Origin of the sequence: Pseudomonas fontis (assembly GCF_028656955.1) — a bacterium.
Lineage (GTDB): Bacteria > Pseudomonadota > Gammaproteobacteria > Pseudomonadales > Pseudomonadaceae > Aquipseudomonas > Aquipseudomonas fontis.
On sequence record NZ_JAMDGY010000045.1, the window covers coordinates 1 to 56,244 of the forward strand.

At 63.8% G+C, this 56,244-nt stretch carries 18 protein-coding genes and 2 pseudogenes; 3 read left to right on the forward strand and 17 right to left on the reverse strand.

Features of this window, described 5'->3' with window-relative positions; translation table 11 throughout:
- The 11 genes and pseudogenes from M5G11_RS15625 to M5G11_RS15665 all read right to left on the reverse strand — a co-directional run.
- A partial coding sequence (locus tag M5G11_RS15625) for a two-partner secretion domain-containing protein (protein WP_273913250.1) occupies nt 1-14,232 on the reverse strand: 14,232 nt, incomplete at its 3' end.
- 259 nt (nt 14,233-14,491) lie between these two features.
- Complete coding sequence (locus tag M5G11_RS15630) at nt 14,492-14,800, reverse strand: hypothetical protein (RefSeq protein WP_273913249.1); 309 nt, start codon at nt 14,798-14,800, stop codon at nt 14,492-14,494.
- Nucleotides 14,800-29,043, reverse strand: coding sequence for a two-partner secretion domain-containing protein (locus M5G11_RS15635; protein ID WP_273913248.1), 14,244 nt, complete (start codon nt 29,041-29,043; stop codon nt 14,800-14,802). The genes M5G11_RS15630 and M5G11_RS15635 overlap by 1 nt, the downstream gene beginning before the upstream one ends.
- A 152-nt stretch (nt 29,044-29,195) precedes the next feature.
- Complete coding sequence (locus M5G11_RS15640; protein WP_273913247.1) at nt 29,196-29,654, reverse strand: hypothetical protein; 459 nt, start codon at nt 29,652-29,654, stop codon at nt 29,196-29,198.
- Nucleotides 29,655-32,981 (reverse strand): hemagglutinin repeat-containing protein, encoded by a 3,327-nt coding sequence (locus tag M5G11_RS27745; RefSeq protein WP_476453994.1) that lies wholly within the window; start codon nt 32,979-32,981, stop codon nt 29,655-29,657.
- A 446-nt stretch (nt 32,982-33,427) separates the two neighbouring features.
- Nucleotides 33,428-33,524: pseudogene (locus tag M5G11_RS27750) on the reverse strand (hypothetical protein); the annotation flags it as partial.
- Nucleotides 33,525-34,559: 1,035 nt separating this feature from the next.
- Nucleotides 34,560-41,066: pseudogene (locus M5G11_RS27755) on the reverse strand (two-partner secretion domain-containing protein); the annotation flags it as partial.
- Between the two features lie 44 nt (nt 41,067-41,110).
- Nucleotides 41,111-42,796, reverse strand: a complete 1,686-nt coding sequence (locus tag M5G11_RS15650; protein WP_273913251.1) for a ShlB/FhaC/HecB family hemolysin secretion/activation protein — start codon at nt 42,794-42,796, stop codon at nt 41,111-41,113.
- A 164-nt stretch (nt 42,797-42,960) separates the two neighbouring features.
- Nucleotides 42,961-44,379: a short-chain fatty acid transporter gene (locus M5G11_RS15655; protein ID WP_273913245.1), complete on the reverse strand. Its 1,419-nt coding sequence runs from the start codon at nt 44,377-44,379 to the stop codon at nt 42,961-42,963.
- Nucleotides 44,380-44,528: 149 nt separating this feature from the next.
- Nucleotides 44,529-45,185 (reverse strand): CoA transferase subunit B, encoded by a 657-nt coding sequence (locus tag M5G11_RS15660; protein ID WP_273913244.1) that lies wholly within the window; start codon nt 45,183-45,185, stop codon nt 44,529-44,531.
- Nucleotides 45,186-45,221: 36 nt separating this feature from the next.
- Nucleotides 45,222-45,920, reverse strand: a complete 699-nt coding sequence (locus tag M5G11_RS15665; protein ID WP_273913243.1) for a CoA transferase subunit A — start codon at nt 45,918-45,920, stop codon at nt 45,222-45,224.
- Between the two features lie 236 nt (nt 45,921-46,156).
- On the opposite strand from M5G11_RS15665, the gene M5G11_RS15670 reads away from it, so the two are divergent.
- Complete coding sequence (locus M5G11_RS15670; RefSeq protein ID WP_273913242.1) at nt 46,157-46,978, forward strand: aldo/keto reductase; 822 nt, start codon at nt 46,157-46,159, stop codon at nt 46,976-46,978.
- 1 nt (nt 46,979) lies between these two features.
- On the opposite strand, the gene M5G11_RS15675 is transcribed toward M5G11_RS15670, so the two are convergent.
- From M5G11_RS15675 to lexA, 4 genes are read right to left on the reverse strand one after another with little or no spacing between them, the layout of a single operon-like run.
- Entirely contained in the window at nt 46,980-50,078 is a 3,099-nt protein-coding gene (locus tag M5G11_RS15675) for an error-prone DNA polymerase (RefSeq protein ID WP_273913241.1), read from the reverse strand.
- Entirely contained in the window at nt 50,054-51,472 is a 1,419-nt protein-coding gene (locus tag M5G11_RS15680; RefSeq protein WP_273913240.1) for a Y-family DNA polymerase, read from the reverse strand. Before M5G11_RS15680 ends, M5G11_RS15675 begins: the two co-directional genes overlap by 25 nt.
- 6 nt (nt 51,473-51,478) lie before the next feature.
- Nucleotides 51,479-52,096 carry a translesion DNA synthesis-associated protein ImuA gene (gene imuA, locus M5G11_RS15685; RefSeq protein WP_273925313.1) on the reverse strand — a complete coding sequence of 206 codons (618 nt, stop codon included), beginning with the start codon at nt 52,094-52,096 and terminating at the stop codon, nt 51,479-51,481.
- Nucleotides 52,096-52,713, reverse strand: coding sequence for a transcriptional repressor LexA (gene lexA / locus M5G11_RS15690; protein WP_273913237.1), 618 nt, complete (start codon nt 52,711-52,713; stop codon nt 52,096-52,098). Before lexA ends, imuA begins: the two co-directional genes overlap by 1 nt.
- Before the next feature lie 101 nt (nt 52,714-52,814).
- Between lexA and M5G11_RS15695 the strand changes: the two genes are divergently transcribed.
- Nucleotides 52,815-53,471, forward strand: a complete 657-nt coding sequence (locus M5G11_RS15695) for an HAD family hydrolase (protein ID WP_273913236.1) — start codon at nt 52,815-52,817, stop codon at nt 53,469-53,471.
- 129 nt (nt 53,472-53,600) lie between these two features.
- On the opposite strand, the gene M5G11_RS15700 is transcribed toward M5G11_RS15695, so the two are convergent.
- Entirely contained in the window at nt 53,601-54,221 is a 621-nt protein-coding gene (locus M5G11_RS15700) for a TetR/AcrR family transcriptional regulator (protein WP_273913235.1), read from the reverse strand.
- A gap of 99 nt (nt 54,222-54,320) precedes the next feature.
- Nucleotides 54,321-54,629: a putative quinol monooxygenase gene (locus tag M5G11_RS15705; protein WP_273913234.1), complete on the reverse strand. Its 309-nt coding sequence runs from the start codon at nt 54,627-54,629 to the stop codon at nt 54,321-54,323.
- 502 nt (nt 54,630-55,131) lie between these two features.
- Between M5G11_RS15705 and M5G11_RS15710 the strand changes: the two genes are divergently transcribed.
- Complete coding sequence (locus M5G11_RS15710; RefSeq protein ID WP_337994924.1) at nt 55,132-56,151, forward strand: GNAT family N-acetyltransferase; 1,020 nt, start codon at nt 55,132-55,134, stop codon at nt 56,149-56,151.
- The last annotated feature ends 93 nt before the right edge of the window (nt 56,152-56,244 follow it).

The following is a 56,244-nucleotide window of genomic DNA, read 5'->3' on the forward strand; positions in this document are numbered from 1 at the left end:
GGCAGTTCCTTTTGGACCAATTTGCGGTGCGCTGTCAACCGAACGCAACCGCGCCAACAGCCGTTCGACCAGATTCTGAGCCGGCTTGACTGCTGACTTCGCCAACGTCCCCAAGGACATGATAGAAATCGCAAGCTCCGCTTTTTCCACGACGTCGAGTCGTTCGCGCTCCGAGGGTGTCAGTAAGAAAAGCGTTTCCTTGGTATCGTCGAACCTATCCAAGAACTGACTGACCAACTGCTTCGCTACCGGATTTAACCTATCAATCCCCTCCCCATGCTTGGCAGTTACCTCCAGTGCATCTACCAGTTCTTCCTGCGTAACGGTCTTGTATTCAGGAGAGCAGTATCCCTGCACCTTTTCGCATGCATCCATCAGTGCAGTAGCAAAATTTTCTGCATTTTTCCGGTGAAGCTGATGGTTGTACGCTGTCGCACTCTGTGCGACTTGCATGCCTTTCTCCAGGTCCCCACCTACCGCTGCCGCTGCGACGACGCCTGTCAGTTGAGACAGCATCATGTGGACATTTTCGTTGCCATTCGCAATCGAGGTCAGCCCATTGACCATCGCCTCATTCAACCCCGCCGCCATCGCACCGGTTTTGAAATCGCTCCCTGTAGCCTCCGCCAGGAGCCCACCCATGATCGCGTGGGCAAATATCTTCGGCACGCTACCGTTGTCAAACTTGATAGTGTTGTCACCGACCCACTTGAACCCGGTCGCCATGGCAATCGAGCCAGCCTGGCCAACCAGGGCCGAACCAAGGTTGTCGCTGAAGCTGCCACCATTGATGGTCGTCGATACACCGCTCGAGATCACCGCATGAGTCCCGGCACGAATGAGCGTGTCTGAGGCATTCGACCATGTCAGGACATTCTTCGATGACGCGTTTGCAGGGCTGACCACCCCGTCCTTTACATTGATGGCTCCACTCTGGGCACCATCCGCCGCGCTGAACCATTTGGCATCGACATACTCAAGCGCCCCCGCTGTGACCATCGCCACCGTGGCACTTTTCAGGCTCTCCTTGCTCAGCGTGTCCTTGAGCACCGCCCCCAAGTCGCCTTTGTTGCTAACCGCACTGTTTACTGCGGTGGTTGCCAGGCTTGCAGCACCTGCAGCTGGAACCGCAGACAACCCTAGCCCCACGGGCCCCATCAATGCCGCCATCAGGATTGCAAGTGCCAACTGGGCTCCGGCACCGAGACCTGAATGGGAGTACTTGAAGGAAGTGTGAATCTCCTCGACCTGGCGCCAATCAACGCCGCCCTGGGCCTCGACGTCTTTCAACCAGGCCAGTTTCGGATCAGCCTTGACCATGGCGTCGATGGACTGAGCAACGCTCTGCTGGTTGATCTGTTTAACATCGACCTGGATTTTGCCAACCGCCTGAATGACCAGATCACCCTGCGCAACGATCTCGCTCTGGCGAAGCGTTTCGTCCGTGCGACCCTTGCCCTGGCCACTGGTCCACGCCAGGCTGTTCTTGCTCTTCTCGTGGCTCTCCTGGTGCAGGTCCTTCACACCCGCGAAGTTGATATCCCCACCACTTTCAAGCGTCAGGTCATCCCCGCTGGTGAGCTTGGCCACCTGATAGCGCTGGTCGCCGCCGCTTTCCAAGGTCAGGTCGCCCCCCGTGGTGATTTCGCTCCCCACGTTGCGCACGTCCGTGACTTCGTCACGCTGGGTTTTCTTCTTGCCCCAGCTGCCTTTTTTCTTCATGTCGTACAGCGAGTAATCACTGTCCTGGGCCGCCAGCAGCTCCAATTTGTCGCCCGCCACCAGGTATGCCTCGTCACCTGCAGTGATGCGGCTGGACACCAGGGCAAGGTCATTTCCTGCAGCCAGATCAATGTTGCCACCCGCTGTCAGTTGGGTTGCCAACTGACGGATGTGGTCCTCCTGGCGCGTGACTTTCTTGGTCTTGGAATAGAAGTGATCTTCGTTGGCTGCTGACGCAAGGGTCAGGTCATTCAGAGCATCGATGGCAAGGTTGCGCTTTACCTCGATATCACTGCCAATCGCAGCAAAGTCTCGGCCGGCGAAGAACGTCGCGTCCCGCCCAGCCTCCACACTGGAACCAAACTGGGTAATGGTCTCTCTCTGGTAGCTTCGACCTCGGTCGTCCTTGAAGCGCAGTTCAGCAGCCGTCAGTGCCAGGTCACGCCCGGCATCGACTTTCAGGTCGCGCCCGGCCTGCAGTTCACTGCCGATATTGAGCATGTCGCGGCCGGCCCCAATGGAGAGGTCGTTGGCGGCTTCGATACGCGCAGCGGTGTCGAGGTTGTGCCGAGTCTGGCTGCCTGTCTGCTGGACCGAAACCGTGCGCTCGTTGATCACATCACCCAACAACGCCGTCATGCTCACGTCACGACCGCTGATGATCCCGCCTGCACCGTTGACGATGCTGTCGCCCGCCAACAGTTCCAGTCGATTTCCTGCCTCAATCAGCCCACTGTTGATCAGGTTCTTCCCGGCACTGGCTGAGAGATTGTTGCTGGCGCGCAAGGTGCCGCCATTACTTAGGCCCGCACCCGCGATCAAGTTCAGATCGGCACCCTGAATCAACGCCCCGTTCGGCGCCAGGCGATTGTTCGCATGCGCCAGGTACAACACAGGCACCAGCACCTTCTCGCCACTCACCTCATGCTCTTCGAGCCAGACGATATCGTGAGTCAGCGCGGCGACCTGCTGCGCAGTCAGCGTCACCCCTACACGCAGGTCCAGTTGCTGTTTACTGGTCAACGCGTTGTCCATCAGGTGCTTGTAGATGGCCTCATCGCTGGTCTTGCCATCGATGAAGCGCTGGCCGGTGCGCGCGGCAACGGCTTGCTGGATCAGTTGCTGTTCGAAGTAACCATCACCCAGGCGCTTCCAGCTTTTATCCGGGTCATAGCCAAGGTTGCCCAGCAGGTAGTCCGAACTCATGAAGGTCTTGAGGTCGGTCAGTACCGGGTTGGTTTCGATCAGGTACTTGTGCGGCTGAGAACGACCGCTGTTGTCAGGCAAACCCTGGACCCTGGCGATGGTTTGCGGGCCTACCGGCGTACCGACATTCGTGACCACCTCAGGTTGGCGGATTGGCTCGATGCCTGTGGCGGGTGTAGACGTTGAGCCCGGCGAGACAATGGCGCCCGACACATCCCGCAAGACCAATGAAGTACCTGCCGACGGGTTAGGTTGGTTGATGACCAACGGCTCGCGTGACGTCGCACCTGTGCCCGGCAGCAGGACGCCGGCGCCATCCACGGTTACCAGGTCCGGACGGGAAGCCCCCGGCAGCTCAATAGTGCGGCCCGGCACGCCTGGTGAGGTTGCAGCCGCACCCACTTGGTCGACTTTCACCACACTCGCGCGGGTATCAATACCCAGCCCTTGGCGAACGGTGTCACCGAGCTCACGGCTACTGACTGCCACCTGAGCGATGTCACCGGCGCTGGCAGCGCGCCCGGCAATGGCTGGCAGCACCTTCTCACGCTGTGCGAGGTCAATCGTGCCAGTACCTAGCGACCATTGTTGCGCGCGCGCATCCACCTGGGTTGCACCATTGGCGGTACCGGCCTCTGCGCTCAGGCGGAACAGGCCGTTTTGCCCGGTGGGAATGGCAAAGCCAGGCAAGCTGAGCGGGTTGACCTGGCGCTGGGCGAGGTCTGGTGGCAACTGGGAGTTGATCGTCGAGACGTTGGGGTTGGCTTTGCCCGAAGTCGACGTATCCGCGCCAGACTGGGCCTGAGTCGAGTAGCTGGTATTGCTGCGCGTCACACCATTGCCCAGGTTGCGCGAGGCATTGATGCTGACGTTGCCGCCAGACTGGACGATTGCGCTGGCAGAAACGCCTGTACTCTTCGAATCCTCGCGAGTACCGCTCAATTGATAGCTCAGTATCTGTGCGGGGACGACATAACCCGAATCAGGCCGATAGTTTGGATTTTCCCTCCCCGTGTTCTGTCGTCCTTGATCGACCACGGTCTTATAGCTGCCTTCTCTCGAGTTCACCTGGCGCTGATAGACATATTGGGTCTTGGAGTTGTACTTGGCATATTCAGCAACCGCCCCACCCTCGCGAACCAGGCTGTCCCAGACATTCGAGCGCTCACTGTCGCTAGGGTTACGGAATGTTCGAACCCGGTTGACGCTTTCCGTCGATGCACCCTCGTTAAGGAAGTCACCGGTAGCGATGTCAATGCCGGTGGCCGCGCTGACCAGGCTGTGCTTGTTCTCAAACACATCGGACTGAACAGCAAGCGTGGTGCCAGCGCTGATCGAGGCGGCACCGGAGTCTGCTGTGACAGTGCGCTCGAACTCTTCGATCACCTCGTAGGTCAGGTCGTAATGACGGCCTTTGCAGTCGTGGCAGACATACGTAATGGAGCCAGACACCAGTTTTTCGCTAACGGAGAACGCATCCTTGCGATTGGTAATGTTCTGCGCGAACACCGCCATTGCCCCGCCGCTCTGCAAGGTTGCCGAGATATTCTCGACGCGATTGGCGCGATTGTTCCCCGCATCCCGGGCAACCACAAGGCCACCCAGGCTATAGACCGTGGCAAACCGGTTGGTGAAGTCACCCACCCGCAGGGCCATGTCGCCCCCGCTGGAGATCAGGCTCCTGTTGCTTTCACCGGCACCCTGGTTGAGCAGGGTCTGGGCATTGATCTCAAGCCCCCCGGCGCTGCCCAATGTGCCGTTGTTGGTCAGGCCCTGGGCATTGACCTTCAGGGTATTGCCGGCGGTGAGCCGCCCCAGGTTGTTCAATTGTCCGGACGTTGACACGGTGACGTCTCGGCCTCCGGCGATACGCCCGGTCGACAACAACTGAAGGCTGTTGGCAGTCAAGTCGAAGCTACCCAGGCTGGTAATCTGGCCTGAGCTGGTGTAGCCGCCTTGCACGTTCAGGGACAAGCTGCCATCACTGGCAATCACCCCCCTGTTCACCCAGTTCCCACCACTCCCGACAAAGCGGCTGGACGCCAGCAACTGCCCCGTTTCGGTCTGGGTGAACTCACCCACGTTCACATTCAGGCGCCCCGCCTGGATCACGCTGCTGTTGGTCCAACTGGCGGCGTTCAGGGTCAGGCCACCAAGCGTGACGATCTCGCCACCAGCCCCGGTAACGTTCGCCATGCCGATCTCGAACTCACCCGCCCCGCCGTGCAACAACTTGCCGCTGCTGTTGAGGAAGCTGGCAGCCTGCAGGCTCAGGTTGTCGTTGGCACTCTCGATCACACCGTTCTGGTTATCCAGCACCCCGCCAATGGCAAAGGCGGTCTTGCCCGCCTTGCCCAACGCGCGCAGTTGCCCACCCTGGTTGTCCAGGCGCACCGCAGCAACGTCCAGGCTGCTGTCGCTTTCGATGATCCCGCCGCGGTTGACCAACGCGCCGCGCAAGCCGAAGTCCAGGCGCTGGCCGGCAATCTGCCCACCACCACTGTTGTCGAGGTCGTTCGCCAGCACCGTGACCAGGCCCTTGGCAAAGAGCCCGCCACCCTGGTTGGCAAAGTTCGCCGTCTCGACACTGATGTTGCCGCTCTGCGCGGCAATCCGCCCGCCCACGTTGCTCGTCCCGCCCAACGCAATCAGCTTGAGCTGCTGCGCCTGGATCACCCCGCCCTGGTCATTGCGCACCAGGCCGTTGACCCGGGTTTCCAGCTCGCCCTTCAGGCTGGCCAGCACGCCGCCACGGTTGTCGACACTGCCGGCCTTGAGCAGCAGGTTGCCGGTCTGCGCAAGGATCTTGCCGCCCTGGTTGCCCAGGTCTTCACGCACATCCACACTCAGGCCGGTCTGCCCTTGCAAACCACCCGCCTGGTTACTCAGGCGCTGTGCGACCACCTTAACGTCGGCGCCCTGGCTGTGGATCAAGCCGTCGGTGTCATTCAACACGGCGCCGCTGGTGGTCAACGCCACGCTGGTGGCCGCCGCGACTGTGCCCTTGTTGCGGTTGTCCAGGCTGGCGCCATTGAGCTCAAGGCTCGCCTGGCTGATCAGCGTGCCGCCCTGGTTGTCGACTGCCGCGTTGCCCAGTACTCGCAGGGTGTTGCCACTGATGATTTTGCCCTGACGGTTGTTCAACTGCGCCAGGCGCTCAAGCGTCACTGGCCCGAGGCCAATGATCGTGCCGTCCGCGTTAAGCAGGTTGCCCGCCCAGATATCCAGCCCGGCACCGCTGTCGATCTGCCCACGCTGACGGTTGTCGAGGGTGCCTGCGACGGTTTTCAGCGACTGCCCGCCGGCACTGACAATGATGCCCGCCTGGTTATTCAGGGAGGCAGCCGTGACATCGAGTCGACCCTGGCTGGCCAGTGCGCCGCCGACGCTGTTGTCGAGTGCGCCACTCAGGCGGACATCGACACTGCCTGCCCGGCTGGACAGTGTGCCGCTGTTGCTGTTGGCAAGGCTGCCACCAGTAACGGTCAGGCCGTTCCAACCCGAAATGAGGCCACCCTGGTTGAGCAGCGTCGCCGCATCCAGTGTCAGCGCTTCATTGCTGATCAGCTTGCCCGCGCGGTTGTCCAGGGTGCGCCCGGCCAGGGTGAACTGCCGGGTGCTGGAGATCTCGCCCGTGCGGTTGTTCAGCTCGCGCAGGTTGTTGATCGTCAGCGGCCCCTTGGCGTGGAGCAGGCCACTCTGGTTGTCGAGGTCACCGCCGCCAACGGCAAGGTTCACCGTCAATGCAGCATCGCCGAGCACCCGCCCGCCCTGCTGTTTCAAGCTACCGACATTGAGGCTCAAGGCCTCCTTGGCCGAGACCTCGCCTGCGCTGCCATTGAGCAGCTCGTCAGCCTTGAGGGTCAGGCTGCGGGTGCTGTTGATCAGGCCTTTGGCACTGTTGTCGAGGGTCCCGGCGGTCAGGCCCAGGTGCGTACTGGCAAGCAACTCGCCACCCTGGTTGTTCACGCTGCCGGCACTGATGGTCAGGGCCTGTTGCGCGTTGATCAAGCCCGCTTCGCTGTTGTCCAGCAGGCCGTTGACCGTCAGCCCCAGGTCGCTACGGCTGGTCAGCACGCCCGCGTTGCCGTTGCTCAGGCTGCCGGCACTGACCGTCAACGCGGCGGCGGCAATCTTGCCCTTGAGGTTGCTCAGCGCCTGATTGACCGTCAGGGTCAGGCCCTGATTGCCCAGCAGCTTGCCGTTGTCGTTGTTCAGCTGTTGCGCGGCGAGGGCAAAGGCCTGGGCGCTGGAAATTTCACCGCCCTGGTTGGCGACGCCATTGAGGTTCTTCAGCAGCAGTTGACCGGGGGTGTTGATCAAGCCGCCCTGGTTATTCAACTGACCGTTGTTCAGGTCCAGGTCAAGGCCAGCGGCGCTGTACAACTCGCCACCCTGCTGCTCCAGCGCACTGACGCTGGCCACAAGCACTCCGCTGCTGGCGATGCGTCCACCGCTGCTGTTGTTCAGCATCGCGCTGGTCAGGTCCAGGCGACTGCCGCTACCAATACGACCCTTTTGCTGGTTTTCGAGCAGGCCGGTGGTGATGACCAACGGCCCCTGGGCGCTGAGCATGCCGCCCTGGCTGTTGTCGAAGCTGGTGCTGGTGAGGGATGCATCGGCCTCACTCAACAAGGTGCCGCGCTGGTTGAGCACTGCACCCGTACTGTTCACCACCAGGCTAGCGGTGCTGGACAACCGCCCAGCGGTATTGTCCAAGCGAGCACTGTTGACGGTCAGCGTGCCGTCACTGGTGATGCGGCCACTGTTGTTGATCACCTCACCATTCAGGTCGACCCGCACCCGAGCATCACTGCGCAGCATCCCGCCGCTATTGTCCAGGCGGCTGGACGGCCCCTGGGCGTTGAGGGTCAGGCCGCTGATGCCTTGCAACAGGCCGTTGTTCTGGTTGAGGGTGTTTTGCAGGGTCAAGGCCAGGCCGCCAGCGGCCAGTACCTGACCGTTGTCACGGTTGTCCAGGCGTGTGCCGGTCAGGCTGACATCAGCATCGCCAGCGATTTCGCCGCCACGGTTGTCGAGGTCGTCGACGGTCAGTTTCAGCGCTTTTGTAGCCTTGAGCAGACCCGCCTGGCGGTTGTCTGCATGATCGGCGCCAAGGCGCAGTTCACCCTCGGCAATGACCTGGCCGTTCTGGTTGTCCAGCTTGCCGAATTGGGCGTCGACGTCCTGTTTCGACGAGAGCTTGCCTGCGCTGTTCACGACGCTGCCTGCACGCAGCAGCAAGGTGCCGTCGCTGAGTACGGTGCCGCCCAGGTTTGCCAGTTCGCCCTTGATGCGCAGCTCGGCGGTTTCGCGGCTGCTGATCAAGCCATCACGGTTGTTCAGGTTGTCCGCGTGCAGGTGCAGCGAACGTGCGGCGATCAAGCCCTTGATCGCGTTCAGTTGCTCGCTGACACGCACCGTCAGTTGCTGGGTGCTCAGCAGCTTGCCAGCAGAGGTGTCGAGGCTGCGCGCAGCCAGCTCGAAGGATTGCGTGCTGGAAATCTCCCCACCCTGGTTGGCCACGCTGTCGAGCTGCTTGAGCAGCAACGCGCCCGGGGCGTGGATCAAGCCACCCTGGTTGTCCAGGTGGCCGCTGTTGAGGTCCAGGGTCAAGTCGCCCAGGCTGAACAGTTCGCCGCCCTGCTGCTCCAGCCCCTTGAGGTTGGCATCCAGCACCTTGCCGGAAATGCTGCCTTTGGCCTGGTTGGTGACTTGCCCGGCGTACAACGTGAGCAGGTCGTGGCTCTTGATGCGACCGCCCTGGCTGTTGTTGAGGGCACCCGTCGTCACCAGGGCGTCGCCCTGGCTGCTGATCAGGCCTGCGTCGCGGTTGTCGAGGCTGGCGCTGGTCACGATCAGGCCGCCGTCGGTTTCGATCAGGCCAGCGCGGCTGCTCAGTGCGCCGCTGTTGGTCAATTGCAATGCCCCGAGACTGGAAACCTTGCCGCCATCGTTGTCCAGGCTGACGCTGGTGATGGTCAGCGTCCCTTCGCTGTCGAGCCTGCCCGCACGGTTGTCGAGCAGGCCATCGAGCAATGGCAGGCTGCGGCTGACCAGGTCGACGTGCAGCGACAACGTGCCGCCCACGGTACCGCCGTCGTTGTCCAGGCGGGCACCGGTCAAGCGGGTGTTCTGGCCGAACAGCAGACCCTTGCTGCGGTTGATCACATGCTCGACGGTCAACGTCAGGGCCGTGCCGGCAATCAGCTTGCCGCCGCTGTTGTTAAAACGTTTGCCGTGGGCGGCTACCGCCATCAGGCTGGACAGCTCACCGCCCAGGTTGTCGAGTGTGCCGACGTTGAGGGTCAGGTCCTTGCTGCTGGCAATTACGCCACCGACGCCGACACTGACCTCATCCGCCGTCAACGCCAGGGTACCTTCAGACACCAGCGCTCCGCTCTGCTGGCGCAGGATGCCAACGGTTGCCAGCAGATCACTGCGGCTGGCAATGCGGCCCTTGGCGTTGTCGACTTCGCGGGCGTCGAGCAGCACCGCGCCGTCGGCGGTCAGCAGCCCGCCGGTGTTGATCAGGTGCTGGCCGTGATAGTCCAGTGCGGCCTTGCTGCGTACCACGCCCTTGCTGTTGTCGAGGTTATCGACGAACAGCTGCAGGTACTGGTCGGCATGGACCAGGCCCGCAGCGTTGTCGAGCTTGCCTGCCCGCAGGGTCAGCAGGTCGCGCCCGGAGACCAGGCCAGCCTGGTTGCTCAGGTGACCGGCCGACAGCTCCAGCAGGCGCTTGGCGAGTACTTTGCCCTTGGCGCTGTTGTCCAGCACGCCGGTAACGCTTGCCTTCAGGCGGCCATCGCTGACCAGGCTGCCATCACGGTTGTCCAGGCTATCGGCAGTGATGTCCAGTTGCTCGCCCGCGCCGAGCATGCCAGCGCGGTTGTCCAGTTTGCCGGTGCTGTGTACCCGGGTAGAGACATCGCCGGTCACTGCGCCGTTGCGGTTGTCCAGGCTAGCCGCTGCCACCACGGTGTTGCCCGCACTCGACACTTCGCCCTGCTGGTTGAGCAGTGCGCCGGCGATCTCCACGCCGAGGTCGACATCGCTACCCAGCGTACCGCCGCTGTTGTCCAGGCTGGCGGCAACCACCTTGAGGCCCGCCGCGCCAATCACGCCCTTGAGGTTGAGCAATGCCTCAGCGACCGTGACCGTCAGGGCCCGCGCACTGATCAGCTGGCCGTCGTTGTTGTTCAGGTGCAGGGCATTCAAGTCGAAGGCCAGATCGCTGGAGATTTCGCCCTTGCGGTTATCGACAACGGCCAGGCGCTTGAACAGCAACGGACCCTGGGCATGGATCAAGCCGCCTTGGTTATCCAGGTGGCCGTTGCGCAGATCCAGGGTCAGTTCGCGCTCGCTGGTCAACTTGCCACCGGCGTGCTGATCCAGGCGCCCGGTGTCTACCCGCAGGGTCTTGCTGCTGGCGATGCGGCCGTTCTCGGCGTTGTCGATCTCATTGGCGATGAGCGTCAGCGAGTCGCTGCTGAGCAGTTTCCCCTCTGTTCGGTTGTTCAATACCCCCATGGTGATCTGCAAGGGCCCCTTCGCCTCGATTCGACCCTTGAGGCTGTTGTCCAGCCGATCACCCAGCAACAGCAGGCTGTGCTGGCCAGTGATCGCCCCGCCCTGGTTGTCCAGCGCAGTGACCTTCAGTGTTGCTGCGCCGTCAGCGGCAACGGTACCGCCACGGTTGTCCAGGTGGCGAGCGTTGAGCTCGACATCAGCCTTGCCGAGAATTCGGCCACCGGCTTGGTTGCCGAGGCTGTCGGTGTAAAGCAGCAAGGCGCCGCTAGCGCCCAGCAGGCCGCTCTGATTGAGCAGTTGGCCGGCGATACGCGCCGTCAGGCTGGCGTCACCGAGCAGTTCACCCTGGCGGTTGTCCAGGCTGGCCGCGTGCAGCTCCAGATGCTGGCCCGCGCGCAGTTTGCCGGTTTGGTTGTCGGTGCCGGCATGGCTGGTCAGGGTCAGCGTGCGTTCGGCGTGAACACGGCCTTGCTGGTTGTCCAGGGTATCGAGCGTCAAGCGGACATCCCGCCCCAGCACCTCACCACCCTGGTTGTTCAACTCGCCTGTCAGCAGCAGGTCCAGCCCGTTGACTGCGCTGAGCATGCCGGCGCGGTTGTCCAGTGCGGTGGCGCGCAGGTCCAGGGTCGCTGCGCTGAGCGTACCTTTGGCATTGTTCAGTGCCTGGGCGATACGCAGGGTCAGCCCCTGTTCGCTGATCAGCTTGCCACTGCTGTTGTCCAGGCGCTCGGCGACCAGCTCAAAGGCCTGGCTGCTGGAAAGCTCGCCCGCCGTGTTGCTGACCAGGCCCAACTGCTTGAGCAACAGAAGGCCAGGGGCGTTGATCACCCCGCCCTGGTTGTCCAGATGCCCGCGCTTGAGGTCCAGGCTCAGGTCAGCGCCACTGAACAGTCGACCACCACGTGCCTGCTCCAGGCCCGTCATGCTGGCATCCAACACTTTACCGGCACTGATCCGGCCGGCATCGGTGTTGCTCACCTGGCCGGCGGTCAGTGTCAGCACCGTGAAGGCTTCAAGGCGCCCATTAGCGTTGTTCAACGTGCCCGTGGTGATATTCGCTGTATTGGAGCTGCTGACTTCGCCTTGGCTGTTCTTCAGCTCGGCGCTGGTCACTTTCAGGCGTTGCCCCGCAACGAGCGTGCCGCTGCGGTTGTCGATGTCAGCGCTGCTGTCAATTACCAGGGTGGCGTCGCCCTGGACTCGACCCGAACGGTTATCCAGGTCGCCCGAGGCGAGGCTGGTGTACTTGCCGAGAAGTTTGCCATTGCGGTTGTCCAGCGCCTGCTGCAGCACCACACCCAGCGTTTCGCGAGCCGTGAGCGTGCCGGAGAGGTTGTTCAGGCTCAGCGCCTGCAGGTCGATGCCATTGGCCGAAATCAGGCCTTTGCTGTTGTCCAGCACCTGGGTGATGCGCAGGGTCAGGCCCTGTTCGCTGAGCAGCTTGCCGCCCTGGTTGTCCAGTTGGTCAGCCTGCAAGGTGTAAGCGCTGGCGCTGGAAATCTCACCTGTGCGGTTGCTGACCTGCGCCAGGTTGCGCAACAGCAAGGCACCCGGCGCATTGAGCCAACCGCCATCGTTGTTCCAGCGGCCATGGCCAAGGTCCAGGGTCAGCGCCTGGCCACTGCTGATACGCCCGCCAGCGCTGTTGTCGAGGCTGCCGACCGTCAGGCTGGCGTCGGAGTTGGCGAGCAACTGGCCGGCCTGGTTGTTGAGTGTACCGCTGACCTTTGCCGTCAACCCGGCACGGGCATGCACCTTCGCCTGGGCGGTATTGAACAGCGCCGCAGCGTGCAGTTGCAGGGTATTGGCGGCGATCAGGCCGGCGCTGTTGTTGAGCTGCCCGGCAATCAGCACGTTCAGATCACTGCTGCTGAGCAGTTTGCCGGCGGTGTTGTCCAACTGCTGTGCTTGCAGGGTGAAGGCCTGCTCGGAAGAAATCTCGCCACGCTGGTTGCTGACCGCACCCAGTCGCTGCAACGACAGCTGCCCCGGCGTGGTGATCAAGCCCGCGTCATCGTTGTTGAGCAGGCCATGCTGGAGGTCCAGGCTCAGCGCCTTGCTCGCGTGCAACTGGCCGCCACCGCGTTGGTCCAGCCCAGTAATGCGCGCTGTCAGGGTGCCGCTGCTGGCGATGCGGCCGGCGTTGCGGTTGTCGACCTGGGTAGCGTCCAGGCTCAACTGCGTGCCGGCGCTCAAGCGGCCACCCTGGTTGTCGATTACACCCTGTGCGGTGATCGTCAACCCCTGCGTGGCGCTGGCCAGGCCGGCGACGTTGTCCAGGCTGTGCAGGCGCAGGGTGCCGTCGAGCAGGCTCGACAGTTCACCATTGCGGTTGACCAGGTGCCCGGCATCGACAGTCAGCGAACGGCCAGCGCTGATCAGGCCGCCTTGGTTGTTGAGCTCCTGGCTGACGACGATGTGCTGCGCCTGGTTGGCCAGGAGACGACCGTTGTTGCTGTTGTCCAGGGTTGCTGCCGTCAGCTGGCTGTTGCGCGCCGCGCTCAGCGTTCCGCCCTGGTTGGCGACGGCGGTGTTACTGGTGATCGTCAGGTCACGGCTGGCGACGAGAGTCTTGCCAGTGTTGTCGAGGTTCTGCGCGGTGACGGTAATGTCGCCCTGGGTATTGCGAGTGCCCGCTTTCTCGACACCGGCTTCGATTACCCCACGGTTGCTCAATGTACCGCCGGCATTCAGGGTGATGCTGTCGCGGGCGGCGATGTTGTTCTGGTTGGTCAGGTTGCCGGCGGTGCTCACCTGCACGCTGGTTTCAGCGTACAGCGGGCCTTGCGCGTCGAGGCTTGCGGCCTTGACGTTGACCGCCCCGGTCGCGCTGGTCTGCGCCAGGCTGACATGGCCATTGGCATCAAGCTGGATATCGCCACCGCTGGCGATCAGGTCACCCGCCAGGCGCACGCCGACGCCCGCTTCAGTGCCGACCAGCTTGATCGCCCCGGCGTACATGCCGCCCAGGGCGCTGGAGTCGATCGCCAGTGCCGGCGCATCATTGGCAGCACCTGCACGCGGCGTGGCCGCCAGGGTCTGGGCGTCGACGTCGTTGCGCCCGGTGATCACGTTCAGCTCCTGCGCATGCAACTGCGCATTGAGCTTGGCCGAGCGGGTAATGATGTCGAAGCGGCCGACGTTGCCGGCGTTGAGCCCGGCGCCTTCCAGGCTGACGCTGCCGCCATCGACCTGATAACCCCCGACTGCACCCTGCGCGTTGATCACCGGTTTGCCGGTGGTCAGCGTCACTTGCGGGGTGTTGATGAAGCCGCAGCCGTTGCAGCTGATGCCGTACGGGTTGGCGACGATGACTTTGGCCGACTGCCCCGCCACTTCGGTGTAGCCGCGCAATTGGCTTGGGTTGCCGCCGTTGACCTCGTTGAGGATGGTGGTGGCAGCCGTGCCTTGCAGGTTCGGGTTGCCAAGGATGATCCCGCCCAGTTGCGTGTCCTGGGTTCGGCCGGTGGCGTTGTTGAGGATGACCCCGTTGCTGCCGACGTTGTAGTCGACGAACTGGTTGTGCGACAGCCCGCTGCCATTGGGCGCGGCGATTTTGACGATGGGTACGCCGTTGCCTGCCTGGTTCAGCGCCGTGCCAGGCGCGCTGACTACAATGCCTTCAGCCGCCTGCGCCCACATTGGTTGCCAGAACATGACGTTGGCCAGCAGCAGTGCCAGTCCGCGCTTGGGCAAACCGCAGAATGACTCGCGCGGCTGAATTGCGGCCGCGCGCTGGCGGGCCAGAAAAGCAAAGTAACGAACGTCCATGTCGAGTCTCGGCAGTCAGCGGGCTTGCGACAGGAATGCAGGCAAAACCCCACAGGACGTTCGAACAGCGTGCACCAGGGCTAACCTTGCGCTCAACGACTGCTCACCCGCCATCCATCCCTGGAAAACCTTGGAAATATGGCGCGCGATACTATTTAGACATCATTTTGACGTCAATATGCCATCATTTATATTTTGTTACTGATGGCGTCCAGACCAACAGGTAAACCGCAGAACTGGAAGCGTTTGCTCAAGGTACTCAGCCAAGCCTTCCGATCAGATCCGCCTCAATTCTCTCGAGCAAATCTTGCTTCAGCCCGCCATCCTCGCGCAGGAAGAAGTTGCCCTTCTGACTGTCGTGATAGAGGCTCACCGACACATCGTCACTACGTAGTACCCAGCGCCGCGAATAGACATTGTCGTCACGCTCGACCACCACCGCCGACCAGTATTTTTCAAGGTACTTGGCAAGCGACTCGAATCCGTCCCAGTCGGCAACGGCAAGAACGTGATACTCGAGCACACCGTGTTCGTTACACACACGCGTAACGGCAGGTAAAGCACTCATTACTGCACTCCTAATAGTTTGTTTACTTCCGTTCGCGTGCGCTGGGAACTCTCGAGGATCTTCCGGTAGATGTCCTCCCCCTTGAAGCCCTGCCCCGTACGCAGGTCGATCATCTGTTGCCAGGTCATGTTGGGCTCTTCACGAGTCAGGCGGTCCGCCGTCACCCTGTCGGCCATCAACTCCCGAGCTTTCGTACGGTTTTCATTGCGCAACGCAAACGCCTGCTGGGCCTGGGATTCCAAAGGCGCGTTCTGATCAATGCGCTTAAGTATCTGCGCATCTTCGAAGAGGTACCACTCACGCGCCTGAACATTGCTCATGCTCCCTCGCACGGGGTCGCTACCATCGTAGTAGTGATAGGAGTCGGCAGCACGTTGATTGACCAGGTCTGGATGGTAGGGGTCGCCTGCAATCGTCGGGTTGGTACCGGTGAAGGGCCGGCCCTTGGGCAGCTCCACTGCCGCGACTTCAGTACGCGCAACCCACTTGCCTGCCACCCACTGGACAGCCTTGCCACCGATCATCGCAGTGGCAGCACCCGTAGCAGAATCGAAGGCCAGGTGCGTCAGCTCGCGAGGCGAAGCGGTAGAGAGGTCGTCGAAGACCTTTTCCAGCGCCTGGCCCGGTATCGGGCTTTCGATCCAGTCTTTTACGCCAATCGCGGTGTCTTTTACCCCACCTGCAATTGCACCTGCAGTCTGCACCGGCGATGTTGCCGCATCCCAGACGTTCTGCGCCCAGGCCTTGGCATCCTGTGGCGACTTCGCGGCAATCTTCTGCAACTCATCCCACATCTCGCCAGCAACATAATCCAGCTTCCCTGCCGGCCCATAACCTGCGGTCAGCTGGGTCTTGTCGATACCGTCCCAGTACTGATCGACCTTGGCTGCATATTCCTCACGGCTCCAGCCCTCCAGCCTGGCCTGAGCCAGTGCCTTGCGGTTGTAATCCATCATGTCGCGATCGCGGGCGTTATCCAGCTCCGCCATCATGCGCGTGATGTTGTTCTGGCATGTCTGAACGTCTCCGCCTTTGGCCGCGCACCCCGCACGGGCCTTGTCCGCAGCCACAATCTCCTCGTGCAGCAACCAGTTGTACGTCGTCGCCTGCTTGGTCACCCACCCGGCAATGGCCTGGTCCTGCTCATTGGCGCCCGCTGCGGCAGCCACCGTCATGCCAAGCAACTGCGAAGTCATACCCAGCAGTTGGTCATGCATCGGCCCCTTGAACACCTCATCGCCCAAGGTCGCGACAAATGCTTCGTTGACGCCAGCCGCCAGCAGTCCAGAGCGGAAGTCGCCACCGGCTGCCTCTGCAAGCAAACCACCGACAATCGCGTGCACGCCCACCTTGGTCGGCAGCCCTTCCAGGCTGACCTGATCGCCGACCTGCTTGTAGATATAAGCAGTCAATGCATTACGGGTGAGCTCAAGCCCCGCAAGGCTAAGGTTGTCTTTTAGGCTTGTGCCTTGCACCACGGTTTGTGCCACCGCCCCCACGCCCGCCTGGGCACCGGTGTAGGCCACAAACTTGCCGAAGTCCTTGAGGTTGCTCAGGTCGAGACCGAAGGTGGGCTTGGCAAGATCCTTCGGGGCAATACCGAAGGCATCGTTCAGGTAACCGGAAGTAATGCCTGCGGTAATCGCACCCGTGGCATAGCCCTGGAGGCTCTGTGTCGAGGTAATGTCCTTGAATACCGCCCCCAGGTCGCCTTTGTTGTTGACCGTGCTGACAGCGGCGCCACTGGCCATGGAGGTCAGTACGCTGGAGGCCATGACGTTGCCCCAGCCCGCCGCTACTGCGGTAGTGGTGGTCACCCCGGCAGCGGTTGTGGTGGTGACAGTGCCCGCCGCCCCCATCACGGTCCCTGCCTGGGCAGTACCGGCTACCAAGGTGCTGGCAGCACCGGCAGTCAGTGCAGTGACAATGATCATGATCGCCAGCACGGCACCCTGACCCAGGCCGGAATGGCTGTACTTGTAGGAGTCCTGAAGCTCCTTCACTGCACGCCAGTCCACATCCCCACGTTGCTCTGCCGCTTTCAACCAGGCAAGTTGCGGGTCCGCCTTGACCATCGCGTCAATGGTCTGGTTGATGTTGGCCTGGTCAATCTGGCGCACATCGATCTTCAGGCCCTCAACCGCCTTGATCGTGGTTTGCCCCTGGGCCAGCAGCACGCTTTGACGCAAGGTTTCATCGGTATTGCCCTTACCCTTGGCACTGTTCCAGGCGTCATTGCCCGAGCTTTTCTCATGGCTCTGCTGGTGCAGGTCCTTGACCCCCTCAAAGACGATCTGGCCGCCACTCTCCAGGGTCAGGTCATTGCCACTGTCCAGCTTGGCAACTTGATAGCGCTGGTCGCCACCGCTCTTGAGGGTCAGGTCCCCGCCGCTGCTTATCTGGCTGCCGACCTGGGTAACCTGGGTTACCTCGTCGCGGCGGGTCTTCTCGCCACCATTGCTGAACTTCTTGTAGGAGTACAGCGAATAGTCACTGTCTTGTGCCGCCAACAGCTCAAGCTGGTTGCCGGCCACCAGATAGGCTTCGTCGCCCGCCCTGATCTGGCTGGCAACCATCGACAGGTCATGGCCAGCCTTCAGGGTCACGTCACCGCCGGCATCAAGTTCGCTACCGACATGACGCACCTGGTCACGCTGGCGCGTGTAGTTCTTGGTCTTGAAGGCGAACAGGTCCTCGTTGGCGGCCGACGCCAGGCTCAGGTCGTTGAGTGCATCGATGCTGATATTGCGGCTCGCCTCGATCTGGCTGGCGACACTGGCAAAGTCGTTGCCGGCACTCAGGCTGATATCGCGCCCGGCACTGAGCACCGAGGCGTGCTGGGTTTGCCGGCTTTCGGTGTAAATCGAGTTGAAATCGAGCGCAAAACGCTCCTGCGCAGACACCAGCAGCAAGTCCCGACCGGCCTTGGCATTGATGTCCCGACCGGCATCCAGCACACCACCGCTGCTTAGCAGATCGCGCCCGGCAACGATCGCCATATCGTTTGCCGCCTCGACGCGTGCCGCGCTGTCGACGAAGGAACGCTCGTCAGACATGCCCTTGCGGGCGATTCGGTGTTCGGTAATGGTGCGCTCGTTGAGCACGTCACCGCTGATCGCCAACAGGCTGACATCCCGCCCGCTGATGATGCCGCCAGCACGGTTGACCAGGTTGTCACCCGCCATCAGGCTGAGACGGCCGCCTGCCTCGATCAGCCCGCTGTTGACCAGGTTCTGCCCGGCACTGGCCGAGAGATTCTCGGTGGCCCGCAACGTGCCGGCACTGACCAGGTTCTCCCCGGCGATCAGGTTCACGTTCTTGCCGGCGATCAAGGCGCCGGTCGGCGCCAGTCGATCATTGGCCTGGGCCAGGTACAGCACCGGCACCAGTACGTCCTCGCCATTTACCTGGTGCGTTTCGAGCCAGACGATGTCGTGGGTCAACGCCGCCACTTGTTGCGCGGTCAGGGTCACCCCGACGCTCAGGTCCAAGGCCTGCTTGCTGACGAGCGCGTTGTCCATCAGGTGCTTGAACATGGCCTCGTCGGTGGTCTGGCCTTCAAGGAAACGCTGGCCAGTGCGGGCCGTGATGGCCTGCTGCACCAGACGTTGCTCAAAGTAGCCATCGCCCAGGCGCTTCCAGCTCTGGTCCGGGTTGTAGCCCAGGTTGCCAAGCAGGTAGTCCGAGCTCATGAACGACTTGAGGTCGGTGAGTACCGGGTTGGTTTCAATCAGGTATTTATGCGCTTGCGAACGCCCGCTGTTGTCCGGCAGGCCCTGCACCCGCTCGATGCTCAAGGTGCCAGGTGAACTCACCGGGGGTTGCGCGGAGGTGGCCGTCGCAATCGACGCGGAGGTATCACGCGCGCCCAATGCTGGCGTGCTCGCGTCGACCTGTGCGGCCTGCGGCGCCGTGCCCTGCCCCGGCAAACTCGGGTTGCCGGTGGCCGTCAGGCTCAGTGGGTCCAGGCGGGTGATCCCGGGCAGGTCGGGGTTGTGGCCGGGGCGTGGGTCGTGGGCGGCGCCGGCAGTATCGGCGACGTCGAGTGCGCGGCCCTGGGTGTCGAGCCCCATCCCCTGACGGGCCAGGTCGTCCAGCGTGCGGCTGGCGCCAGCGGTCGCGGCCGCCCGGTCCTGCTCGACGTTGCGCCCGATCACGTTGGCTGTGCCCTGCTCACGCTGGGCCAGGCTGATGGTGGCCGAGCCCAGCGTCCAGGACGGTGCGGCGCTGTCTTTACTGTGAACCTGCGCGTTGCTGGCGCCCTGCCCGCTCAAGCGGAACAGGCCATTTTGGCCGGTGGGCAGGGTAAAGCCCGGCAGGCTCAGCGGGTTGACCTGGCGCTGTGCCAGGTCCGGTGGCAACTGGGTATTGATCGTGGCCACGGTGGTCACGGCGGGTTTGCCGGTCGACGTATCGACCTGGCTGCGCGCGCCTGCGCCATAGCCGCTGTTGGACTGCGTCAGGCCGTTGCCCAAGCTGCGCGTGGCGTTGATCGACACCGTACCCCCGGCCTGCACGACTGCACCGGCGGCAACACCGGTGTTGGTGATGACGTCGGAGGTGCCCAGGTTGGTGTACTTGGTGATCTGGGTCGGCAAGGGGGTGCTGACGCCAGGCCTGAAGCCAGGGTTGAGCGTGCTCTGTTTCTGCTTGGCCTGCGCCATCGGCACGATCAGGTTGGTGTTGCCCTGGTCAACACGATCCAACGGCGGGATGTAGAGGTAGTTGTATTCGGAGTTCTGCTTGGCATAGCCAATCAGCGAGCCAAGCGCCCCTTGCGCTTCGCCCCAGCTCATCTTGCCGAGCGGCGAGCTGTAGACCGTCGTGCGCACCACCGAGGCATTGGCTGCCCCCTCGTTGAGGAAGTCGGTGGCGTTGATGGTCAGGTTGCCGGCCGCCGAAACCGTGCTGTGCTGGTTGCTGAACGCACCCGCGTCGACCACCAGCGACTGCCCGGCGCTGATCGCGGCGCCGGCCGAGTCGGTTTCCATCGTGCGTTGCAGGTACTGCTCGACATAGAAGTCGAAGCTCCAGCCCGGCGCGTTGCAATCGGTGCAACGGTAGGTAATCGCGCTGGACTGCTGGGTTTCGCTGAACGTGACCGCGTCACGCCGGTTGACGATTTCCTGGGCCAGCAGGCGCATCGTGCCTTCGCTCTGCAGGGTCGCCGAGATATTGTCCAGGCGCCCTGCCCGGGCCTGGGCCGAGTCGCGGGCCACCAGCAGGCTGCCCAGGCTGTAGACGGTGGCGAAACGGTTGGTCAGGCTGTCGACCCTGAACTCGGCGTTGCCACCGCTGGTGATCAGGCTGTTGCTACCCGGCGTGCCTTCGTTGACCAGGCTTTGTGCGGTCACCAGCAGGTTGCCGCCGCTGCCCAGGGTTGCGCGGTTGGTCAGGCTCCGGGCCTGCACGGTCATGTCGCCGATGGCGGTGAGGCGTCCACTGTTGTTCAGTTGCCCACCCACGGTGAACTGGGCCTTGCCGGCACTGGCGATGCGTGAAGACTGGGCCAGGTCGAGCTGCGCGGCGCGCAACTCCTGGTCACCCAGCGAGGTAATGCTGCCGTTGCCGTTGTAGTGACCGTCGAGCACGATATCCAGGCTGCCGTTACTGGCGATCAGCCCGTGGTTGGTCCAGTGCGTGCCACTGCCCTTGAACTGGTCGCTGGCCAACAACTGGCCACTCGCCGTCTGGGTGAACTGGCCGACATTGACCGTCAGGCGCCCGGCCTGGATCACGCTGCTGTTGGTCCAGTTGGCCGCGTTCAGGGTCAGCCCGCCAAGGGTGACGATCTGGCCACCGGCGCCGGTAACGTTGGCCATGCTGATCGCGAACTCGCCCGCCCCACCGTGCAGCAGCTTGCCGCCGGTATTGAAGAAGCCACTCGCCTGCAGGTTGAAGTCGCTGTTGGCGCTTTCCAGGGTGCCACCGCGGTTGTCGAGCACGCCGCCGAGGGTCAACGCGGTCTTGCCGGTGCGGCCCAGGGCACGCAGTTGCCCGCCCTGGTTGCCGAAGCTGGTCGCCAGCACGTTCAAGCTGCTGTCGCTTTCAATCACCCCGCCCCGGTTGGTCAGCGCACCGCGCAAGCCGAAGTCCAGGTGCTGGCCGGCGATCTGCCCGCCCGTGCTGTTGTCCAGATCCGCCGCGGTCACCTTGACCAGGCCTTTGGCGTACAAGCCGCCGCCCTGGTTGATGAGGTTGGCGGTCTCGACAGTGATGGCACCCGACTGGGCAGCCAGGCGCCCAGCCGCGTTGTTCAGCCCGCCCAAGGCGATCAACTTGAGCTGCTGCGCCTGAATCACGCCATTCTGGTCATTGCGCAACAAGCCGCCCGCGCGTGCCTCCAGCGCACCGCCGAGGCTTGCCAGCACACCGCCGCGGTTGTCGATACTGCCCGCCTTGATCAGCACGTCGCCGGCCTGGGCGATGATCCGCCCGCCTCGGTTGTCGAGTTCTTCGCGGGTCTCCAGGTCAAGGCCGCCCTGGGCTTGCAGGCCACCCGCCTGGTTGCTCAGGCGCTGGGCCACCAGGTTGACCCCGGCATTGCGGCTGTAGATCAAGCCGTCGGCATCGTTGAGCACGGCGCCGCTGGTGGTGAGCGTCACCCCATCGGCGGCCGCCACAGTGCCCTTGTTGCGGTTGTCCAGGCTCGCGCCGTTCAGTTCAAGCGCTGCTTGGCTGATGAGCGTACCGCCCTGGTTGTCGATGGCCGCAGCGCCCAACACTTTAAGGCCACTGGCACTGACCAGCGTGCCCTGGCGGTTGTTCAGCTGGGCCATGCGCTCTAGCGTCAGCGGGCCTTTGGCGACAATGTTGCCCGCCGAGTTGTCCAGCGTGGCGGCCCACAGGTCGAGTTCGGCACCGCTATCGATCTGCCCGTCCTGGCCATTGTCGAGGGTGCCGGTGATGGTTTTCAGCGACTGGCCAGCGGCGCTGACAATGATGCCCGCGCGGTTGTTCAATGCACCCGCACTGACGTCCAGTCGGCCCTGGCTGGCCAGCGCACCCCCGGCGCTGTTATCGAGCGCACCGCTCAGGCCAATATCCACATTGCCCAGGCGGCTGGAGAGCGTGCCTTTGTCGCTGTTGTCCAGTCGGCCACCGGTAACCGTCAGGCCGTTCCAGCCAGAGATCAGGCCAGCCTGGTTGATCAACGTCGCCGCATTGAGCGTCAACCCTTCATTGCTGATCAGCTTGCCTGCACTGTTGTCCAGGGTACGCCCGGACAGGCTGAACTGTCGGGCACTGGAGATTTCACCGTTGCGGTTGTTCAGGTCGCGCAGGTTGTCGAGGGTCAGTACGCCCTTGGTATAGAGCAGGCCGCCCTGGTTATTGAGGTCGCCGCCGCCCGCCGCGAGCTTCACGCTCAACGCGGCATCGCCAAGCACGCGACCACCCTGCTGGCTCAGGCTGCCGGCATTGAGGGTCAGCACACCCTTGGTCGAGACCTCGCCCCCGCCACCATTGAGCAGCTCATCGGCGCTCAGGGTCAGGCTGGTCGCGCTGTTGATCAGGCCGTTGTCGCTGTTGTCGAGCGTACCGGCAGTCACCTCCAGGTGCGCCTTGGCGAGCAGTTCGCCGTCCTGGTTGTTCAGGCTGCCAGCACTGACCGTCAACGCTTTCTGAGCGTTGATCAAGCCCGCAGCGCGGTTGTCCAGCAGGCCGTTGACCGTCAGGCCGAGGTCACCTTGACTGGTCAGCGCACCGCCCTGCCCGTTGTTCAGGCTGCCGGAACTGACCGTCAACGCCGCTGCGCCGATCTTGCCCTTGAGGTTGCTCAGCGCCTGGTTGACCGTCAGGGTCAGGCCCTGATTGCCGAGCAATTTGCCGTTGTCGTTGTTCAACTGCTGCGCGGCGAGCGCGTACGCCTTGGCGCTGGAAATCTCACCGCCCTGGTTGGCAACGCCGTTGAGGTTCTTCAGCAACAACTGTCCAGGAGTAGTGATCAAGCCGCCCTGGTTGTTCAGTTGCCCATTGTTCAGGTCCAACTCGATACCGGCATCGCTGTACAGCTCGCCACCCTGCTGCTCGAGGCCGGAGACCGAAGCCTTGAGCACCTGGTTGCTGGCAATGCGACCGCCCGTGCTGTTGTTCAGCGCGGCACTGGTCAAGGTCAGGCCACTGCCGCTGAAGAGGCGGCCCTTGCCCTGGTTTTCCAGCAAGCCGGTGTCGATGACCAGCGCGCCTTTGGCGCTGAGGGTGCCACCCTGGCTGTTGTCGAAGTGGTCGCTGGTGATCTGCGCAGCACCGTCGGAGACCAGCTTGCCGCCCTGGTTGCGGAGCCGGCCGGTGCTGGTGAGTGTCAGGTCGGTAGCGCTCGACATCACGCCACTGCTGTTGTCCAGGCTTGCCGCGTTGACGGTCAACGCACCTTCGCTGGTAATACGCCCGGCCTGGTTGATCACCTCACCGTTGAGGTCGACCCGCACAGCGCTGTCGCTGTGCAGTGTCCCGCCGCTGTTGTTCAGGCTGCTCGCCAGCCCATGGCGGTTCAAGGTGACATCGCCCTTGCCCTGGATCACGCCTTTATTCTGGTTGAGCACCTGCTGCACGTTCAGGGTCAAGTTGCCGTCCGCCAGCACATGACCGCCATCGCTGTTGTTCAGGCGCGTGCCCACCAGGCGCACCTCGGCGCTACCCGCTACTTCACCGCCACGGTTGTCGAGGTCATCGGCCTCCAGTTTCAGCGCTTTTGTAGCCTTGATCAGGCCTGCCTGGCGGTTGTCCGTGGTGGCAGCCTTGAGCAGCAGCTCACCCTGGGCCACCAGCGTGCCGTTCTGGTTGTCCAGCGTGGTGAGGTCAGCATCGATATCGCGCGTGGCGGAAAGCTTGCCGGCCGCGTTGAGCACACTGTCGGCGCGCAACAGCAGGCTGCCGTCGGCCAGTACCGTACCGCCCAGGTTGGCCAGCTCGCCCTTGATGCGCAGCTCGGCATTTTCCACGCTGCTGATCAGGCCATCGCGGTTGTTCAGGCTGCCCGCATTGAGGTTCAGCGAGCGGGCACTGATCAAGCCCTTGAGATTGTTGAGTTGCTCGGCGACGCGCACCGTCAACTGCTGCGCACTCAGCAGCTTGCCGGCAGAGTTGTCGAGGCTGCGCGCAACCAGGTCGAAGGAGTGCGTACTGGAAATCTCGCCCTTCTGGTTGGCCACAGCGTCGAGGTTCTTCAGCAGCAACGCACCCGGTGCGCGAATCAGGCCGCCCTGGTTGTTCAGTTGGCCGCCATTGAGGTCCAGGGTCAGGGCACCCAGGCTGAACAGTTCACCACCTTGCTGATCCAGACCCTTGAGGTTGGCGTCCAGCACCTTGGCGGAAATATTGCCCTTGGCCTGGTTGGTGACCTGCCCGGCAATCAGTGTGAGTTGCTCGTGGCTGCTGAGGCGAGCGTCCTGGCTGTTGTTGAATGCGCCCGTCTCTACCCGCGCATCCCGCGTGCTGTTGATCACGCCTGCGTCGCGGTTGTCGAGGCTGGCACTGACCAGGGTCAGGCCGTCGTCGGTTTCGACCAGGCCGGCGCGGTTGCTCAGCGCGGCGCTGCTGGCAAGGTGCATTGCACCGGCACTGGAAACCTTGCCGCCATCGTTGTTCAGGCTGACGCTGGTGACGCTTAGCGTGCCTGCGCTGTCGAGCCTGCCCGCACGGTTGTCGAGCAGGCCGTCGAGCAACGGCAGGCTGCGGCTGACCAGGTCCACGGTCAGCGCCAGCGTGGCGCCGACGGTACCGCCATCGTTGTCCAACCGTGCACCGCCAAGGTGGGCACTCTGGCCGAAGACCAAGCCCTTGCTGCGGTTGATCAGCTGTTCGACGCGGACCTGCAACGCCGTGCCCGCGAGCAACTTGCCGCCGTCGCTGTTGTCGAGCAGCGCACCACTGGCCTCGACGGCCGCCAGGCTGGACAGCTCGCCGCCGCGGTTGTCGAGCGCATCGACCTTGAGCGTCAGCGCCTTGCCGCTGCCCACCAGCCCGGCCTTGCGGTTGTCGAATTGTTTGCCGACCAGCTCCAGCGCGCCATCGGCCACCAGCTTGCCGCCGTGCTGGCGCATGACCCCGACGGTGGCCTGCAGATCACCTCGGCTGGCGATGCGCCCGGCATCGTTGCTCGCCTCCAGCGCGTTGAGGTTCAGCGCGGTGTCGGCACTGAGCAGGCCCTTGTCGTTGTTCAGTCGGTCGGCGTGCAGCGTCAACGCCCCGGCACGCACCACGCCTTCGTGGTTGTCCGCTTGCCCTGCATGCAGGGTCAGCAGCTCGCGCGTTGCCACCAGGCCCTTGTGGTTGTCCAGTTGGCCCAGGGTCAATTCCGTGTGATCCAGCCCCTGAATTTCTCCCTGCTGGTTGTTCAGCAACCCCTCGACCTTCAGTTTCAACCGGCCATCGCTGACCACGCTGCCCTGTTCACTGTTATCCAGATTTGCGGCATCCAGGGTCAACTGCTGGCCCGCACCGATCAGGCCGTGGCGGTTGTCCAGTGTGGTGGCCACCTCGACGGCCAATGTAGCGTCCGCCGAGAGCACGCCCTCGCGGTTGTCGAGCTGCCGGGCGCTGAGCGTGGACTTGCCGGCGGCGGACACTTCACCGTTGCGGTTGTCCAACGCCCCGCGCAAGGCCAGCACCAGCTCGCCCCGGCTGCCCAGGGTGCCGCCGGTATTGTCCAGGTGCTCGGCATGCGCCTGGACACCCGAGGCGCTGATCACGCCCTTGAGGTTGAGCAGGCTGCGCTCGACCTTCAAGGTCAGGGCCTGCTCGCTCAGCAGCTTGCCAGCGCTGTTGTCCAGGCTGACGGCCAGCAAGTCGAATGCCTGGGCACTGGAAATCTCGCCGTTGCGGTTGTCGACCTCGGCCAGGTTGCTCAGGCGCAAAGGGCCCGGGCTGGTGATCAGGCCGCCCTGGTTGTCCAGGCGCCCGTGTTGCAGGTCGAGGCTCAGGCCGGCATCGCTGCGCAGGTGCCCACCGTCGCGCTGGTCCAGGCTTTGCACCTTGGCCGTCAGTGCCTGGGTGCTGGCGATGGTGCCGCCTTCGCGGTTGTCCACCGCGCCAGCATCGAGCAGCAAGTCTGCGCCGCTGAGCAAACGCCCTCCTTGAGCGTTGTTCAGGCTGCCGGTGCTCAGCGAGACCCCCGCCTTGCTCTGCACCAGGCCCTTGCCATGGTTGTCCAGGCTGGCACTGACCAGCACCAGCCCGCCGTCGCCATTCAGCTCGCCGGCCTGGTTGAGCACCTCGCCTGTCACGTTCAGGGCAAGACGGCCGGCGCTGCCGACATGACCAGATGCGTTATCCAGATGCGCAGCCTTCAGCTCCACCGAAGACTTGCCGGTGATCCGGCCTTTGGCCTGGTTGTCCACGCTGCCAGCCGTCAGCTGCAACAGCCCGCCGGCGCCCAGCAGGCCGCTGCGGTTGAGCAACTGCCCGGCAATGCGCGCAGTTAGCGCCGCATCGCCGACCAGTTGGCCCTGGCTGTTGTCCAGGCTGGCGCTGCGCAGGTCGAATGCCTGGCCGGCGAGCAGTTTGCCTCCCCGGTTGTCCAGTGCACCGTCGCTGACCAACGTCAGGCCGTGCGTGGCCTGGACCCGGCCTTGCTGGTTGTCCAGGGTCGCGGCGCGCAGGTCCAGGGTTGTCGCGGACAGCACGCCCATGGCGTTATCCAGTGCCTGGGCAATGCGCACGGTCAATGCCTGTTCACCCAGTACCTTGCCGTTACGGTTATCCAAACGTGTGGCGAGCAGTTCGAAAGCCTTGGCGCTGGACAGCTCACCGCCCCGGTTGTCGACGCTGGCAAGCTGCTTGAGCAGCAACTGCCCTGGCGCGGTGATCAAGCCCTGCTGGTTGTCCAGGTGGCCGAAGTTCAGGTCCAGCTCAAGCTCGGCACCACTGAATACGCGGCCCCCACGCGCCTGTTGCAGGCCATTGAGGCTTGCAACCAGGGTCGTCCCGGCGCTGATCTGCCCGCCATCGGTGTTGCTCACCTGGCCGGCCTGCAGGTCCAGGCGATTGCCCGCGGCAACCTGGCCGCCGGCATTGTTCAGGCCCGCCGTAGTCAGCTTGAGATGGTCGGTGCTGCGCACTTCACCACCGGCGTTCTCCAGGCTGGCACTGCTGACGCGCGCGGACTGGCCGGCAAGCACCTTGCCGGCGCGGTTGTCGAGCACACCGACGCTGTTCAGCGCCAGGTCGTTATCGCCGCGAAGCGTGCCTTCGCGGTTGTCCAGGCTGGCGCTGTGCACCTCAACCCGTTTACCGGTCAGCGTACCGCTGCGGTTGTCGAGGGCCGTGTCCACCTGCATGCCCAGACCTTCGCGCGCGGTGATGGCACCCCGCTGGTTGGTGAGCGCTGCAGCCTGCAACGTCAGGCCATTGGCCGCGACCAGCCCCCGCGTGTTGTCCAGGGCATTGCGAATACGCAGCGTCAGCGACTGCTCACTGAGCAGCTTGCCGTCGCGGTTGTCCAGGCTCTGGGCATTGACCTCGAAACTATTCAGGCTGGAAAGTGTGCCGGCCTGGTTGTCTACGCTGGCCAGGTTGTCCAGTTGCAACTGGCCCGCCGCGTTGAGCAAACCGCTGCGGTTGTCCAGGTGCCCATGGTTCATGTCCAGTTGCAGCGTGTCCCGGGCGAGCAGTTTGCCCTCGCGGTTGATCAAGCTGCGAACGTCGATCTGCAACGCGCTCGCATCAATCAAGCCAGCGCTGTTGTTCAGGGCTTGCGCAATGTGCAGCGCCAGCTGGCGACTGCTGAGCAGCTTGCCGGCGGCGCTGTTGTCCAGGTTGTCAGCCCGCAGCGTCGCAAGGTCTCGGCTGGAGACTTCACCGGCACGGTTGTCCAGGCGCGCAACATCAATGCTCAAGGTGCGCTCGCTGCTGATCAAGCCGCCCTGGTTGAGGACCTGGCTGGCAGCAAGGCGTTGCTCGCCCATGCTTAACACCCGGCCGCCGTTCTGGTTGTCCAGGGTGCTCGCGGCAAGCTGGCTGTGGCGTTGGGCACTCAGGGTGCCACCCTGGTTGTTCAGGGTTTCACGCGTGGTGATTGTCAGGTCGCGACTGGCGACCATGGTCTTACCTGTGTTGTCGAGGTTCTGTGCGGTGACGGTAATGTCGCCCTGGGTATTGCGGGAGCCCGCTTTCTCGACACCGGCCTCGATTACCCCACGGTTGCTCAGCGTACCGCCGGCATTCAGGGTGATGCTGTCGCGGGCGGCGATGTTGTTCTGGTTGGTCAGGTTGCCGGCGGTGCTCACCTGCACGCTGGTTTCAGCGTACAGCGGGCCTTGTGCGTCGAGGCTTGCGGCCTTGACGTTGACCGCCCCGGTCGCGCTGGTCTGCGCCAGGCTGACATGGCCGTTGGCGTCGAGCTGGATGTCGCCACCGCTGGCGATCAGGTCACCCGCCAGGCGTACACCGACGCCCGCTTCAGTGCCGACCAGCTTGATCGCCCCGGCGTACATGCCGCCCAGGGCGCTGGAGTCAATTGCCAGTGCCGGCGCGTCATTGGCAGCACCCGCACGCGGCGTGGCCGCCAGGGTCTGGGCGTCGACGTCGTTGCGCCCGGTGATCACGTTCAGCTCCTGCGCATGCAACTGCGCATTGAGCTTGGCCGAGCGGGTAATGATGTCGAAGCGGCCGACGTTGCCGGCGTTGAGCCCGGCGCCTTCCAGGCTGACGCTGCCGCCATCGACCTGATAACCCCCGACTGCACCCTGCGCATTGATCACCGGCTTGCCGGTGGTCAGCGTCACTTGCGGGGTATTGATGAAGCCGCAGCCGTTGCAACTGATGCCGTACGGGTTAGCGACGATGACCTTGGCCGACTGCCCCGCCACTTCGGTGTAGCCACGCAATTGGCTCGGGTTGCCGCCGTTGACCTCGTTGAGGATGGTGGTGGCAGCCGTGCCTTGCAGGTTCGGGTTGCCAAGGATGATCCCGCCCAGTTGCGTGTCCTGGGTTCGGCCGGTGGCGTTGTTGAGGATGACCCCGTTGCTGCCGACGTTGTAGTCGACAAATTGGTTGTGCGACAGCCCGCTGCCATTGGGCGCGGCGATGTTGACGATGGGTACGCCGTTGCCCGCCTGGTTCAGCGCCGTGCCCGGCGCGCTGACTACAATGCCTTCAGCCGCCTGCGCCCACATCGGTTGCCAGAACATGACGTTGGCCAGCAGCAGTGCCAGCCCGCGCTTGGGCAGCCCGCAGAAGGACTCGCGCGGCTGAATTGCGGCCGCGCGCTGGCGGGCCAGGAAGGCGAAGTATTTAACGTCCATGTCAACTCTCTGGCAGGCGGGGCAAAACGCAACAGCGTCAGACGCGAGCCTGACAATCAACCACGCGAAGGGGGGCAGCACAGGCCGCCCAAATACGAATGGGTGATATTATTATGACATCATCTTGACGTCAAATTTCCCCCGCCCAGGCATTACCAGATTTCGTGCGTATGCGCCCGGTAGCCCTTCTCGATACGTTCCACCAGCAATGGCGCACTGATGATGCCGCGCACCGGGTAGCGCATTTCCTCTTCGCTCAACCCACGCTCCAGGCGTGTTTCGTCTTCACCATCCCACAACCAGAGCGAGCCACCCGGGCCACCGGCCCGGGCGCGGAAGGTTGGGAACGCCTGCAGGGCCGGGCTGACCGGGACATTCCCCACCACCGCCAGCAACCCCTGGTTGACCGCACTCTGCACCACAAAGAATGCAGAAAACTGTGGCTCGGCCTCAACCACCGAGGCAAACGTCTCGGGTGGGGATGCATGGAACCCCGGGAACACCCGGATCAGGAACCCGAACTCCGGGTGCTTGTGGGTGACCTGCGCATAGGCGACACCTTCAGCCGTCAGCACCTGCAGGATGTCACCCAGCTTTACTTTCTTCGCCATTTAGAAACCTTTGTATCCCGCACGTTTGAGGAGTTCTGCGCCCCGGATCAAGCCCCGCTCGTACTTGGTCGGGTTCTTGGTTTTCGATATCGAGTTGATCTTGTTGATCAGCGTACTGTCGAGCTTGCCGGTCTGCTCGATCTTGCCGGCGAGGCCATGGTATTCGATCAGGGTCTGTTCGACAGCACGGGCATCAGAACGCGAGAGGTTTTTCAGGCCCGGGATCTGCTCGATGACGATCCCTTTCTCGCGCATGTGCGCCTGGCCACGCTTGACGATATCGTCGGTGATCCCCACGTAGCGGGTCACACCATCGACCACACAGCTGTAGACGCAGGTCTTGCCACCGACAATAGTCCGCGCACCGGCATCCTTGGCGGCGTTCAGGGCGTCGGTTTCAGCCTTGCGCACCGTCTTGATCTCGTTCGCCTTCTCCACGGCGGCCCGTACGCGCGGCGAGCTCATCACCCCTTCCGCCACACCCAGCACCCGCTCGGTCACCAGCTTGCGGCCCGGCAACTCGCCAATCAGTTGCAGGAACGGCTCCCAACTGCCGGTAACCTCGGCCAGCGTTTGCAGGCTCGACACGGCACGTTCGACCAACTGGTCCTTGTAGCCCTGGCAGGCAGTCGTGGTGCACTTCAACCCTTCCAGTGCAGACAAGCCCGCTTCGATATCCTGCTGCTGCCAACGCGCGAATGCCGGACCACCGGTCTTCAACGCGCGCTCGTAGTTTTCGTCGCTGAGTTGCTTGTGGCCGCGGGCGACCCAGAATTTCTCCTGGCATGCACCATCACTGCCGCAATCGTTCATGTCACCGACAAAGTCGGACATGTCGCTGTGGTTGAGGTTGTTGTACTGCGTCGCGTTGGTGGCGATCCACGAACCGTCTTCTAGGCGCTTGCCATCCCCCTCGTCACGCGCTGCAGCGCTGACCACACCGACCAGTTGCGAGGCGATCAACATCAACGCATCGCGATTGACCGGGTCCATTTGCGTGGCCAGTCGGCGCAGCTGGTTGGCCAGCATCTCGTTGGCCCCCGCAGCAATCGCACCGGTGGCGAAGTCGCCGCCCGCCGCCTGGGCGACAAAACCACCGACCAGTGCATGCAGGGCAATCTTCTCCGGGCTGCCGGTGCGCAGGCCGGCATCGCCCGCCGTACTGAACGCGGTGGCCGCCAGCGTGTTGAACACCGCCGACTGGAGGATCGCGCGAATGTCTGCGTCACGCCCAAAGGCCTGCCCCACCGCCCCCGATGCAGCACCAATCGCCAACTGCTGGGCACCGAAACGACCAATGCCTTCCAGCGACCCCAGGTCGACCACGCTCTTGCCGTCGACGATCTTGGTCTTGGCGATATCACCGAAGTAGTTCTCGGCAATGCCGGCGGTGATCGCGGCGATGGCAGCGCTGGACAGGCTTTCCTTGCTCAGGGTGTCCTTGAGCACCTGGCCCAGGTCGCCCTTGTTGCTGATCGCACTGTTGAGCGCCGTGTTGGCCAGGGCTGCCGCCCCCGCCAGTTGCGCACCGGCCAGGCCCAACCCGGCCGGGCCAAGCACCGCCGCCAGGAGAATCGCCATGACCATCTGCGCCCCGGCACCCAGGCCGGAGTTCTCGTATTTGAAGCGGGTGTGGATCTCCTGCACCTGGCGCCAGTCGACCCCGCCCTTGGCCTCGACTTCCTTGAGCCAGCCCAGGTTCGGGTCGGCCTTGACCATGGCGTCGATCGACTCGGCAACCGACTCCTGGTTCACCTGGCGGACATCGGCATGGATGGTCCCCGCCGCCTTGATCACCAGTTCACCGTTGACCGTCATCTGGGTCTGGCGGAAGGTCTCGTCGGTACTGCCCTTGCCCTTCATGCTGAACCAGGCAAGGCTGCTGTCGCTCTTCTCGTGGCTCTCCTGCTTGAGGTCCTTGACGCTCTGGAAGTAGATGTCGCCGCCGCTGTCGAGGGTCAGGTCACCACCGCTGTCGAGCTTGGCGGCCTGGTAGCGCTGATCGCCGCTGCTGACCAGGGTCAGGTGGCCGCCGGTGCTGATTTCACTGACGACATGGTTGACTGTGGTCGACTCGTCACGCTTGGTGACCTTGCGCCCCCAACTGCCGTTGGACTTCTTGTCATACAGCGAATAGTCCCGGTCTTCGGCCGCCAGCAGCGCCAGTTCATCGCCCGCCACCAGGTAGGCCTCGTCACCGGCCTCGATGCGGCTGGCAATCAAGGTCAGGTCGTTGTCGGCCGACAGGTCGATGTTGCCGCCCGCCTTGAAGCTGGTCGAGACTTGGCGAACGTGGTCTTCCTGACGGGTCACCTTCTTGGTCTTGGAGTAGAAATGCTCCTCGTTGGCCGCCGAGGTCAACGTCAGGTCGTTCCCGGCATTGACCGCGATGTTGCGCTTGGCCTCGACCTCGCTGGCAATCGCGGCGAAGTCACGCTCGGCGACCAGGGTGATGTCGCGGCCCGCATCGATGGTGCCGACATGCTGGGTGAGCGATTCCTTCTGATGGCCACGGCCCCAGTCTTCGCTGACCTCCTGCTCGGCCGAGCTGAGCACCAGATCGCGCCCGGCATCGATGTCCAGGTCACGACCGGCCTGAATCACCCCGCCCAGGTTCATCACGTCGCGCCCGGCGCCGATGGTCAGGTCATTGCCGGCCTCGATGCGCCCGGCACTGTCGATGTAGTCGCGACGGTTGCCGCCGACCTGGTGGGTGGTCACCGTGCGTTCGTTGACCACATCGCCCAGTAGCGCATTGAGGCTGACATCACGGCCCTTGATGATCCCGCCAGCACCATTGAGGATGCTGTCGCCTGCCAGCATGTCGAGGCGATTGCCCGCCTCGAGCAGGCCACCGTTGACCAGGTTCTTGCCGGCGCTGGCCGACAGGTTGTTGTTGGCCTTGATCGTGCCGACGTTGCTCAGGCTGTCACCGGCCACCAGGGTCACGTCGTTGCCCGCGATCAGCGCGCCGTTGGGTGCCAGGCGGTTGTTCGCCTGGGCCAGGTACAGCACCGGCACCAGCACCTTCTCGCCATTCACCACGTGCTCTTCGAGCCAGACGATGTCGTGGGTCAACGCGGTGACCTGCTGCGCCGTCAGGGTCACGCCCACGCTCAGGTCCAGGCGCTGCTTGCTGGCGATGGCGTTGTCCATCAGGTATTTGTACAACGCCTCGTTGCTGGTCTGGCCGTCGATGAAGCGCTGGCCGGTACGTGCAACCACCGCGTCCTGGATCAGCCGCTGCTCGTAGAAACCATCGCCCAGGCGCTTCCAGCTCTTGTCCGGGTCGTAGCCCAGGTTGCCGAGCAGGTAATCCGAGCTCATGAACGACTTGAGGTCGGTGAGCACCGGGTTGGTTTCGATCAGGTATTTATGCGGCTGCGAGCGGCCGCTGTTGTCCGGCAAGCCCTGGACCTGGCGGATGCTGGTCGGCGGTACCACCTTGGGTTTGTCCCACGGCGCCGGTTTGGTCAGCGCCAGCGGGTCCAGCGCGGTCAGGCCGGCAGCATCGGTATTGCGCTCCGGCAAGCGGCCGCTGCCATTGCCGGTGTTGTCCAGCGCCACCGAAGTGGCGCGGGTATCGAGCTCCAGGCGCTCGCGCTGGGTCGGGTCGACCGCACGAACGCTGGCGTCCACCTGCGGCAGGTTGCCCAGTTGCGAGTCGCGCCCCGGAGTGATCGGCAACGGCCGGTCACGCTCGGCCAGGTTGATGCTCGAACCGCCCAGGGTCCAGCCCGAAGAGGACGGCACGCTGACCGCACCTTCGCTGGTGCTCAGGCGGAACAGGCCGTTCTGCCCGGTGGGCAGGCTGAAGCCCGGCAACGCCAGTGGGTTGACCTGCTGTTGGGCGAGGTCAGGTGGCAGTTGCTTGTTGATGTCGATCAGGATCGGCTGGGCGGAAGTCGCCCCGGTGTTGGTGCCGCGACCGCCAAAGCCATTGGGTGCGGTAAAGGGTTTTTCCACACCATTGCCGAGCTTCTGGGTGGCATTGATGCTGACATTGCCGCCCGCCTGGATCACCGCGGGCACGTAGCTGGTGGCCGTGCCGGTAGCGATGACCTTCTCGTCGAATACCGCGGCATTGGCGACGAACGCCGGCAGTTCCATGCGCTGCCCGGTGCTGTACAGCGATGGGCCCATGTCCCTGGCACCCATGTGCCCGTCTTTGAATGCAAACACCAGCATCCCGTACGCCACGTAGCTCTCACTCGGCGTGGCGCAGCAGCGATAGGTGATGGTCGGCGCCCGGGAAACCTCCCCGTTCGGGTTGATGAACCACCAGTCCTTGTTGTAGGCCGCATCGTTGTATTGGTTGTACTGGATCAACTGGTCGAGCTGGCCATACCCCCTGGCATCCACACTGAGGTATTTGGCACTGATGTAGTCACCCAGCGCAGCACCGGTGTTCTCGAAATTGCCCACGGTGATGGCGATGTTGCCCGTGGCCGAGACGGTCGAGTTGGCGTTCTTGAAGTTGCTGCCCTGAACATCCAGGTTGCCCCCGGCATTCAGGCTGGCCGCCACGGAGCTCGGGTCACCCGATACCGTGGTCTTGTACTGCTGGACCCAGACCAGGTGCCACGGGGTTTTCTTCGAGCTGGAAACGCCATATGGCAGGCTCGTGCAGCTGTAGCAGCGCTGGCCGACAGCCGACGAATACAACTCCGAGGTCACCGAGAAGTTGTTGCGCTCGTTGCTGATCTGCTCGGCCTTGATGATGAAGTCGCGGGCGCTCTCCATCTTGCCGGACATGTTCTTCAGCACGGCGGCACGGGTGCCGGGCGACAAACCTTCAACGTTGAGGTTGCCCAGGCTGTAGATCTCGCCCAGCAGGTTGGTCAGGCTGCTGACCGACCAGGTCATGTCGGTGCCGCTGAAGATGAACGCATTGGCGTTGTTCTGCGCTGCGCCGCTGCTGATCTTCAGGGTGGTGCCGCTGGCCAGCGTGCCCCAGTTGTCCAGGCGCGAAGCGCGCACATCGAGGGCTTGCGCCGAGGTCAGGCGGCCATAGTTGGTCAGGCTGGCCAGGGTGCCCAGGCCACCGATGGTGGTCGTGCCGCCACCGGCGATGCTGGTGCTGGCGCCCAGCACGATGCTGTTGGCATCGAGCTTCAGGTCGCCGAGGCTGGTGGCCCGCCCCGTGCCGGAATAGCTGCCGCCCAGGTTGAGGCTGAAGGCTCCGTCACTGGCGATCAGGCCGTTGTTGACCCAGTTGCCGCCAGTGCCGACGAAGCTTTGCGAGGCCAGCAGGCGACCCGCACCCTCCACAGTCAACTGACCGACATTGACCGTCAGCCGGCCCGCCTGGATCACACTGTTGGTGCTCCAGTTGGCCGCCGAGATGGTCAGGCCGCCCAGGGTCGCCAGCTCGCCGCCAGCACCGGAGAGATTGGCCAGGCTGACACCGAAGTCGCCCTGACCGCCGTGCAGCAAGCGGCCACCGCCATTGAGGAAGTTCCCGGCATTCAGGGCCAGGTCCGTGTTGGAGGTTTCCAGCACGCCGCCAAGGTTGTCGAGCAGGCCGCCAATCCGGAACTCGGTTTTACCGGTTTTACCCATTGCGCGCAGCTGCCCGCCCTGGTTGTCGAAACTGCCAGCGACCAGGCTCAGGGCCGTATCGCTTTCGATTACCCCGCCACGGTTGTACAGCGCGCCGCCCAGGCCGAAGCTCAGGTTCTGCCCGGCGATCTGCCCGCCGAAACTGTTGTCGACCCGGTTGGCCGTCACGCTGATCAGGCCATTGGCATAGACGCCGCCGCCCTGGTTGATGAATTCACCGGTATGAATGGATGTCTGGCCTGCCTGCGAAGCCAGGCGCCCACCTTGGTTGTGCAGCCCCGCCAACGCCGTCAGCGTCAATTGCCGAGCCTGGATAACACCGCCCTGGTTGCTCAGCAGGCCGCCGTTGATTTGTGCAGTCAGGGCACCCTTCAGGCTCGCCAGCACACCGTTGCGGTTGTTCAAGCTGCCTGCCGTCAGACCCACGTCGCCTCGCTGGGCAATGATCTGGCCATTCTGGTTGACGATGGCGCCACGGGTATCAAGGGTGATGTCGGTCAGGCTTTGCAGTTTGCCCTTGGTGTTGTCCAGGCTGCCGGCGTCGATCTTCAGCACGCCGCTTTCGCTGTGCAACAGACCTTCTTCGCTGTTGCGCACCTCGCCTTTGCTGTTGATGAGCAGATCACCCACCGCAGCCAAGGTGCCGCGCTGGCTGTTGTCAACGCCCTGCGCGTGCAGGGTCAGGGTGGTCTGGCTACCCAGCTGGCCGCCGTGGTTGATCACCTGGCCGGCTTTATCCACGTTCAGCGCAGCGCCACTGAGCAGCTTGCCCCGGCTGTTGTTCAGGTCAGCATCCAGCACCAGCGTGATCGGGCCTTTGCCGATGAGGCGGGCGTCGCTGTTGTTCAGGCCGGCGGCCTGCAAATAGATCCCGGCCTTGCTGTCCAGCAGGCCGCCCGCGCTGTTGTCGAGCGCGCCCTTGGTCAGCACCAGGTGCTGGCCGGCACCACTGGCGAGTACACCGCCACGGTTGTCCAGCGAAGCCGCCGTCACCTTCAGTTCGCCCAGGCTGGCCAACGCGCCGCCCTGGCCATTGCGTAGCGCGCCATCGAGTTCGACGACAAGCGTGCCATCACGACTGGACACCGTACCGCCATCGCTGTTGTCGACGCTGGTGCCGTCCAGGCGGACGCCTTGCCAGCCAGACACCAGGCCCTTGGCGTTGATCAACTGGCTGGCATCGAGGTTCAGTTGCTGATGGCTGATCAGGCTGCCACCACTGTTGTTCAGGGTGCGCCCGAGCAGGCTGAACTGCTGGCTGCTGGAGATTTCGCCGCCACGGTTGTACAGGTCGCGCAGTTGCTTGATCAGCAGCAGCCCCGGCGAATTGAGCGTACCGCCCTGGTTGTCCAGGTCGCCGTTGTTGAGGTCCAGGGTCAGGCTGTCGGCACCGAACAGCTTGCCGCCCTGCTGTTCAAGCCCGGTGACGCTGGCCAGCAGCGTCTTGCCGGCAATCTGCCCGGCATCGTTGTTGCGCAGCTGGGTCGCAGTGAGATCGAGGGTGGTGCCGGCAATCACCCGGCCACGCTGGCTGTTGTCCAGCTCGCCGGTCTTCAGTACGACCTGCCCCTTGGCCGTGACCACGCCGTCTTCACGGTTGTCCAGGCTGGCGCTGGTCAGCTTGAGGTTGCCGTCGCCCAGGAGCTTGCCGCGCTGGTTGAGTACCTGGCCCTGGCTGTCCAGGGTCAGGTCCGTGGCGCTCGACAGGGTACCGCCGCTGTTGTCCAGGCGCGCGCCGCTGACCACGAGGCTGCTTTCACTGTCGATGCGCCCGCCGATATTGAGGACCTCACCGCTCAGGTTGAGCTTCACCGGCCCATCGCTGGACAGTCGTCCGGCACTGTTGTCCAGTGTGCTCTGGGGCCCGGTACCGGTCAGGGTAAGCGCTTGCTTGGCCGACAGCTCACCCTTGTTGCGGTTGTGGACCTGGTTGAAGCCGAGGTCCAGTGCACGATCGGCGCGCACCCGTCCCTGGTCACTGTTGTCCAGGCTGTTGCCGGTCAGCGCGATGCTGCCCTTGCTGGTGATCTCGCCGTCGCGGTTGTCGATGTCATCGACCGTCAGCGTGGCGTCCTTGGCAGCCTTGACCAGGCCTTTGGCGCGGTTGTCCAGGCGCTGGCCGGCAACCGTCAGCCCACCCTCGGCGATCAGCTCGCCGGCCTGGTTGTCGATGACCCCGCCGCGCACGTCCAGGTCTTGCTGGGACGCCACGTGGCCCTGGTGGTTGTTCAGCGTGTTGCTGCGCAGCAGCAGGTTGCCGTTGGCGAACAGGGTGCCCGCCTGGTTGACCAGCCCACCTTGGGCACCGAGGTCGATGTCCAGCACGCCACGGCTGCTGATCAGACCTGCGCTGTTGTCCAGGCTGGCTGCGCGGACCGTGAGCGATGCCGCGAGGATCTGCCCCTTGAGCGAGGTCAGCGCCTGTTCGAGGGTCAGGGTCAGTGCCTGTTTGCTCAGCACTTTGCCGGCGCTGGTGTCGAGCTGGCGCGCCGCCAGGGTGAAGGCCTGGTCGCTGGAAATCTCACCGCCCTGGTTGGCGACATCCTTGAGCTGCTTGAGGGTCAGGATGCCGCTGTTGTGGATCAAGCCACCCTGGTTGTTCAAGTGGCCGTGTTGCAGGTCGAGGCTGAGGTCGCCGGTGCTGTACAGCTCACCGTTCTGCTGCTCCAGCCCGGTCACCCGCACATCCAGCGCCTGGCCACTGGCAATGCGGCCCTTGTCGCTGTTGTTGACCTGGCCGGCCTTGAGTTGCAGGCGCCCGGCACTGCTCAGGCGGCCCTGCTGGTTATCGAAGCGGCCCGTGTCCAGCGAGGCATCCAGGCCGTTGTTGATCACGCCCTGGCGGTTGTCCAGGCGGCCGCTGGCCAGGCTCAGGCCAGCGTCGCTTTCGAGGGTGCCTTCACGGTTGTCGATTTCGGCCGACGCCTTCAGCGTCAGCTGCTGCGTGCTGGAGATAGCACCGCTGCGGTTGTCGATTTGCGCCGTTTCAAGCAACAAGGCGCCTTCGCTTTCCAGATGGCCTTGCTGGTTGTCGAGCCGGCCGTCGCGCGCAGGCAGGCCACGGTCATGCAAGCGGATTTCCAGGCGTTCGCGAGCAGAAACCACACCGCCGCTGTTGTCCAGGCGTGCGCCGTCGAGGCTGATCTGCTGGGCGGACACCAGGCCCTTGTTGTGGTTGATCAGTTGTTCGAGCACCAGGCCCAGGGTGGTGCCGGCCAACAGCTTGCCGCCACTGTTGTCGAGTACCTGGCCTGCGCCATCAATGCCCTTTTCAGCAGAGATCTCACCGCCCCGGTTGTCCAGCTCGCCGACCCGCAAGGTGCTCGACTGGCCACTGCCGATCAGGCCGGCGGCGCGGTTGTCCGCCCTCCCCGCGTCCAGGTGCAACATGCCCAGGGCCGCTACGGAACCGCTGCGGTTGTCCAGCGCATCGACCAGGCTCAGCTTGAGTTGGTCGTCGGACGCCAGGCTGCCCTTGGCGCGGTTGTCCAGGCTATGCGCCTTGATGTCGAGCAGGCTGGCGGCGCCAAGGACCCCGGCCTGGTTGTCGAGGGCAGCACCCAGCTCGACAAACAGCTCGGTATCGGAAAGCACACGACCCTGCTGGTTGTTCAGGCTGCCCGCTGCGAGACGGTGCTGGCCGGCTGCGGAGATCTCGCCCAAGCGGTTGTTCAGGGCGTTTTGCACCTGCAATTGCTGGCCGGCGCGGCTGGCCAGGGTGCCACCCTGGTTGTCCAGGCTGCCACTGTGCAGATCAATGCCGGCTGCGGCGATGCGCCCTTTGATATTGCTCAGCGCCTGCGCGATGCGCAGGGTTACCGCCTGTTCGCTGAGCACTTTGCCCGCGCTGTTGTCCAGGTTGTCGGCCTGCACCATGAACGACTGGGCGCTGGAGATTTCGCCACCACGGTTGTCGACATCGGCCAGACGCTGGAACACCAGCGGCCCGTTCGCGGCAATCAGCCCGGCCTGGTTGTTCAGTTGCCCGCGCTTCAGGTCCAGGGTCAGGCCCGTTTCACTGAAGACTCGGCCACCCTGCTGGTTGAGCAGTTCGCCGGTGGTCAGCTGCAGCCCGCTCTTGGCCTCCAGGTGCCCCTTGTTCTGGTTGTCCAGCCGACCGAGCTCAAGGCGCGCCTGCTGCCCGGCCACAATCTTGCCCGCCTGGTTGTCCAGCAGGCCCGACTGCTGCAGGGTCAGGTCGCCAATGCTGTGCAGGCTGCCCTGGCGGTTGAACAGGCTGGCGGCGGTGATCTTCAGTGTGTTGGCATCGATCAGGCCAGCCTGGTTGTTCAGGTGATTCGCGATGCGCAGGGTCAGCGCCTGGGTCGCCAGTACCTTGCCGGCGTCGCTGTTGTCCAACTGGCCCAGGTGGAGGGTGGCATCGCTGCGGGTCGACAGCTCGCCGCCACGGTTGCTCAGGGTATTGGCAACAACCGTCAGGGCCTGTTCGCTGCTGACCAGGCCACCCTGGTCATTGAGCAGTTCGCCACTGTTGATCGTTTGCGTACCTGCGCTGATGACACGCCCTTGTTGGCGATTGTCCAGGGTACCGGCGTCGATCTGCCCGGTGCGCTGGGCACTCAGGGTGCCACCCTGGTTGTTCAGGGTTTCACGCGTGGTGATCGCCAGGTCGCGGCTGGCGACCATGGTCTTGCCAGTGTTGTCGAGGTTCTGTGCGGTGACGGTAATGTCGCCCTGGGTATTGCGAGTGCCCGCTTTCTCGACACCGGCTTCGATTACCCCACGGTTGCTCAATGTACCGCCGGCATTCAGGGTGATGCTGTCGCGGGCGGCGATGTTGTTCTGGTTGGTCAGGTTGCCAGTTGTGGTCACCTGTACCTTGCTTTCACCATACAGCGGGCCTTGCACGTCGAGGCTTGCGGCCTTGACGTTGACCGCCCCGGTCGCGCTGGTCTGCGCCAGGCTGACATGGCCGTTGGCGTCGAGCTGGATGTCGCCACCGCTGGCGATCAGGTCACCCGCCAGGCGCACGCCGACGCCCGCTTCAGTACCGACCAGCTTGATCGCCCCGGCGTACATGCCGCCCAGGGCGCTGGAGTCGATCGCCAGTGCCGGCGCGTCATTGGCAGCACCTGCACGCGGCGTGGCCGCCAGGGTCTGGGCGTCGACGTCGTTGCGCCCGGTGATCACGTTCAGCTCCTGCGCATGCAACTGCGCATTGAGCTTGGCCGAGCGGGTAATGATGTCGAAGCGGCCGACGTTGCCGGCGTTGAGCCCGGCACCTTCCAGGCTGACGCTGCCGCCATCGACCTGATAACCCCCGACTGCGCCCTGCGCATTGATCACCGGCTTGCCGGTGGTCAGCGTCACTTGCGGGGTGTTGATGAAGCCGCAACCGTTGCAACTGATGCCGTACGGGTTGGCGACGATGACTTTGGCCGACTGCCCCGCCACTTCGGTGTAGCCGCGCAATTGGCTTGGGTTGCCACCGTTGACCTCGTTGAGGATGGTGGTCGCAGCCGTGCCTTGCAGGTGCGGGTTGCCAAGGATGATCCCGCCCAGCTGCGTCTCCTGGGTACGGTCGGTGGCGTTGTTGAGGATGACCCCGTTGCTGCCGACGTTGTAGTCGACAAATTGGTTGTGCGACAGCCCGCTGCCATTGGGCGCGGCGATGTTGACGATGGGTACGCCGTTGCCCGCCTGGTTCAGCGCCGTGCCCGGCGCACTGACCACGATGCCTTCAGCCGCCTGTGCCCACATCGGTTGCCAGAACATGACGTTGGCCAACAACAGTGCCAGCCCGCGCTTGGGCAGCCCGCAGAAAGACTCGCGCGGCTGGATTGCGGCCGAGCGCTGGCGGTTCAGGAAGGCGAACTGTTTAACGTCCATGTTGGTCTCGGCAGGCAGGTAAAGTCAGTGGTAGGCGATTGCGATCAGATCGAAAAATCGAGGCGGAAGTAGACCGGGGTCTCGCGGTCGGGCAAGGCGTCGGGACGCTCCAGCGAGTGGGCGAACACCACGCTCGCCGACACATGCTTGCCACGGGCAAACAGTTCCAGCGAATGGCTGCTGGCGCGCCCGTGGTAGTCACCGTTGTAACGGTCGCCACGGATCACGCCCTGGTCATAGCCCAGGCCCATGCCGTATTCACCGAGCACCGGTTGCAACGCCGCCCAGGTCACCGGCCGGGCCCAGCGCAGGTCATTGCGCCAGTAGCCGCCGCTGTCACCCGAGAGCGACTGGTCCTTGTAACCGCGTACCGATGCCAGGCCGCCGAGGCTGATGCGCTGCGGGCTGAACAGTACGTCTTCGCTGCGCTGCCCGGTGGCCAGGCTGCTGAAGGTGAAGGACTCGCCGAACAGCTTGAAGCCCTGTTGGAAGCTCGCCGTCGCGGAGTATTTGCGGTAGCGCGCATTCGGCTGCCCGGGACGCGGGTGGCCGTTGTCCTGGGCATCGAATGCACCGATGCCGTTCTGCACGCCCAGGTCAAGGTTGAGGAACGCATTGCCGATACGCCGACCATGGTTGACCCCGAACTGCGACTCGCTGATGCGGTTGCTGCTGGTTTCCAGGCGGCTGTCTTCGATGTAGTTGTTGGTGCGCAGGTGCGACATCCCGGCATTGAGCGAGGTCTTGCTCACCGAATCACGGTGGATCACCCGCTCGGCGCGCAGTTGATGGCTCTGGCTGTCGCCGGTCTGCTTGAAGTCAAAACCGTTGGCCTCGGCCAGTGAGCGGTACTCGGATTCACTGTAGCTGTAGCTGAAGGTCCACCAGCCCAGTGGCAGGTTGTAGAACAGCACGCCGTTCTTGGTGCCCTGGGTGTGATCGCTGACCACATCGTGCCCGCCACGCAATACCAACTGGTCGGCCAGGCCCAACGGGCTGTCCCACTCGAAACCCAGGTTGAGCAGTTGCTCACCGGTGCTCTTCTGCCCTTCGTTGTTGCGCGACAACGAGGCGCGCCAGGGTTTTTGCGGGGTGTTCTTGACCAGTACGGTACTGCCGCCCACGGCCTGGCCGGGGGTCAGTTCCATCTGCGCCTTGTTCGACGGCAAGCGATTGAGCTGATCGACCATCTGCTCGATTTCGCGCAGGTTCAATTGCTCCCCGGTGCTTCCCGGGAACGCCATGGCCAGTTCGCGCTCGGACAGTTTGCTGTCCTCGGCAGCGCGTACACCTTCCAGCTTGCCTTCGACCACCAGCACTTGCAGGTGGCCACCGGAAAGGTCTTGCTGAGGCAGGTAGGCGCGACTGGTGACCAGGCCCTTCTCGATGTACACATCGGTGATGACCTTGAGCAGCTCGTTCAGCTGGCTGACGCCCATGCACTGGCCGACATAAGGCTTGAGCAGGCGCTCGCGCTCGGCAGCCGACAAGCTATCGGCACCCTTGAGTTCAATGGTCTTGATGGTGAAGCAGCGCCCATCGGCGGGCAGCGTTGGCGCAGCGGGCTCGGCCGATTTGCCGGGCAGTTCCTTGAGTTCTTCCAGGCGGCGCTGCTGTTCTTCCAGCAGGCGGTTCTGACGCTCGCGGATCAGGTCCTGGGTACCCGGCAACTCGGCCGCTGCGGGCGATGCAAAGCCTGAAAAAACAGCGAACAGGCACACAACGCCCATCCTGGAGGTGCGAAACACCATGTCCGATCCCTGGAGAGTAAAAAACGAAGGCGCGATAGTAATGAGCCATTATTATGGCGTCAAATTGATATCACCCTCAGCACTCAAAAATATGCCATCGCCACAGCAAAGACACTCTCCAGGGAGCCACCGACTTTCGCCTGTTACGGCATCACTGGCGGCGTGTACTGCAACGTCGTACCCAGTGCCCACAGCAGGAACAGCACCAGCGGCACATGCACCAGCAACTGCACGAACGAGAAGCCGATCAGGTCACGCGCCTTCAGCCCCAGCACGCCGAGCAGCGGCAGCATGTAGAACGGGTTGATCAGGTTCGGCAGCGCTTCGGCGGCGTTGTAGATCTGCACCGCCCAGCCCAGGTGGTATTGCAGGTCATTGGCCACCAGCATCACGTAGGGCGCCTCGATGATCCACTTGCCGCCCCCGGACGGAATGAAGAAGCCCAGCACCGCCGAGTACACGCCCATCAATAGCGCATAGGTGTCATGCGTGGCGATCTGCACGAAGAAGGTCGAGATATGGTGCGCCAGGGTCTGCGCATCGCCGCCCTTCACTTGCGTCAAAATCGCCGCAATCGAGCCATACAACGGGAACTGGATCAACACCCCCGTGGTGGTCGGCACTGCCCGGCTCACGGCGTCGAGGAAGCTGCGTGGGCGCCAGTGCAGCAAGGCCCCCAGCATGATGAACAGGAAGTTGTAGGTGTTCAGCCCGGAAATCGCGGTGATCGCCGGCTTGGTCGAGAACTCGTGGTACAGCCAGCCGGCTGCGAGCAACACCAGCAGCAAGGTCAGGATCGGGCTGTATTCCAGCCACTCACCCGGCCGGGTGCGCTGCGCCGTAGGGGGCATGCTGAAACTGGGGTCGATGCCGCAGGCCTCGGCATCGCGGGCGCTGTTCGGGCCCGGGGCGGTGGCATAGGCGATGATCAGCGAAACGATCACCAGGGCTGCGAGCAACACGCCCGACTGCCAGAGGAAGATGGTTTCAGTGAACGGAATAACCCCGGTGATCGCCAGGATCGACGGTGGCAGGCTGGCCGGGTTGGCTTGCAACTGCGCGGCCGATGAGGAAAGGCCCAAGGCCCATACCGCGCCCAGGCCCAGGTAGGCGGCAGCGCCCGCCGCGCGGTAATCCATCTTCAGGTCGGTACGCCGCGCCAGGGCGCGTACCAGCAGGCCGCCGAAAACCAGCGACAGGCCCCAGTTGAGCAGCGAGGCAACCATCGAGATCAAGGCTACCCAGCACACGGCGGAGCGGCCGTTTTTCGGGATGCGCGCCAGGCGGTCGATGAGTTTTACCGCCGGCGGTGAGCTGGCGACCACATAGCCGCCGATCACCACGAAGGCCATCTGCATGGTGAACGGGATCAGGCTCCAGAAGCCATCGCCGAAGGCGGTAGCGGTATCAGTGGGTTTGGCGCCCATGGCCAGGGCGCCGAGGGTGACGAGGATTACCGCCAGGGCGGCAAATACCCAGGAATCGGGGAACCAGCGTTCGGCCCAGTTGGAACAACGCAGCGCAAAGCGGGCGGAGCGACTGTCTTGGAGGTCAGTGGCCATGGGTTTTTCCTTTTATTATTGTTGGAAATGCACAAGGCCCCATCGCCGGCAAAGCCGGCTCCCACAGAGGTATGCATGTGCAGCATGACCCTCTGTGGGAGCCGGCTTTGCCGGCGATAGGGCCAGCACAAACAAAGCAATTCTTCAGATCAGAACGTCATTTCTTTCACATCATCAGCCACGATCAGCTTGCCGGCCGTCTTCGCGACGATCTCTTCAACGCTCACCCCCGGCGCCGTCTCGCGCAGGATGAAGGCGCCGTTTTCAATCTCCAGGTACGCCAGGTCCGTCAGCACCTTGCGGATGCAACCAGCGCCGGTCAGCGGCAGGCTGCACTTGCTCAGCAGCTTGGACTCGCCGTCTTTCGAGGCGTGGGTCATGGTGACGATGATGTTGTCGGCACCGGCCACCAGGTCCATCGCCCCGCCCATGCCCTTGACCAGCTTGCCGGGGATCATCCAGGAGGCAATGTTGCCCTCCACGTCCACCTCGAAAGCACCGAGCACGGTCAGGTCGACATGCCCGCCGCGAATCATCGCGAAGGACTCGGCGGAGTTGAAGATCGAGGCGCCGGTGCGTGCGGTCACGGTCTGTTTGCCAGCGTTGATCATGTCGGCATCCAGCTGCGCTTCGGTAGGGAATTCACCCATGCCGAGCAGGCCGTTTTCCGATTGCAGCATCACGTCGATGTCGCTGGGGACATAGTTGGCCACCAGGGTCGGAATGCCGATGCCGAGGTTGACGTAGTAGCCGTCCTTGAGTTCGCGGGCGACGCGCTGGGCCATTTGTTCGCGGGTAAGTGCCATGGTCAGGATCTCTTTGTTGTTCTGTGCGGGGACGGGTCAGGCTTTGAGGGTGCGTTTTTCGATGCGCTTCTCGAAGGTGCCGACGATGACCCGGTCGACATAGATGCCCGGGGTGTGGATCTCGCTAGGCAGCAGCACGCCCGGCTCGACGATCTCCTCGACCTCGACCACAGTGATCTTGCCGGCAGTGGCCGCCAGCGGATTGAAGTTCTGCGCAGTGTTGCGGTACACCACGTTGCCGTAATGGTCGGCCTTCCAGCCCTTGACGATGGCGAAGTCGCCGGTGATGGCTTCTTCGAGGATGTACTTGCGCCCGTTGAACTCGCGCACTTCCTTGCCTTCGGCAACCGGGGTGCCGTAGCCGGTAGCGGTGAAGAACGCCGGGATACCCGCGCCGCCGGCACGCATCTTCTCGGCCAGGGTGCCTTGCGGGGTCAGTTCCACTTCCAGCTCGCCGCTGAGCAGTTGGCGTTCGAACTCGGCGTTCTCGCCGACATAGGAGGCGACCATCTTGCGGATCTGGTGGTCTTCCAGCAGCACGCCCAGGCCAAAGCCATCGACGCCGCAGTTGTTCGAGACCACGGTCAGGCCCTTGACGCCACGGCGCTTGATTTCACCAATGAGGTTTTCCGGGATGCCGCACAGGCCGAAACCGCCCGCCAGCACCGTCATGTTGTCGGTCAGGCCTTCGAGGGCCTGTTCATAGGTTGCTACGCGCTTGTCCAGTCCGGCCATGTTGATCCGCCTTTTGTAGTTGTTGAGCCGACAAGGGTTGTCGGAGAGCGTCTGGCTGCATCTTCACCCTTGCCGACTGTTTTGTTAATTTTGTTTTTTTGATCGATTGTTTGATATTTCAGATCAATCCCCACGCCGCTATGGGAACTTCCATTGCCGGTGAAGCGGGCCAACACACTTGACCTGCCGGCAAACCCTAAAGGACAGTAGACCACTCAACCGTTCAAGGAGCTGGCATGCGCACGTTGAAGCTTGGTGAATCCACCGTTCCGGTCATTGGCCAGGGCACCTGGCACATGGGCGAAGACCCGGCCCAGCGCAAACGGGAAGTCGCCGCCCTGCAGCAGGGCATCGACCTCGGCATGACCCTGCTGGACACCGCCGAAATGTACGCCGAGGGCGGCGCCGAAAGCGTGGTCGGCGAAGCCTTGCAGGGGCGCCGCGAGCAGGTCTTCCTGGTCAGCAAGGTCTACCCGCACAACGCCAGCCGCCAGGGCATCCCCGCCGCCTGCGAGCGCAGCCTCAAGCGCCTGGGCACCGAGCACATCGACCTGTACCTGCTGCACTGGCGTGGCCAGTACCCGCTGGAGGAAACCGTCGAGGCCTTCGAGCACTTGCGCAAGGCCGGCAAGATCGGCCGCTGGGGCGTCTCCAATTTCGACCTGGACGACCTGCGTGAACTGGACAACCCGTCCTGCGCGGCCAATCAGGTGCTGTACAACCCCGAGCAGCGCGGCATCGAGTTCGACCTGCTGCCCTGGAGCCAGCGCCAATACCTGCCGACCCTGGCGTACTGCCCACTGGCCCAGGCCGGGCGCCTGCTGCGCCACCCGGTATTGCAGCAGATCGCCGAACAGCACGGCGCCACCCCGGCCCAGGTCTGCCTTGCCTGGGCCACCCGCCAGGAAGACGTGATTGCCATCCCCAAGGCGGTCGAGCCACGCCACGTGCAACTCAACGCCGCAGCCGCCAAGCTGAACCTGCGTAGCGAAGACCTGCTCGCCATTGACCGGGCCTTCCCGGCGCCGACCCGCAAGCAGCATCTGGCGATGGTCTGAATCAATGAAAGTCCCGGCTGCGCACATCCAGCCCGTGTAGCAACGGGCTGAGGTCTTCGAGGCGACGGGCTATCAGGTGGCGGACACCCTCGGCGCACTCCAGCCGGCCCATTACCCGCAACAGTTGCGAACCCACCAGCACCCGTCGCTGACGCTCGGCGATGTCGCGCCAGACCACCACATTGACCATGCCGAACTCGTCTTCCAGGGTGACGAAAGTCACCCCGCTGGCGGTTTGCGGGCGCTGGCGGCCGGTGACCAGGCCGACCACGCTGACCGCATCGCCATGCCCGGCCTGATCCAGCGCCCGCGAGCTGCGACAACCCAGGCCGTCGAGACGGCGGCGCAGCAGGCTCAAGGGATGCGGGCCGAGGGTGGTGCCCACGCTGGCATAGTCGGCAAACAGGTCTTCGCCGACACTCGGCGCCGGCAGTTCGACCGCCGCTTCGCGCGGCGCCTCGACGCCAGCGAACAACGGCAATTGCGCCTGCACCGCCGCCACTTCCCAGCGCGCCTGATAACGATGCCCCGCCAGGGCGCGCAAGGCCCCGGCATCGGCCAGCAATTCACGCGCACGGGCATCCAGGCCCACCCGCTGGCAGAGGTCGAGCACATCCGTGAATGCCCTGCCCGCGCGCACCTGCTCCAGGTGCAGCATGTCTTCCTGGCGCAACCCCCGCACCTGGCGCAGGCCCATGCGCAGGGCTAGGCGACCGTCGTCCAGCGGTTCCAGGCTGCAATCCCAGGTGCTGTAGCGCACATCCACCGGGCGAATCTCGATACGGTGGCGGCGTGCGTCCTGGATGATCTGGTCGGGGCTGTAGAAACCCATCGGCCAGCTGTTGATCAGCGCGCAGGCGAAGATCGCCGGTTCATGGCATTTGAGCCAGCAACTGGCATAGGTCAGCAAGGCGAAACTGGCGGCGTGGGACTCCGGGAAGCCATAGCTGCCAAAGCCCTTGATCTGCTCGAAGATCCGTTCGGCGAATTCGAGGCTGTAGCCGTTTTTCAGCATGCCCTGGGTCAGCCGCTCGCGGTGCGGCTCCAGCCCGCCATGGCGCTTCCAGGCAGCCATCGAACGGCGCAGTTGGTCAGCCTCGCCGGCCGTATAGTCGGCAGCGACCATTGCCAACTCCATCACCTGCTCCTGAAACAGCGGCACGCCCAGGGTGCGTTCGAACACTTTCTTCAAGGCATCCGAGGGGTAGGTCACTTCCTCTTCCTTGTTCCGCCGACGCAGGTACGGGTGGACCATGTCGCCCTGGATCGGCCCCGGCCGCACAATCGCCACCTCGATCACCAGGTCATAGAAGTTGCGCGGCTTGAGCCTGGGCAGCATGGCCATCTGCGCCCGCGACTCGATCTGGAATACGCCCACGGTGTCGGCACGGCCGATCATGTCGTAGGTCGGGCTGTCGTTGGCCGGGATGCTCGCGATGCTCAACTCGTGGCCCCGGTGCAGGCGGATCAGGTCGAAGCAGCGGCGCAAGGCGCTGAGCATGCCCAGCGCCAGAATATCGACCTTGAGCAGGCCGACCAGGTCGAGGTCGTCCTTGTCCCACTGGATCACCGTGCGTTCTTCCATCGCGGCGTTTTCCACCGGCACCAGGGTGTCCAGCGGCTGCTCGGAAATCACGAAGCCACCCGGGTGCTGGGACAGATGTCGGGGAAAGCCGATCAGCTCGCCAGTCAGTGTCAGTACCCGGTGCAGCAACGCGCTGTGCGGGTCGAAACCGGCCTCGCGCAGGGCTTCGGCGCTGGGCACGCGGTCGCTCCAACGCCCGCAGCAATCGGCCAGGGCGTTGATCTGGTCGGGCGGCAGGCCGAGCACCCGGGCGATATCGCGCACCGCCCCCGCGGCATGGTAGGTACTGGCCACGGCGGTCAATGCGGCGCGATGCCGGCCATAACGGCGGAACACGTATTGCAGCACCTCTTCACGGCGCTCGTGCTCGAAGTCGACGTCGATGTCCGGGGGCTCATCGCGTTCGCGGGACAGGAACCGCTCGAACAGCAGGTGCACCTGGGTCGGGTCCAGCTCGGTGATGCCCAGCACGAAGCACACCACCGAGTTGGCCGCCGAGCCCCGCCCCTGGCAGAGGATGCCCTGGCTGCGGGCGAACTGGACGATGTCGTAGACCGTGAGGAAGTAGCTCTCGTAGTTCAGCTCGGCGATCAGTGCCAACTCGTGCTCAAGGGTGCTGCGCACCTCGGCCGTGATGCCTTGCGGCCAGCGCCAGCGCAGGCCTTTTTCGCTCAGCGCGCGCAACCAGCTGGTGGCGCTGTGGCCGCTGGGGACGACTTCATGCGGGTATTGATAGCGCAACTGCCCCAGGTCGAACCGGCAGCGCTCGGCAATCTGCACGCTGGCCTCAAGCAGCGCCGGCGGGTACAACTCGGCCAGTTGCGCCAGGGGCCGCAGGTGGCGTTCACCATTGGCGAACAGGCGGTGCCCGGCCTCGGCCACCGTGGTGTGATGGCGCACGGCAGTCATGCAGTCTTGCAGGGCGCGGCGCCCGCGCGCGTGCATCTGCACGTCGCCGCAGGCCACCGGGGTGATGTTCAGGGTTGTGGCCAGCGCCAGTAGTTGTTGCAGCCGTTGCTGGTCATCGGCGCCACGGTGCAGGTGCACGGCCAGCCACAGGCGCTCGGCAAATACCGTGCGCAACCACTGCCCGGTTGCCGGGGCCGCTTCGGCGTCCGGCACCCACAGCGCGAGCAAGCCTTCGCGGCACTCGCCAAGGTCTTCACGCAGCAGGCGGTACTCGCCCTTTTTCGCCCGCCGCCGGCCCAGGCTGATCAGCCGGCACAATTGCTGGTAGCCCTGCAGGTTTTCCGCCAGCAGGACCAGCTTGGGGCCGTCTTCAAGCTGTACTTCGCTGCCGACGACCAGCGCCATGCCCACGGCTTTCGCCGCCTGCCAGGCGCGCACGATACCGGCCAGGGTGCACTCGTCGGTGATCGCCAGCGCCCGGTAACCCTGCAGTTGGGCCCGTTCGAACAGCTCGCGGGCACTCGAGGCACCGCGCTGGAAGCTGAAGCTCGACAGGCAGTGCAGCTCGGCATACCCCACGCTCATGCGAACCAGCCCTGCAGCCACAGCGGGCCGTCTTCACCGATTCGGCGATAGGCCCAGCCGCGCTGGCCGCTGGCGGTTTCGATGCGGTAGTAATCGCGGCGCACATCAGCGCCGTCCCACCAGCCCGACTCGACCCGCTCGGGCCCGGCCAACAGGCGCAGCCCGTGCAAGGGCAAGGCTTGCGGCTCGGCCAGCAACCAGCCCGGGCGTAACGGTCCGGGGCTGCTCGCCAGGGCCTTGGTCGTGTTGGCGCTGCGCCAGGCGCATTCGGGGCGATGGTCGGCAACCGCCTGCACGCCCTGCACGGCCTCATCGCCCAAGCGGGCGCGCAGCCGCTCGCGCAACTGCTCCCAGTTCTGCTGTTGTTGCGGGCGCGCATTGAACAGCTCGCCGGGCTGCGGGACAAAGGCCGGCAGGTCTTCGGCGCACAGGCGCAAATTGCGCACCGGAGCGACGATCTGCAGTTGCTCCAGGCGGCCACGGGCCAGCTCGAAGAGCCTCCCCGCCTCGCGCTCGGCCGCCAGCAGGCCGACCGCAACCTCGGTGTCGGGCAGCCCGGCGGCATGTTCCAGGTGCAGGATGAAACGCTGCACGCCGCCATCGCGGCTGGCGAGGAAGGCGGCAAGGTCGGCGATCAGCCGGCGCAGCGGGAACAGCAGGGCCTGATGCGACTCGACATCAAAATTCAGCTCCAGCCGGGCATCGAAGCGGTCGGCCGGGAGGTAGCAGGCCAAGGCCATGGGGCGCAGGCCGAACAGGCGGTCCAGGTGCAGTTGCACCCCGGCGGCAAAGCGCCGGGCCAGGGTGTCACGCGGCAGCGCCAGCACCTGGTCGAGGCGGCGCAGGCCCATGCGTTCAAAGGCCTTGGCCGCGTCGGCCGGCAAGCCGACGCGGTCGATAGGCATCTGCAGCAGGGCCTGGCGCGTCGTCTGCGCACAGCTTGCAGCCAGCCCATCATGGGCGTTGGCAAGCATGCGCGCGGCCACCGGGTTGCTTGCCAACACGATGCGGTGACGCAGGCCCAGGTCGGTCAGCTCGGCGCGCAAGCGCGCCTCGAAGGCTGGCCAGGGGCCAAACAGGCCGAGGGTCGATTGCACCTCCAGCAGCAACGCCCGTGGGTAGTGCAGGCTGACCTGGCCACTGAAACGGTAAGCCCAGGCGGCGAGCAGTTGCTGCAATTGCTCGACCGCTGCCGGGTCATGCTCGACGCAGACGAACTCGCGGGCCAGCGCCTGGGCGGTGCTCAGGCTTTGCCCGGCACGCAGGCCCAGCGCGCGCGCCGGCAGGTTGACCGCTTGCAGCACGCGGCGCTGGGCCGGGCCACTGAGCAGCACCAGCGGCGTGTCGGGGTCGTCGCGTGCGCGCAGCACGCTGTCGAGCGCCAGCTGCGGCAGCAGAATGCAGGCCCAGAGCATCAATCATCACCCCTGCCCGGTCATGGCAATCGGCGCACGGGGCGCCAGCCCGCCACGGCACTTGAGCACCCGCCACTGCGCCGGTCGGGCATCGACGGCAATCCGCAGGGCCGCAGGCGACGGGTTCAGCGCCGCCTGTTGCGGGCGGCAGGCGAAGGCCAGGGTCTGGCCGGTTTCGGCGGCCACCTGCAAGCGTCGCAGCGAACGGTCGTCAGCCTTTTTCGGCCAGCACAACACCGCGCCGCAACTGCCTGAACGCAGGCACTGCTCGACCGCCCACAGTGCCTCGTCGGCGGCTGCGTCGATCCAGGCCAGCTGGCGCAGGTCGATACCGGCCGCCTGCCAGGCAGGCGGATAAGGGATGTACGGCGGCGCCACCAGCACCACCCGCTCGCCGTTGCCGGTGAGCCGTGCCAGGCTCGGCCAGAGCAGTTGCAACTCGCCGCAGCCATCGGCCGCCAGGAGGATTTCGCTGAGCGCCGAGGGCGGCCAGCCACCGCCGGGCAATGCTGCGTCCAGCGCCGCATGCCCGGTGGGTTGCAGGCCCTGGGGCTGGGCCAGCGGCCGGCCTTTCCAGACCCGGCGCTCGTCGAGCAGGCCGTCGAGGCTGACCACCGCGCCCATCAGTCGCGCCTCACCAGGCCGCAGAACACCCCTTCGATGACGAAGTCGCGCTCCGGGCCGACCTCGATCGGAGCGTAGGCCGGGTTGCGCGGCAGCAGGCGGTAATGCCCGCCACTGCGCTGGAAGCGCTTGATGGTCACCTCGCCGTCGAGCCGGGCGACGATGATCTGCCCGTCACGGGCGTCGGCCTGCTGCTTGATGCCCACCAGGTCGCCGTCGAGGATGCCGTCGTCGATCATCGAGTCGCCGCGCACCTTCAGCAGGTAGTCCGGCGAGCGGCTGAACAGGTGCGCGTCGAGCATCAATTGTTCGTGGATATCAACATCCGGGCCGATTGGCCGGCCCGCCGCCACCTGGCCAAGCACCGGGATCTCCAGCACCTCGGGGCGGCGCAACGCGCCGGCCAGGCGGATGCCGCGCGCCTGGTTGGGCGTGACCTCGATAAAGCCGGCCTCGCAGAGGGCCACGATGTGCTTGCGCGCCACGCTGCGCGAGGCAAAACCGAAGGCCTCGGCGATATCGGCGAGGCTCGGCGGTTGCCCTTGCTGCGCGATGCGCTCGCGGATGAAGGTCAGGATGGCGCTGCGTTTGGGAGAGAGTCTGGTCATGGAGTACATTTGTACTCTTTTCGGCTGTACCTGACCAGCCCCGCTGATCGGCCAACCCGGCTGATCCAGATGGCGGTTATGATGGCCGGCCATTGCCGCGGAAACTGCCCATGCTTGAAGCCTTGCTGTTCGACCTCGACGGTACCCTGACCGATACCGACAAACTCCACCTGCTGGCCATGCAACAGCTGTTGCTCGAAGACGGCCGGGTGCTGACCGAAGCCGAGTTCGATGAGCACGTCAGCGGTCGGGCCAATGCCGACTTGTGCCGTTACCTGTTTCCGGGGCGCCCGGTGAGCGAGCACCAGGCCTTTGCCGACCGCAAGGAAGCGCGCTTTCGCGAGCTGTCACCGACCTTGCAGCCGACACCCGGGCTGCTACGCCTGATCGACTACGCCGAGCGCGGCGGCATCGGCATGGCGGTAGTGACCAACGCGCCACGGGCCAATGCCACGCACATGCTGGCCGCAATGGGCCTGGCGGGGCGGTTCGAGCATGTGCTGGTAGCGGAGGAGTTGCCCCGGGCCAAGCCTGATCCCCTGCCCTACCTGAGCGGGCTGCAGCGCCTGGGGGCGCGGGCTGGGCATGCGCTGGCATTCGAGGATTCGGTGCCGGGGGTCACGGCGGCGAGCCAGGCCGGGATTTTTACCGTGGGGTTGTCAACCAGCCAAAAACCGGAGGTGTTGATGGCCGCCGGGGCGCAGTTGGTGGTGAGTGACTTTGAAGATGAGCGGTTGTGGGCGGTGATCGAGCGCATGGTTCGCTGAACCACCAGGCATTACCGTAGCCGCTGCCGTAAGGCTGCGCTCGCCTGCACAGCAGGCGCCGCCTTTGGGAGCCCTCACGGGCTCCAGCGCAGCCTCACGGCAGCGGCTACAGAATTGTCATCAGCCTTCTCAAGGCTCTAGCCCGATCCCTCGCAAAATCACGCTGATCACCGTCTGCAATGCCCGCTCGAACTGCGATTCGCTCAACGGCTTGTGCGCATTGAGCACACTCACCTGGTGGCTGAAGTCCGCATAGTGCTGGGTCGACGCCCAGATCATGTACAACAACCCCGACGGCTCCACCGGCAGGATCCGGCCATCCTCCACCCACTGGCGAATCTTGCCCTCCTTGATCTTCGCCCAGGCATACAAGCTCTCATCCAGCGCTTCACCCAGGTTCGGCGCCCCGTGGATGATCTCGTCGGCCCAGACTTTCGAGCCATACGGCCGAGTCCAGGAGTGGTTCATCTTGGCGCGGATATAGGTACTGAGCACAATCCGCGGGTCGTCATACAGCTCGAAACACAAGGCATCCTGCTTCCACACCTCCAGCAGGTCGAACAGCACCGCCTGGTACAGCTCGGCCTTGGTGCTGAAGTAATAATGCACGTTGCTGCGCGGGATCTGCGCGGCCTCGGCGATATCGACCATGGCCGTGCCGGCATAACCCTTCTCGGCAAAGACCTGCTCGGCCGCGATCAGGATCTTGTCGACGTTGCGTTGACGGATGTTCTGCTTGTGCGCGGTCATAGGCGAATCCAGGGCAACTGACCCCTGAAGGCTATCACCACCCCAGGATTTCGCGATGACCGGGCAAAAAAGTTGTGTGCTTGACAGTGTTTCGCAGTGTCAGGACGAAACCTGCTCAAGGAAGATCAGTTGCAAAGGCTCAGCCAGCAAGTCGTCGGCACCGGCGGCAAAGTGCTGGAAGTACGCCGTGGCGAAATGCGCATCGAGCGCAGCCTGGTCCTGGAACGCCTCACGCATGTAGAACGTTCCGCGCTCATCGCGCAGTTCGAACAACACGTAGTCGAGGTTGCCCGGTTCAGCACGGGTGGGCTCAACCAGAGCCAGCAACGCCGCTTTCAAGGCCTGCTGTTTACCGGCCTTGGCCTTGAGTACGGCGATCGATACCAATGTATTGCTGGGTGCACTCATCATTAACGCTCCACGCTTGAGATCATTCAAATGGCAGGGCGCTCATCTTGGTTTTCGCGCCCGCCAGGAAGAACCGGCAGAACGCGATAACACTTTCATCGCAGGAATGAAACTGACCGTTGTCGAACATCGGGGTTTGACAGCTGCGCCTGAGCATCTATATTCCCCACGCGGCAAATTGGAAGGATTCCACTCGGCCCAAACGGAAAACAGGAGTTTTCTGATGCACACTTTCACGGATGATAAAAACTTGAGCTATATCGCCTCTTTCCCTGCCCCCTACCTTGCCCTCATTACAGTGAGCAATACACCCGTCTTCGCCCACCTCACACGGCCTGTCTGCACCTGACAACAGCAATGCCTTAAGCGCTCCTTATGCGCCCGTGACCTGCCCATGGCTGTCACTGCATTCGCTCGCCCTCAATAAAGTTCCACCCTTAACGTCTGGTGTGTGATGACTGTAATAACGTCTTTGAAACCTACGCTGTGCCTGCCCGTTGGCATGGATGAACAAATACCTGAACTGACACTTCGCGCGGGAACCTTGGAAGATGTAACGCGCCTCGCCGAGTTATTCACGATCACCTATGGGCAAACAACTCACCCCTGCCAGGCCCCTGACTACATCGATCAGGCGATGCGCAGTGGGCAACAGCGATGGTTCGTGGTCGAACTGGGCGCGAAGATTGTCGGCTGCTCCTGCGTCGCCCGCCGTGCCTGGAACCAGTCCTGGGAAGTGTGCCATGGGGTGGTCCACCCCGAGGCGCGCCGCACAGGCGTTATCTCCAGCCTGGTAAGGCTCAGCCTGGAAGAGCACTGCCCAGAAGCGCTGGAACTCGGGTTCTATATCACCCGCAACCTGGCCAGCCACTCGGTCATGAAGCACATCAAACCTGCCGTTCTGGTGGGCCATGACGGCGGCCCGGACACGGTCGATGGCCTCAGGGAATATCACCTGACCGCCCTGCACCCGCCAACATGCGACGGCTTCGTTCATGCAGCTCCCTGGTATGCCAACACCGCGGGCGCTGAATTCATCAGTCACTTTCTGTATGAGTCATTGCAACTTGAACCGGTGCAGGATAATTACCCTGCTACTTGCCTGAGTGGCCCACCGGGTGCAGAACAAACAGGCCACTTGCGCTATACCCATGATGCCGCTGGCAATGCCCTGACGTTATCCGGCGAGTCCCAATGCGCACTCAGCGAACAGGCCGTCATCGCTGAACTCAGCGCCTTGCTTGAACAATGGAAGCACGCCGACTATATCAGCGTGCCTATCCTGGCCGACAAACTTGAACTGCTCAGCTATTTAATCAGCCTGGGCTTCTCGATTACCGCCTACCTGCCGGCCTGGCACCTGCATCAGGGCGCCAGGTTCGATTGCATCCTGCTGGTCCTGAACAACTTCTCGCCGGCGCCGCGCAGCCATGGCTTCGATGACGAAGTGGTGTTCTTCGACCAGGCCTATGCCCGCTTGGCTGACCACCTGTGCACGCTCGCTGCACAGCGCCCGCGTTAACTATCCATTCATTCAAATGCAATACATCCCTCGACGGATGACCTGTGGAGAGTGCTGACCGTGACCAAAGAACAATGGCTATTCGGATAATCG

What these genes read in the sequence shown, in the direction of transcription:
- M5G11_RS15670 (WP_273913242.1), top strand. Translation starts at nt 46,157, where the DNA reads ATGCGCACGTTGAAGCTTGGTGAATCCACCGTTCCGGTCATTGGCCAG.
- M5G11_RS15700 (WP_273913235.1), bottom strand. Translation starts at nt 54,221, where the DNA reads ATGACCGCGCACAAGCAGAACATCCGTCAACGCAACGTCGACAAGATC.
- M5G11_RS15660 (WP_273913244.1), bottom strand. Translation starts at nt 45,185, where the DNA reads ATGGCACTTACCCGCGAACAAATGGCCCAGCGCGTCGCCCGCGAACTC.
- M5G11_RS15630 (WP_273913249.1), bottom strand. Translation starts at nt 14,800, where the DNA reads ATGAGTGCTTTACCTGCCGTTACGCGTGTGTGTAACGAACACGGTGTG.
- M5G11_RS15655 (WP_273913245.1), bottom strand. Translation starts at nt 44,379, where the DNA reads ATGGCCACTGACCTCCAAGACAGTCGCTCCGCCCGCTTTGCGCTGCGT.
- M5G11_RS15650 (WP_273913251.1), bottom strand. Translation starts at nt 42,796, where the DNA reads ATGGGCGTTGTGTGCCTGTTCGCTGTTTTTTCAGGCTTTGCATCGCCC.
- M5G11_RS27745 (WP_476453994.1), bottom strand. Translation starts at nt 32,981, where the DNA reads ATGAGCTCGGATTACCTGCTCGGCAACCTGGGCTACGACCCGGACAAG.
- M5G11_RS15695 (WP_273913236.1), top strand. Translation starts at nt 52,815, where the DNA reads ATGCTTGAAGCCTTGCTGTTCGACCTCGACGGTACCCTGACCGATACC.
- M5G11_RS15640 (WP_273913247.1), bottom strand. Translation starts at nt 29,654, where the DNA reads ATGGCGAAGAAAGTAAAGCTGGGTGACATCCTGCAGGTGCTGACGGCT.
- M5G11_RS15705 (WP_273913234.1), bottom strand. Translation starts at nt 54,629, where the DNA reads ATGAGTGCACCCAGCAATACATTGGTATCGATCGCCGTACTCAAGGCC.
- M5G11_RS15665 (WP_273913243.1), bottom strand. Translation starts at nt 45,920, where the DNA reads ATGGCCGGACTGGACAAGCGCGTAGCAACCTATGAACAGGCCCTCGAA.
- M5G11_RS15710 (WP_337994924.1), top strand. Translation starts at nt 55,132, where the DNA reads ATGGATGAACAAATACCTGAACTGACACTTCGCGCGGGAACCTTGGAA.
- imuA (WP_273925313.1), bottom strand. Translation starts at nt 52,096, where the DNA reads ATGGGCGCGGTGGTCAGCCTCGACGGCCTGCTCGACGAGCGCCGGGTC.
- lexA (WP_273913237.1), bottom strand. Translation starts at nt 52,713, where the DNA reads ATGTACTCCATGACCAGACTCTCTCCCAAACGCAGCGCCATCCTGACC.
- M5G11_RS15680 (WP_273913240.1), bottom strand. Translation starts at nt 51,472, where the DNA reads ATGCTCTGGGCCTGCATTCTGCTGCCGCAGCTGGCGCTCGACAGCGTG.
- M5G11_RS15635 (WP_273913248.1), bottom strand. Translation starts at nt 29,043, where the DNA reads ATGGACGTTAAATACTTCGCCTTCCTGGCCCGCCAGCGCGCGGCCGCA.